Here is a 47788-nt window from a genome sequence, read left to right as displayed (position 1 = left end):
GAAGCCGACGCGGCGCGCTGGTGCAAGGAGCACATGAAGAAGCCGGTGGTCGGCTTCATCGCCGGCGTCACCGCGCCGGCGGGCAAGCGCATGGGTCACGCCGGCGCGCTGATCTCCGGCGGCGCCGACACCGCCGACGCCAAGCTGGCGATCATGGAAGAGTGCGGCTTCACCATCACGCGCAACCCCTCCGAGATGGGGCGGCTGCTGCAGAAGCTGATCTGATCTCGCGCTCGCAACAGCACCCGATCGAGTGCTGAGGCACGGTGTCGATGTCCGGCGCCGTGCTCGCCCTGGTGCTGTTCGCCGCCGCGCTGCACGCCGGCTGGAATGCGGTCGTCAAGGGCGCGCCGGACAAGCTGCTGAACTCGGTCGCCGTGGCCGCAGCGGCAGCCTTCATCGCCGTGCTGCTGCTGCCGTGGGTGGCGCGGCCTGCGCCCGCCGCCTGGCCCTATATCGCGGCGTCAGGACTTCTGCACGTCGCCTACTTCGTGCTCGTCGCACGCGCCTACGCCGCCGCCGACATGGCCTTGGCCTACCCGGTGATGCGGGGCAGCGCGCCGCTGCTCGTCGCGCTGGCCAGCGCGGCCGTGCTGCTCGAGCCGCTGGGCGCGACGGCCTGGGTCGGCGTTGCACTGCTGTGCGCCGGCATCCTGGGGTTCGCGGTCGGCGCGCGCGGCCACGGCGCCGCCGGCCTGGGCTACGCGCTGCTGAACGCGCTCGTCATCGCGGCCTACACCCTCGTCGACGGGCTCGGCGCCAGGCTTTCCGGCCAGCCGCTGGCCTACACGCTGTGCGTTCTGCTGGCCGGGGGCGTGCCGCTTGCTGCCTGGGCCCTGGCGCGGCGCGGCCCGGCGGCGCTCGTGCTGCTGCGTGCACGCTGGCGCCAGCTGCTGCTGGCGGGCGCCGGCACCGTCACGTCCTACACGCTGGTGCTGTGGGCGATGACGCAGGCGCCGGTGGCGCTCGTTGCCGCGCTGCGTGAGTGCTCGATCGTGTTCGCGATGCTGCTGTCCACGCTGGTGCTGGGCGAGCGCCTGGCTGCGCCGCGGCTGGCAGCGGCGGCCCTGGTGCTCGTCGGCGTCGTGATCCTCCGAATGGCGTGACGCAGCGGCGCTGCGTAGTTCCACGAACCGGAAGCCCCCGTCCTCTGCCTACACTCGATAGCGCGTCCTAACAAAAGACAACTCCATGGACTTCAGCTCCCCGGCCTTCTGGGCCGCTCTCGGCTCGATCATCTGGGTCAACATCCTGCTGTCCGGCGACAACGCCGTCGTCATCGCGCTGGCCGCGCGCTCGCTGCCGCCGCAGCAGCAGAAGAAAGCCATCTTCTGGGGCAGTGCCGCGGCCATCGTCATGCGCATCGGGCTGACCATCGTCGCTGCACAGATGCTGCGCTGGCCGTTCCTGAAGATCGTCGGCGGCCTGGCGCTGCTGTACATCGGCGTGGACCTGCTGCTCGACGACGACGAAGGGGGCTCCCAGGGCGCCGAAGACGGCCAGGGCGGCATGCTCGCGGCGGTGCGCACGATCCTCGTCGCCGACCTGGTGATGAGCCTGGACAACGTGCTCGCCGTGGCCGCGGCGGCCAACGGCGACGTGCCGCTGCTGGTCATCGGGCTGGCCGTCAGCATCCCGCTGATCATCTTCGGCAGCACGCTGCTGCTGCGCGTGATGGAACGCTTCCCGCTCATCGTCACCGCCGGGGCCGCGCTGCTCGGCTTCCTGGCCGGCGAGATGCTGCTCACCGACCCGGCGGTGGTGCGCGAGTTCGGCGAGCTGCCGCATGCGGTGGTCAACACCGCCGGCGCCATCGGCGCCGCGCTGGTGGTCGGCATCGGCATGGCGCTGCAGCGCCGGGCGGCCGCGAAACAACGCACGGAGTAAGTAGCCGCACGAACCTGCCGCGGCGGGTTCGGTGGTTATCATTTCGCTACCGAAGGGGAGTAGCTCCCGCCGGCACGACCAGGGGGACACGGTCGCCGCCGGACGATGGCGGGCCGTCAGTACGAAGCGAAAGCTTCCGGTCCGTCGGGCCACAACCACACAACTCCAGCCGAGCGAGACCTTCGACGCCCGGACACGCCGCATGCCGCCGCGTGTCTGTCGTCGTTCGTTCTCGCCCGGAGTCCTCATGGAGTTTCTGTCGCCCGCCTGGTTCTCGGCGCTTGCCGCCATCATCCTGATCGATCTCGTCCTCGCCGGCGACAACGCGATCGTCATCGCGCTGGCCGCGCGCCAGCTTCCCGAGCAGCTGCGCAAGCGGGCCATCATCTGGGGCACCGTCGGCGCCGTCGTGGTGCGCTCCACCATGACGCTGGCGGTGGTGTGGCTGCTCAACATCCCGGGGCTGATGCTCGTCGGTGGCCTGGGCCTGGTCTGGATCGCCTACAAGCTGCTGGCGCCGCAGGGCGAGGAAGGCGAACACGGCGTCGTCGTCACGACCTTCTGGGGCGCGATGCGCACGATCATCATCGCCGACGCGCTGATGGGCGTGGACAACGTGCTCGGTGTCGCCGGGGCGGCGCACGGCAGCTTCGACCTGGTCGTCATCGGCCTGCTGATCAGCATCCCGATCGTCGTCTGGGGCAGCTCGCTGGTGCTCAAGCTCGTCGACCGTTACCCTGTCATCACCTACGTCGGCGCCGGCGTGCTGGCCTTCACGGCGGCGAAGATGATCGTCGGCGAGCCGCTGCTCGACGAGGTGTACGACCCCAGCCTGCCCGCACGTCTGGCGACCTATACCGTGCTCGTGTGCGGCGTGCTGGGCGCCGGCTGGTGGGCGGCGCGCCGCAGCCGAGCTTCCGAGGCTGCGTGAGCGCCGCACGCGGCCCGAGTCCCGGCATTCGAGGAGAAGCCATGGAACAGATCGCTGTCTTCGTCGACGATGTCGAGCACGCGCGGCGCATCCTGGCGCCGATGCTCGCCGAGGCCGGCGCGCCGACACGCTGGATCGTCGTCGGTTGCGCGCCCAAGCTGACCCATCGCATCGGCAAGTGGGTCTCGCATCGCAGCCGGGAGAACTGGCGCGAGCAATGGGGCCGCACGCTGCGCGAACGCCTGGAGCCGGCCTTCGCGTCGGTCCCCGGCGAACGCGAGTGGATGGTCGCTCGTGCCCCGCTGCCCGAGGTCAGCGAGCGGCTGCGCCGCCGCCTGGGCGCCGACCTGCGCCTGCTCGACGCCCGGCGCCCCAAGCTCGGTGCCACGCTGGCGCCGGTCAGCGACGAGCAGCCGCCGCAGCAGGACAGCCGCTGGACCACCGGCCTGGCGGTGGCCAGCGGCATGGCCACCGTGCTCGCGCTCAGCGACTGACACACGAACGCGGGTGTCGCCGCCGGGCACCGCGGCACCGAGGCGGCCCTGCGCTGTGCTAGCGTCGTGCGCCCGCTTTTCCGCCGTGACCGTCCCGTTGCCGCCCGTGCGTCCCGAGCCCTCTGCCGCCGGCCCCGTCGTCGGCGCCTATCGCCTCTCCGGCCGGATCGGGACCGGCGAGCACGGCGACGTCTTCCTGGCCGTGCACGTCGACACCGGCGAGCCGGTCGCGGTGAAGCGCCTGCGCATGCCTGCCGGCGATGCCCAGCGGCGCGCCGACATCGCCCGCCGCTTCGTCGGCGAGGTCGAGGCAACACGGCGGCTGCAGCATCCCGACATCGTGCGCCTGCTCGACGCCGGCAGCGACGACGCCGGCCCCTGGCTGGCGATGGAGCTGCTGGCCGGCCGCAGCCTGGAGCGCTACACCCACGCCTCGCGCCTGCTGCCCGAGCCCGTGGTGCTGGGCGTCGCGGCGCGTGTCGCGCGTGCGCTGGCCTATGCGCACGAGCACGGCGTGGTGCACCGTGACCTCAAGCCGTCCAACGTCATCGTCGACTGGGCCAGCCGGCGCGTGACGCTGACCGACTTCGGCCTGGCGAGCGGCGCCGAAGCCGAGAGCACCCGCACCGGGCTCGTGCTGGGGTCCCCGGCCTACATGGCGCCCGAACAACTGGCCGGCGCCCCGGCCGCGCCGGGCGCCGACCTCTATGCACTCGGGGTCACGCTGTTCGAGCTGCTCGTCGGCCGGCGGCCGCACGAGTCGCCGTCGCTCGGTGAACTGCTGCGCCAGGTGGCCGAACAGTGCGCGCCCGATCTCCGCAGCTGCCGCGCCGACCTGCCTGCGCCGCTGGCCGAGCTGGTCGCTGCGCTGCTGGCCAAGAACCGCGCCGACCGGCCAGCCTCGGCCGCCGCGGTGGCCGAGAGCCTGGAGCGCATCATCCCGACGATTGACCCGGCACCGGCGGGATCGATGTCGCGGCCTTGACGAACCGAGCGATCCACGGCTGCATCTGCAAGGCACAATCGCAAAAAACCATGACCGTCAGCCCGAGTTACGCGCTATGCCGATGACGACCGAGTTCTGCTCGGCGCTGGACACGGGCCGAGCCCGCAGCAACAACGAGGACTCCGTCGCCATCGACGAGGGCATCTCGCTGGCCGTGCTGGCCGACGGCATGGGGGGCTACAACGCCGGCGAGGTGGCCAGCCAGATGGCCACCAGCTTCATCGTGCGCGAACTCGGCCGCTGGCTGCAGGAGGCCGGCACCCAGGCCAGCGACGCCGACGTGCGCCGGGCGATGGACATCTGCGTGGACAACGCCAACCGCGCGATCTTCAACGCCGCCAACGCCAACCCGCAGTACGCCGGCATGGGCACGACGCTGGTCGTTGCCGTGTTCCGCGAAGGGCGCGTCCTCGTCGGCCATGTCGGCGACTCGCGCGCCTACCGCATGCGTGCCGGGCGGCTGCAGCAGATCACGCGCGACCACTCGCTGCTGCAGGAGCAGATCGACGCCGGTCTCATCACGCCCGAGCAGGCGGCGTTCTCGGCCAACAAGAACCTGGTGACGCGGGCCGTGGGGGTGGAAGACACGGTGCTGCTCGAGATGCATCCGCACGACGTGATGCCCGGCGACCTGTACCTGATGTGCTCCGACGGCCTGTCCGACATGCTCGACGACGGAGCCATCGGCCGGCTGCTGGCCGCCTGCGGCGAGTCCCTCGACGAAGGGTGTCGCACCCTCATCGAGGCGGCCAATGCCGCAGGTGGAAGGGATAATATCTCGGTGATCCTGGCCCGGGTTTCGGGTGGTGCCGGGGCCGCCGTCCGGTCCTGGTGGCCCTTCCGCCGCTAGCAGCGATCCAAACCCGCCTCGCCGGTCATGTCCTGGCAGGCGACACGCACGCCGCCGCAGACGGTCGGCAATTCTGAGGTCTCGAATGGGCAAGCTGGTCGTTTCGCTCGACGGAGTGGTCATCAAGGAAGTCCAGATCACGAAGGACAAGACGACGCTGGGCCGGCGCCCCTACAACGACATCGTCATCGACAACCTCGCCGTCAGCGGCGAACACGCGGTGCTGCAGATGGTCGGAGCCGACGTCTTCATCGAGGACCTCAACAGCACCAACGGCACCTACATCAACGGCAAGGCGATCAAGAAGCAGCTGCTGGCGCACAACGACACCGTCGAGATCGGCAAGTACAAGATCAAGTACCTGACCGAGGACGGCGCCGACTACGAGAAGACGATGGTGATGCGGCCCGCCGCCTCGGTGCCGCCGCCGTTTGCCTCCGCCGGCCCGACGCGCTCGGGCCATGCGCCGATGGCCGCGTCGGTGCCGTCGGGCAGCGCGTCGATCAAGGTGCTCAACGGCGCCGCGGCGGGGCGCGAGGTGCTGCTCACCAAGGTCGTCACGACGGTCGGCAAGCCGGGCGTGCAGGTGGCCTCGATCACGCGCCGGCCCAACGGCTACGCCTTCTCGCATGTCGAAGGCGTCAGCCGGCCGAGCGTCAACGGCGTGCCGCTGGCCGGCGACTCGGTGCCGCTGCGCAACGGCGACGTTATCGAGCTCGCCGGCACGGCGATGCAGTTCATCCATCACTGAGCACGGGCATGCGGGGCCGCGCGGCCCGGCATGCCGGCCCGGCACCGGAATCGGCTTCACGCGGGGGCGGGGCAGCGGGTTCGCGTGCCGTGCCCGGCCCCGCGATGTGACCGTCTTCACGCTCGCAGCGCCTGTGGTGCTGCGCACCCCTGCCGAAGCGGGGTGAACGTCGATTACGCGGCTTGCGCAGGGCGGCGGCGGCGGTCAGCATGCGCCTTCCGCCGGCCGTCCGGCGGCCCCCCACCGCCCATGCAGATCCGCGTCCTCGGTTGTTCCGGTTCCATTGCCGCCGGCAGCCGAACCACCTCGTTCCTCGTCGACGACGACGTCCTCGTCGACGCCGGCACGGGCGTCGGCGAGCTCACGCTCGACGAACTCGCCCGCATCGACGACGTCTTCGTCAGCCACTCGCATCTCGACCACGTGCTCGCGATCGCGCTGCTGGCCGACAGCGTCAGGCGCGGCCGCGAGGCGGCCGGGCGGCCGCCGATCCGCGTGCATGCCCTGCCCGAGACGCTGGCCGCCCTGCACGCCCACGTGTTCAACGGCGTGATCTGGCCCGACTTCACGCGCCTGCCCAGCCCGCAGCGGCCGATGCTGGCGTTCGTGCCGTTCGCCGTCGGCGAGCGCCTGGACCTGGGCGCCGGGCGCCACCTGGAGGTGCTGCCGGCTGCGCACACGGTGCCGGCGGTCGGTTTCGCGCTTATCGACCCCGCCGGGCGCGCCTGGGCCTACACCGGCGACACCGGCCCGGCGCCGGCGCTGTGGCGCCGCCTGGGCGAACTGGACCTGCGCGGGCTGATCATCGAGACCGCCTTCGACGACGACGAACGTGCGCTGGCCGAGGTCAGCCGGCACCTGTGCCCCGCGCTGCTGGGCGCGGAACTGGCCCGGCTGCCGCACGCGGTGGACGTCTACATCACCCACATCAAGCCGGGCATGGTCGACCAGGTGATGTCGCAGGTGGCGGCGCTGAACGGCCCGCACCGTGTGCGCGCACTGCGCTCGGGCCAGCGCCTGGTGCTCGGCGACTGACGAAAAGCGTCGCTATGCGCCCGATGAGGCGCGGCGCACGGCCCCGGAAGTGACGTTTTTCGTCAGCGGGTGTGAACGAATCGACAGCCTGCGGCATGGCACGACCCCTGCAAATGCGGGGTGTCCTCGAATCCTCCTTTCCACCCACCCCACGGGAGTAACGTCCATGAAGCGAGTCCAACAAGGTTTCACCCTGATCGAACTGATGATCGTCGTCGCGATCATCGGCATCCTGGCGGCGGTTGCGCTGCCGGCTTACCAGGACTACACGAAGAAGGCCAAGGTGTCGGAAGTGATCCTGGCGGCGTCGACCTGCCGTACGGCCGTCACTGAAGCCGTGCAGACGGCCGGCAGCGTGCTGCCGTCCGGCGGCAACTGGGGTTGCGAGTCGACCAGCTCGACTTCCAAGTACGTCGCCTCGATCGAAACCAACGACGAAGGCGCGATCCGTGTGACGGCTCAGGAACTCGGTGATGCCAACGGCACGGTCATCCTGGTGCCGACGATCGACGCGGATAACAGCCTGGTTCGTGAATGGCAGTGCGGCCCGGGCACGATGCCCGCCAAGTTCCTGCCGGGCTCCTGCAAGACCACCGGCCTGTCGTTCTAAGGGGCTCCCGTTCCCTGACGTCGAGAAGGCAGCTTTCGGGCTGCCTTTTCTCTTTCGGAGCCACACCCGACGTGTGGTCTGATTCGGTCAAACGAAGAACACAGGATCGCGCATGGAGCAGGCACTCTCGTTCGTCAGACCGGCCACGATGGCCGATACGTCCCCGGCTCGCGATTCGCGCGCTGTTGACGACGGCCTCGAACTGACCATCCTGATGCCCTGCCTCAACGAGGCGCTCACGCTTCCGGTCTGCATCGCCAAGGCGCGGGCGTTCCTCGCGTCCGCCGGTGTGCGCGGCGAGGTCCTGATCGCCGACAACGGTTCTAACGACGGGTCGCAGCAGATCGCGCGCGACTGCGGGGCCCGCGTCGTCGACGTTCCGCGCCGCGGCTACGGTGCCGCCCTGATCGCCGGGATCGAGGCGGCGCAGGGGCGTTACATCGTGATGGGCGACTCGGACGACAGCTACGACTTCACCGCGTTGTCACCGTTCCTGCGCGAACTGCGACGCGGCGCCCAACTGGTGATGGGCAACCGTTTCGCCGGCGGCATCCGGCCGGGTGCCATGCCCGCGCTGCACCGCTATCTCGGCAACCCGGTGCTCAGTTTCATCGGCCGTCTCTTCTTTCGTACTCCGATCCGAGACTTCCACTGCGGTCTGCGCGCGTTCGAACGCGACGCCATGCGCGCCCTCGCCTTGCGCTGCGAAGGCATGGAGTTCGCCAGCGAGATGGTCGTCAAGGCCTCGCTGAACGGACTGCGCATCGTCGAGGTGCCGACCACGCTCTCGCCCGACGGGCGCGACCGGCCGCCGCATCTGCGCAGCTGGCGCGACGGCTGGCGCCATCTGCGTTTCCTGCTGCTGTTCAGTCCGCGCTGGCTGTTCCTGTATCCCGGCCTTGCCCTGCTGCTGGCCGGGTTGGTGGGACAGGCACTCCTGCTTCCCGGGCCGCTGAGCATCGGCGCGGTGCAGTTCGACGTGCACACGATGCTCTATGCCGCCGCCGCCACCATCGTCGGCCTGCAGGCGGCGATGTTCGCCGTCTTCGCCAAGGTCTACGCGGTCGAACAGGGCATCCTGCCGTCGAGCCGCGTCGTCGAGCACGTCAGGCGCTGGTTTCCGATCGAGATCGGGCTCCTGGCCGGCGTGGCGCTCATCGTGGCCGGGCTGGGCCTGTCGCTGTACAGCGTCATGGCGTGGGAAGGTGCCAGCTTCGGGCACCTGGATCCGTCGCGTGTGATGCGCATCGTCATCCCTTCGATGACGATCACGACGATCGGGGTGCAACTCGCCTTCGCGGCGATGTTCCTGGGAGTTCTGGGCCTGAAGGTCCACGCCCGAAAATGAGGGCGGTGTCCGGGGTGGGGCCTCGCCCGGTGCCCGCTTTCGCAGCAGCGCCCACGGCTCCGGCGAAGCTGGAGTTCGCACTCGTCGTTGCCAGCTGCGCTGTCCTGTGCGTCGCCTTGTCGTTCTCGATGGGGCGTGACCTCAACTGGGACTTCTTCAACTACCACGGTTACGCCGCGTTCGATGTCTTCGGCGCGCGCCTGGACCGGGACTTCTTTCCGGCGGGATACCAAGCCTACCTCTATCGGCTGGCGTTCCTGCCGTTCTCCTTGATGGATGGCGCCGGCTGGCACAGCCTGGCCATCGGCAGCGTGTTGGCGGCGCTGCATTCGCTGAACGTCGCCTTGCTGTATGCGATCGTGCGCCACTTTGTGCGCGACGTTCCCCTCCCCTGGATCGTGGCGGTGGTCGTCACCGCGTTGGGCGCAGCATCCCTGCCGTTCCTCGGGCAGGTTGGCAGCACCTTCATCGATCCGCTGGCCACCCCCTTTGTCCTGGCCGCGTTGTGGCTGCTGTTGCGCGACGGCGATCGTGCAAGCGTCATGGCCGGTGCGTGGGCCGGCTCGCTGGGCGGTTTTGCCGTCGCGCTGAAGCTCACGAATGTCCCGTTCGCGCTCGGCCTGGTCGCGGCGGCGGCCGTGCTGCCCGGCGCACGCTTCGCATGGCGGCGCGGGGTCGCGGCGGCTGCCGGCGCGGCACTGGGTTTTGCCCTGCCGTACGCACCTTGGGGCTGGAAGCTCTGGACCTTGCACGGCAGCCCGGTCTTCCCCCTGTTCAACAACCTGTTCCGATCACCCGACTTCGCGCCCTACCCGATCGAGCTCCATCGTTTCGTGCCGCAATCGCTGGAGCAGTTGCTGACCCTGCCGTTCGCCATGCTGCAGCACAGCTCCTACGTCTACGTGGAGCAGGTGGCGCCTGACCTGCGTCCCGCGCTGCTCGTCGTGCTCGGCGGCGCGCTGCTCGCAGGGCGCGCATGGCGGACCGCACGGCCGCTGCCGGACACCCGGGCGTTTGCCGGCCGTGTTCCCTTGGCTCCCGTCGTGGTGTTCTTCGTGGTTTCGACGGCGGCTTGGGTGGCGACGTCGACCAACGGCCGCTACGCCGTGCCGCTGCTGCTGCTCAGCGGGCCACTGCTCTACACGCTCGCGGCTCGACTGATGGGCGAGCGACGTGCCGCGATGATGTGTCTGGTGCTGCTGGTGCTGCAGGCGGTCCAGATCACCGATACCGGCAACCCCCGTTGGGCACCGCGGGACTGGGCGCCGCGCTGGCTGTCGGTCGAGGTTCCGCCAGCCTTGACGCGGCAGCCGCGCCTGTACGTCTCGGTCTCCAGCTCTTCCGAGGCCTATCTGGCGGCGCACGTCCACCCCGACTCCGTTTTCGTGAACCCGGTGGGCCTGCTGTCCATCTCCAACGACGGCCCCGGCTGGGGCAGGTTCGTACAGTTGCGCGAGCAGTTCGATGCGCGTACCACGGTCGTCTTTCCCCTGCCTGCCGATATGCCGCCGGTGAAACGCGAGCAACGCCTGTTGCGTCTGGTCCACGCGGTCGATCGCCTAGGGCTTGGTTTCGAGCCCTCGCGCTGCGAAGCGCTGCAGGTCGGCCAGGCAGCCGCAGTGATCCCTTACCTCTGGCGTGGTCCGGCGGGCAAGCCGGGAGCCCAGCAGGGCCGTGTCTTGTACGCCTGCGATGCTTGGCGCCTGGCAGCACCGTCGCCGGCGCAGGCCGCGGCACGCGCACATGCGACGCGGCTGATGGACGCCGTGGAGCGCAAGTGTCCTGAGATCTTCTCGCCGAACGGCGTGCAGGTCGAAGGGGCCGACGATGCCTGGACGCGTCTCTACGGAAAGTACGACCTGTATGTCAGCGTCAACCTGAAGCGCGGCGACATGGTCTACGTCCAAGAGCGCCAAAGTACCGACGTCGTCATCGGCCGCCTGGCCACCTGGGAGGCTGACCTCGAACGGTTCCGCTGCCGCCTGCCTCACGACGGCGCACGCGATCTCTCGACGCTGGACGGCGACCGATGAAGCCAATCGAAGCCGTGCTCGTGGTGTTCGTCGTGCTGCTCGCCTCGGTCGGGCAGGTCCTGATGCGCGCCGCGTCGATTGCGGCCGCGTCCAGTGGCGCCGCCGGCCTGCGGGCGTGGATGTCCTTCACCTCGGTGCTGGCGGTCGTCGTCTATTGCAGCGCGATGGCCTTGTGGCTTTGGGTGCTGTCGCGTGTTCCCATCACCCAGGCATTCGCCTTCTTCGGTTTGTCGTTCGTCTTCGTGCCGCTGCTCGCCAGCCGCTTCCTGGGCGATCCGATGTCGACCCAGACCTGGATTGGGGCTGCCATCATCGTGCTGGGCATCGTCGTCACGAACTGGCGCACCGGCTGATTGCCTCGCCGCCGCCGCGTTAGCATGCGCGGCCGTCTGCCGCCGCCTGCCGTGCCTCTCCGACTTGCGCCGTTCCTGCTCAGCGTCGCGCTGGCCACCCTCGCCGCCTGCGCCCCGTCGCTGCTGGCCTACAACGTCTCGCCGTCGCCGACCTTCCTGAACCAGGCGCTGGCGGTCGCGCTGTGGGGCCTCTTCGTCGCCGCCGGCGCGCCCCGCGCGGGCTCGGACTGGCGGGGCGCCGGGCCGCTGCAGGCGGCGCTGCTGGTGGTGCTGGCCGGGGTCTGCTGGTCCTGGTCGCGTGCGCTGCCGTCGAGCATCGCGCTGTCGGCCATCGCGGTGCTGATGGCGGCCCTGCTCATGGTCTCCGGCGGCGCCGCGGCGCAGGCACGTGCCGAGCCGCGGTCGGTGTTCGCCGCGTTCTGCATCGGCTGGGCGCTGGCCGGGATCTTCAACCTCGCCATCGCGCTGGTGCAGGTCTTCGCGCCCGACTGGACCGACGGCCAGTGGCTGGCGCGCTCGGGCATCCCCGGGCGCGCTGTCGGCAACCTGCGCCAGCCCAACCACCTCAGCAGCCTGCTGCTGTGGTCGGCCATCGCCGTCGTCGCGCTCGTCGAGCTGTACCGCGACGCGCGTTTCGGCCGCGTGCTGCGCATCGCCGGCGCCGCGCTGTTCGCGGCGCTGGTCTTCGCCGTCGTGCTGACGGCTTCGCGCACCGGCTTCGTCGGCGTGCTGCTGCTGGCGCTGTGGGGGCTTGTCGACCGTCGCCTGGCGCGCAGCACGCGCGCCCTGCTGCTGGCCGCGCCGGTGGTCTACGTCGCCGGCTGGCTGGCGATGGCCGAGTGGGCGCGGCTGTCGCAGCACGTCTTCGGCGGCGAGGCCCGGCTGGCCGAGAACGACCTGTCGAGCTCGCGCGTGCGCATCTGGCTCAACACGCTGGAGCTGATCCGTCGCCAGCCCTGGGCCGGCGTCGGCTTCGGCGAGTTCAACTTCGCCTGGTCGCTGACGCCGTTCCCGGACCGTCCGGTCGCCTTCTTCGACCACACCCACAACCTCGTGCTGCAACTGGCGGTGGAACTGGGCGTGCCGGCGGCCGCCCTGGTGATGGTCCTGCTGCTGTGGGCGCTGGTGGCGGCCGCGTGGTGCGCTTTCCGGCCCGACGCCGAAGGGGGCGGCATCGAGCGCCGGGCCGCCTGGTTCATGGTGCTGATGATCGGGCTGCACAGCCTGCTCGAGTACCCGCTCTGGTACACCTACTTCCTGCTGCCGGCGGCCTGGGCCTGGGGCTTCGCGATCGGCCGCCGTCGAGGCCCGGTGATGCCTTCGGGCTGGCCCCAGCCCGCCCAGCTGGCCGCCGGCCTGGCGCTTGTCGCCGGCGCGGCGCTGGCGGTGGCCGACTACTGGCCGGTGACACGCATCTTCACCAGCGCGCCGGGCTCGCCGCCGCTGATCGAGCGCATCGAACGCGGCCAGCGCAGCCTGCTCTTCGCCTATCACGCCGACTACGCCGCGGCGACGACCGGCCTGGTGCCGGGCGCCGATGCGATGCAGCCCTTCGAGAGCGCCCCCCACCACCTGCTGGACACGCGGCTGATGACGGCCTGGGCCAGCGCGCTCGCGGCCCGCGGCGAGATGGACGCGGCACGCCATCTGGCCGAACGCCTGCGCGAGTTCCGCAACCCAGCCAGCCGCGAGTTCTTCGCCCCCTGCGACGCCGCGGCGGCGGGCGCCGCCAGTGAGCCCTTCCAGTGCCAGGCGCCGCAGCGTGTGCCCGACTGGCGCGAGTTCTTCCGTCCCTGAGGCCGGGTGGCGACCTCACGCGGGCCGGCCGGGCGCGACCCAGTCGCCGCTCTTGCCGCCGCGCTTTTCCAGCACGCGCACGCCGTCGATGACCATGCCGCGGTCGGCGGCCTTGAGCATGTCGTAGACCGTCAGCAGGCCGATCTGCACCGCGGTCAGCGCTTCCATCTCGACGCCGGTACGCCCGCGCGTCTCGACCTGGGCTTCGCAGCGCACGCTGGAGCCCGCGGCATCGAGCTCGAACTCGACGTTGACGCGCGTGATCGGCAGCGGGTGGCACAGCGGGATCAGCTCGGCGGTGCGCTTGGCGCCCTGGATCGCGGCGATGCGCGCCACGCCGAGCACGTCGCCCTTGGCGGCGCGCCCCTGCGCGACGAGCTCGAAGGTGGCCGGCAGCATGCGGATCGTGCCGGCGGCGCGTGCGACGCGCAGCGTCTCGTCCTTGGCGCCGACGTCGACCATCTGCGCCCGGCCCTGCGCGTCGAAGTGGGTGAGCGGAGAGTTCATCGGTGGAAACAAGGGGGCAACGCGACGGTGTCATCATAGGCCGCTGCATGCACGCGCGCCGGCCGCGTCCGGCGCCCCCGACGGACACCCCGCCTTGACGCCTTCCCACACCCCGCGTTTCCCGCGTCGTCCCCGTTCCCTCGTGCTCGCGCTCGCGCTGGCCTGCGCGGTGCAGGCCGTGCCCGCGCAGGTGCGCCTGCCCTCGCTGGGCGAGTCGGCCGTCGAGGACATCACCCTGGGCGCCGAACGCCGCCTGGGCGACCAGGTCATGCGCTATATCCGCGCCGACCCGGCCTACCTGGACGACCCGGTGCTGCTCGAGTACGTCGACTCGATCTTCCTGCCGCTGGTGGCCGCGTCGCGCCAGCGCGGCGACATCGAGCCCGAGCTCGACCGCCAGTTCGCCTGGGAGGCTTTCCTCGTGCGCGAGCGCAGCGTCAACGCCTTCGCGCTGCCGGGCGGTTTCGTCGGCGTGCACCTGGGCCTGATCGCGCTGACCACCAGCACCGACCAGCTGGCGTCGGTCGTGGCGCACGAACTGGCCCACGTGACGCAGCGCCACATCGCGCGCGGCAGCATCGCGGCGCAGCGCAACTCGATGGTCAGCATGGCCGCGCTGCTGCTGGGCATCGTCGCGGCCGCGCGCACCAACAACGCCGACCTCGCCAACGCCGCGATCGTCGGCAGCCAGGCCGCGTCGATCCAGGGCCAGCTGAACTTCTCGCGCGACATGGAGCGCGAGGCCGACCGCATGGGCTACGGCACGCTCACCGCCGCCGGCTTCGCGCCCCAGGGCATGGCGCAGATGTTCGAGAGGCTCGACTCGGCGACGCGGATCAACGACAGCGGCGGCTTCCCCTACCTGCGCAGCCACCCGCTGACGACCGAACGCATCAGCGAGGCGCGCTCGCGGGCGATGTTCGCCGGCTCGGGCCCGGACTCGACGCCGCTGCGCCATGCGCTGATGCAGCAGCGCGCGCGCGTGCTGATGGACGCCGACCCGCAGACGCTGCACCGCCTCGTCGACCAGCAGGGCGGCGCCGCCGACGCCCCGCTGCGCGAGCGCCTGGCCACGGCCTATGCCGCGGCCCTGTCGGCCTCGCTGCTGCGGGAACACGCCGTCGCCGAGCGCCTGGCCTCGCAGGCGCTCGCGCTGGCCTCCGCTGCCGAGCCGCGCGAGCCGCAGGCCGAGCGCGACCTGCAGCTGCTGCTGGCCCAGGTGCGCCTGGCCGCCGGCCAGCCGGCAGCGGCGATGCAGGTGCTGGACTCGATCAGCGCCGACGCCCGCGGCCGGGCGCCGCTGCTGATGCGCGCCCAGGCCGCGCTGGACCTGCAGCGCGGCGCCCGGCCCGCGCCCGCGGCGCTGCGCGCGGCCACCGAGGCGCTGCAGACCTGGGTTGCCGAACACCCGCGCGACGCCGGCGCCTGGACGCAGCTCGCGGCCACCGCCGACGCCGCCGGCTTCAAGCTGCGTGCGGTGCGCGCCGAGGCCGAGGCGCGTTACGCGTCGGGCGACGTCAACGGTGCGATCGACCGGCTGCGCGCCGGGCAGGCGGCCGCGCGCGGCGCCGCCGGCCAGGACTTCATCGAGGCCTCCGTCATCGACGCCCGCCTGCGCGAGCTGCGCGCGCAGCAGCGCCGCGTCTTCTGCGAGGCGCGTGCCGACGGCGGCAACCCGGTGCCGCTGGAGGGGGTGGAGGTGCGCGACTGCCCGCGCTGATCAGGGCGCCGTGCGGCCGAACATCTGCTCGACGGCGGCGTCGATGACCATGCCGCACAGGCTGTAGATCACCGAGCCGATCAGCGCCGCGCCGAAACCCGCGACGCGAAAGCCGTCGAGCACGCTGGCCGCGGCCCAGAACATCAGCGCGTTGATGACGAAGAGGAACAGCCCGAGCGTCAGCAGCGTAACGGGCAGCGTGAGCAGCACCAGCAGCGGCCGCACCAGCGTGTTCAGCAGACCCAGGACCAGGGCCGCGATCAGCGCGGTGCCGAAACTCTGCACGGTGACGCCGGGATAGAGGTTGGCCACCAGCAGCAGGGCCGCCGCCAGCAGGAACCATCGCGCGAGGATCTTCATGGGGCGCAGCATAGCGTGGCGAGAATGCCTTCCACCTATGAAAACCGCTTCTCAGCGGCCCTCGTGAGGCGGTACCATCCCGCGTGCACGGCGCTCCCTGCCAGACGAGGCTCCCATGAGGCTTCGCGCAGCGCCGGCGCCGAGCCACATCTGACGGAGAACATCCCAATGGCAACTGCGAAGAAGACCGCCGCGAAGAAGACCGCGGCCACGAAGGCACCGGCGACGAAGGCGGCTCCGGCCAAGAAGGCCGCCGCTCCCGCGAAGAAGGCCGTCGCCGCCCCGGCGAAGAAGGCTGCTGCCCCCAAGAAGGTCGCTGCGCCGGCCAAGAAGGCGGCCGCCAAGAAGGCCCCCGCGAAGAAGCGCACCCCCAGCGCCGCCTTCATGAAGCCCCTGACCCCGAGCGCGGCCCTGGCCGCCGTCATCGGCGACAAGGCGCTGCCCCGTACCGAGATCACCAAGAAGGTCTGGGAGTACATCAAGAAGAACGGCCTGCAGGACAAGGCCAAGAAGACGATGATCAACGCCGACGCCAAGCTGAAGGCCATCTTCGACAAGGCGCAGGTCTCGATGTTCGAGATGACCAAGCTGATCAGCAGCCACCTGAAGTGAACACGCGGGCGCCGCGGCGCCCGTCGTTGTGCAAGAGGCCGGCGTCAGCCGGCCTTTTTCATTGCGGCGTCGCGGCCAGCGTCTTCTCGCAGAAGGCTCGCATGTCGGCGTCCTGCACCTCGGCCAGCAGCACCAGCATCGCCGCGCGGTGCTGCGCCAGCGCTTGCCGGTCGGCGGCCGCCCGCGCCGCGTGCACGGCGCATTCATGGGCGAAGAAACGCTCCGAGGCCTCGGCGGCGTTGCGCTCGCAGCTCGCGATGCAGGCGGCGGCGTAGGCCTGGGCCTGCGCGCCGTGGCCGAGCGCCGCGTGGCACATCGCCAGGTGGTAGTCGGCGCGTTCGACGTGCATCCAGGTGCCGGCGTGCAGCCAGGCGCGGCGTTCGAGCTCGGCCATCTCGATCATCAGCAGGTCCAGCGCCGGCTCGCGCGGGCCCATGCGCAGCGCATGCGTCACGTTGTGCGCGGTCGCGGCGTAGGCACGGCGTGCGGCCGGGTCGGGGTGCTGGGTGGCGCGTGTCTCCAGCGGCAGCACGCGCTTGCGTGGCGAGTCTCCGCGCCCGAGGCGCAGTTCGGCCTGCACCACGTCGCCGAGCAGCGCCCAGGCCACCGCGTCGGGCAGCGGCTCGACCGGCCGGTTCTCGATCTGCGCCAGCGCCCATTCGCCGCGAGCCTTCATCGCGTCGAGCCGGGTGCCCGCGGGCAACGCGGCATGGAAGGCATGCAGCAGCGCCGGCCGGCCCAGATGGCCGAGCATCGTGTGGCGCGCCAGATGCGCGGCGTCCGCGCCCTGGTCGTCGTCGGGCAGTGCCGGCGCCAGCGCCAGAAGCTCGGCTGCCAGGGCTTCGGCAGCGTCGTCGTGGCGGTCCCAGGCTTGTTCCAGCCAGTCGTGCAAGTCCTTCATCGATCTCCCTGCGGCAACGCGGCGCTGCCATGCTCGCCGGCGTGCGGCCGCCGCGCCATCCCGAATCGCACGGACGCCGCCGGTCTCAGGCCGGCGTGTGCCAGCGCCGCGCGGTCTCCAGCAGCGGCGCCAGGAAGCGCCCGGTGTGGCTGCCCGCATGCGCGGCGATGTCCTCGGGCGTGCCGGCCACCAGCACGCGCCCGCCGCCAGAGCCGCCTTCGGGGCCCATGTCGATGAGCCAGTCGGCGGTCTTGATGACGTCCAGGTTGTGCTCGATGACGACGATGGTGTTGCCGGCGTCGCGCAGCTGGTGCAGCACCTTCAGCAGCAGGCCGATGTCGTGGAAGTGCAGGCCGGTGGTCGGCTCGTCCAGGATGTAGAGCGTGCGCCCGGTGTCGCGTTTGGACAGCTCCAGCGCCAGCTTGACACGCTGCGCCTCGCCGCCGGACAGCGTCGTCGCCGCCTGGCCCAGGCGGATGTAGCCCAGGCCGACGTCGAGCAGCGTCTGCAGCTTGCGCGCGATCGCCGGCACGGCCGAGAAGAAGCCGTGCGCCTCCTCGACCGTCATCTCCAGCACCTGGGTGATGTTGCGGCCCTTGTAGAGCACCTCCAGCGTCTCGCGGTTGTAGCGCGCGCCGTGGCAGGCGTCGCAGGGCACGTAGACGTCGGGCAGGAAGTGCATCTCGACCTTGATGACGCCGTCGCCTTCGCAGGCCTCGCAGCGCCCGCCGGCGACGTTGAAGCTGAAGCGCCCGGCGCCGTAGCCGCGTTCGCGCGCCATCGGCACCTCGGCGAAGAGCTCGCGGATCGGCGTGAACAGGCCCGTGTAGGTCGCCGGGTTGGAGCGCGGCGTGCGCCCGATCGGGCTCTGGTCGACGTTGATGACCTTGTCGAAGGCCTCCAGGCCGTCGATGCGCTCGTGTTCGGCCGGCTCGGCGTGGCTCTGGTAGAGCTTCTTGGCGACCGCGGTGTACAGCGTGTCGTTGACCAGCGTGCTCTTGCCCGAGCCGCTGACGCCGGTGACGCAGGTCAGCAGCCCGACCGGGATCTCGACGTCCACGCCCTTCAGGTTGTGGCCGCTGGCGCCGACGATGCGCAGCACGCCGCGTTCGGCGTCGGCGGCCACACGCTGCCGCGGCACCTCGATGCGCAGCGTGTGCGCCAGGTAGCGCCCGGTCAGCGACTCGGGGTCGGCCGCGACCTCGTCGGGCGTGCCCTGGGCGATGACGCGCCCGCCGTGCACGCCGGCGCCCGGCCCCATGTCGACGACGTGGTCGGCGGCGCGGATCATGTCCTCGTCGTGTTCGACGACGAGCACCGAGTTGCCGAGGTCGCGCAGGTGCTGCAGCGTGCCGATCAGGCGCTCGTTGTCGCGCTGGTGCAGGCCGATGCTGGGTTCGTCGAGCACGTACATCACGCCCGACAGGCCGCTGCCGATCTGGCTGGCCAGGCGGATGCGCTGGGCCTCGCCGCCGGACAGCGTGTCGGCGCCGCGGTCCAGGCTCAGGTAGGTCAGGCCGACGTCGTTCAGGAAACGCAGCCGCGAGCGGATCTCGCGAACGATCTTGTCGGCGATCTCGGCCTTGGCGCCCTCGAGCTTGAGGCTCTCGAAGTAACTCAGGCACTCGGCCAGCGTCGCGTGCTCGACGGCGTAGATCGGCAGGCCCCGGCGTGCGGCCTCGTCGCCGTCCGCCGCGTGGCGCAGGAAGACGTGGCGCGCCTCGCGCCGCAGCCGCGTGCCCTCGCACTGCGGGCAGGACCGGGCGGCCTGGTAGCGCACCAGGTCCTCGCGCACCGCGGCCGAGTCGGTCTCGCGAAAGCGGCGCTCGAAGTTCGGGATGATCCCTTCGAAGGGATGGCGGCGCTTGACGCTGCGTTGGCGGCCCTTGGTGCCCTCGGCGGTGTAGGAGAACTCGATCTCCTCGTCGCCCGAGCCGTAGAGCAGCACCTGGCGCGCCTGGGGCGACAGGTCCTCGAACGCGGTGTCGATGTCGAAGCCGTAGTGCGCGGCCACGCTCTCCAGCAGCGAGAAGGTGTAGGCGTTGCGCCGGTCCCAGCCCTTCACGGCGCCGGCGGCCAGGCTCAGCGACGGGAAGGCGACGACCCGCTCGGGGTCGAACACCGTCACCTGGCCCAGGCCGTCGCAGGCCGGGCAGGCGCCCACCGGCGAGTTGAACGAGAACAGCCGCGGCTCCAGCTCGGGCAGCGAGTAGCTGCACACCGGGCAGCCGAACTTGCTGCTGAACAGGTGCTCGCGGCCGCTGTCCATCTCCAGCGCGATGGCGCGCCCGTCGGCGATGCGCAGCGCGGCCTCGAAGCTCTCGGCCAGGCGCTGCTTCATGTCGGGGCGCGTCTTCAAGCGGTCGACGACGACGTCGATGTCGTGTTTCTCGGTCTTCTTCAGCGCCGGCAGCGCGTCGGCCTCGACGACGGCGCCCGGGTGGCCGTCACCGCCGACACGGAACCGCACGTAGCCGCGCGCCTGCATGTCGGCGAAGAGCTCGACGAACTCGCCCTTGCGGTCTCGCACCACCGGCGCCAGCACCATCAGCCGGGTGTCCGGCGGCAGCGCGAGCGCGGCGTCGACCATCTGGCTGACGCTCTGCGCCTGCAGCGGCAGGCCGTGTTCGGGGCAGTACGGCGTGCCGGCGCGTGCGTACAGCAGGCGCAGGTAGTCGTGGATCTCGGTGATCGTGCCGACCGTCGAGCGCGGGTTGTGGCTGGTGGCCTTCTGCTCGATGGAGATCGCCGGCGACAGCCCTTCGATGACGTCGACGTCGGGCTTGTCCATCAGCTGCAGGAACTGGCGCGCGTAGGCCGACAGGCTCTCCACGTAGCGCCGCTGGCCCTCGGCGTACAGCGTGTCGAAGGCCAGGCTGGACTTGCCCGAACCCGACAGCCCCGTGATCACGACCAGCGCGTGTTTCGGGATGTCGAGGTCGACGTTCTTCAGGTTGTGGGTGCGGGCGCCGCGCACGCGCAGCGCCGGGGCTTCGGTGGCGGGTGCGGGGCGGGGGCGGTGTTCGGGCATCGGCGGGGCGTGCGGCGGGCAACCGGCCATCATAGCGAGCGTCGTCGCCGCGGCGCCAGCGCCCGCCCCGCGCCGGGTGCGCCTGGCGCGTCAGGCGCGAAGGACCGGATTGCCGTGCAGCGGCACCTCGTCGAGCGCGACGGTGAACGCGGTGCGAACCCCGGCGACGCTCTCGACCTCGATGCACCCGCCCATCGCCTCGACGACACGCTTGCTGAAGTACAGCCCCATGCCCGAGCCCGGGATGCCCGAGCATTCGGCGCCGGCGCGGCTGAAGGGCTGGAACAGCTCGGCGAGCTGCTGCTCCGACAGGCCGCGGCCGGTGTCGGCGACGGTCAGCTCGACGCGGCCGGCGAAGTGCCGCGCCGACACCGTGATGCAGCCGCCGGTGCGGTTGTACTTGGCGGCGTTGGACAGCAGGTTCAGCAGCACTTCCTTGGTGCGCAGCGGGTCGGCCAGCACCAGCAGCGGCGGGCTGTCGCTGCAGCGGTCGTCCATCGTCAGCTGCATCGCCGAGGCCTGCGCGGCGATCATCTGCAGGCAGTCGCGGACCAGCGGCCGCAGGTCCAGCGCGACACGCTTGAGCGCCAGCTGGCCGCTCTCGATGCCCGAGACGTTGAGCAGCTCGTTGACGAGTTCCAGCAGGTGGCGCGCGGCGTCCTCGACCATCGCCACGCGGTAGGGCTTGACCACCAGATCGCCGGCCTCGGCCTCCAGCCGCATCAGCTGCGAGAAGCCGAGGATCGCGTTCAGCGGCGTGCGCAGCTCGTGGCTGACGCGCGAGAGGAACACCGTCTTGGCGCGGTTGGCCGACTCGGCGGCCTGCTTGGCCGCCAGCAGGCGGGCCTGTTCGTGTTCGCCGCTCGTGTCCCAGGCGCAGCCGACCAGGCGCACGGTGCGCGGCGCCGGGCCGCCCTCGACGTGCGCGCGGCCGGCCAGGTGCAGCCAGCGTTCGCCGTCCGGCGCCGGCGCCAGGCGCAGCTCGATGCCGAACGCGGTACAGGCCTCGACGGCGTGCTGCACCGCCTCGACGAAGGCCGAAGCGTCGTCAGGATGCAGGTACGGCGACAGCGCGGCACACAGATCCGACGGCGGCGCGCCGTCGCCGAAGGCGGTCAGCTCGCGCATGCGGCCGTCGAGGAAGAGTTCGCCGTGCTGCAGGTCCCAGTCCCAGACGCCGATGCCGCCGGCGTCGTTGGCCACGCTCAGGCGCTCGGTCAGCTCGCCGATGCGGCGCCGCGCCTGTGCCTGGACGGTGACGTCCTGGAAGATGCCGATGACCAGCGGGCCGTCGTCGCCGAGTTCGGCGTGGCCGACGACGCGCACCCGCAGCGTGCGGCCGTGGGCGTCGTGCATGTCGAGCTCGAAGTCGAACGGCGCCTGGCCGGGCTTGGCGGCATGCAGCGCGCCCGACAGCGCGGCGTGGCCGTCGGGCGTGCACAGCTGCAGCGTGCGCTCCAGCGTCGCCGGCTCGTCGTCGGCGAGTTCGAACACGCGGCGCAGGTGCGAGGACCAGCGCATCGTGCCGCACTCGATGTCGTACTCCCAGCCGCCGATGCGCGCCAGGCGCGCCGAGTCGGCGAGGAAGGCCTCGCGCACGCGCAGCGCCTCGGTCGTCTCGCGCAGCGCGCGCACGTCCTCGATGTGCTCGGTGCGGTCGATGACGGCCATCGCGAACTGCGGCGTGTCGTCGTTCTCGCCGGGCAGCGTCGACAGATGCATCTCGCCGATGAAGCGGCGCCCGTCCTCGGCGACGAAGCCGACCTCGTCGAGCGTGATCGAGCCCAGCGCACGCGCCTGGTGGAAGGCCGGGCGCACACGCTGCTGGTACTGCTGCGAGTCGACCATGCGGAACAGCAGCCGCGCGCTCATCGTCTGGCGCTGCATCGCGAACAGCCGTTCGGCCTGGCCGTTCTGCTCGATCACCTCGCCGTTGAAGCTGACCAGCATCGTCGCCACCGGCATGGCCAGGAACAGCGTCGTGAAGCGCGACAGCGCCTGCTCGGTGCGTTCGCGGCTTTGCTGCAGCTCGTCGGCCTGGGCGTGCAGCTCGGCCTGGTAGATGCGCAGCTCCTCGGCGAGCGTGCGCACCTTGGTGTCGTTGCGCTGCAGGGCCGACTCGGCGGCGGCCAGGTCGCCGCGCTTCATCGCGTCCAGCAGGTCGCTGCGCAGGTCCGCGCCGTTGCTGGCCACCTGCGCGACCAGCCGGTCGCGCTGGCGCACGCGTTGCCGCAGTTGCATCTCGCTCATGAGTCCGCCTTGCCGCCGTCGGGAAGCGAGCCGCCGCTCAGGCGGACCCACTCGCTGATGTCAACGTGGCTGACCACGGCGCCGCCCGCGGGATGCCCGATCGGTGCGGCGTACATGAGGAACCAGCGCTGCCGGTCCGGGGCGTGACAGGGATAGTGCATCTGGAACATGGGCAGGCGGCCGTCCAGGACCGCTCTCAGACCTTCGTGCGCCCGCCGGGCGTCGGCCTCGGTCAGCGCCGACTCGGCGCAGGTGCGCAGGTAGTTGGCGCCCGGGCCGGTGCTGCGTTCGGCCGGGTCGCCGTTCTCGGCGGCGAAACGGCGCCAGGCGTCGTTGACCAGCGTGATCGCGCCCTGCGTGTCGACGACGGCGACGTGCTGGGGCAGCGAGTCGATGACGGCCTGCAGGCGCTGCGAGTCCTTCACCGAGTCGATGTTCACGAAGGTCATCACCGCGCGGCTGGCGCCGGGCGAGCGGCCCGGGTACGGCTGGATGCGCGCCAGCCACCACTGGCCGTTGCGGCTGCGCACCTCGCGTTCGGTGACGCTGCCGCGCTCCAGCGTCAGGCGCAGGTCGGCGAACAGCGACGGGTAGTCCAGCCGGTGGGCGAAGTCCTCGATCGAGCGGCCCTCGTCGCCCTGGCGCAGGTGGAACAGCGGCGTCGCCTCGGGCGTGAAGCGCGTCAGGCGCAGCTGCTCGTCGACGAAGATGGTCGGGATCGCCGCTGCCTTGGAGACGTTCTCCAGGTCGGCGTTGACCGAGTTCAGGACGTCGACCTTCTCCTGGTACTCGGAGTTGACGGTGTAGAGCTCCTCGTTGACGGACTGCAGCTCCTCGTTGGTGCTCTGCAGCTCCTCGTTGGAGGCCATCAGCTCTTCGTTGGTCGCCTGCAGCTCCTCGTTGGAGGTCTCGAGCTCCTCGATCGTCGCCTGCAGGTTGTCGTGCATGACCGCGAGGTCGCGCTCGAGCTCCTCGATGCGGCGCAGGTAGCGGTCGTCGGCCGGTTCGGTGGCCGACGCGCCCGCGCCGGGCGCGGCCGCGACGCCTTCGTGGTCGGCAACGGTCTCCAGCGACAGCATCGCGAAGCCGCCGTCTTCGCTGCCGTCGAGCTGCCGGGCGACGAGCTGCACGCGGCGCCAGCCGTCGCCGTCGGGCAGGCGGATCGGGGCCGAGCGCTGCGGCGCGCTGTCGCTGCCGAGCGCCTGCAGCAGCATGCTGGCCACCGGCACCAGGTCGCGTGGCAGCAGCTTCATCAGGTCCAGCGTCGCCTGGCCCTCGGTGAACTGCAGCAGATGGCGCGTGTCGCCGTAGACGCGCATCAGCTGGCGCGCCTCGCTGACGACGACCGACGGCGGCGCGTAGTGCTGCATCAGCAGCGCCAGCGCGCCGTCGTTGCCGGGGCGCGGCATCATCGGCGGCAGCGCGCCGCCGCGCCGCACCGACTCGCCCAGGCGGGTCTGGTGCAGGCCGCGCATGTCGATCGTCGCCGCCGAGCGGTCGCGGCGCAGCAGGCGGTAGACCTTGCACCGCGACTTCAGCGCCTGGAAATCGCGGTGCAGGTCACCGAGCGATTCGCTGGGACCGAGCATCAGGTGCGCGCCCGGCGCCATCGCGTACTGCAGCCGGCGCAGCGCGCTCTCCTGGGCCGGCGGCTCCATGTAGATCAGCGCGTTGCGGCAGCTGACCAGGTTCATGCGCGTGAACGGCGGGTCGGCGATGACGTTGTGGCGCGCGAAGATGATCATCTGGCGCAGCTCGGGCTGCACCTGATAGCGGCCCTGGCGCTCGATGAAGAACTGCGCCAGGCGCTCGGGCGAGATCTCGGCGGCGATCGTCTCCGGGTACAGCCCGGCGGCGGCGTGGTCCAGGTACTGCTGCTCGACGTCGGTGGCGAAGATCTTCACCGGCCGCGTGCGCCCGGCCTTGCGGAAGGCCTCGGCGAACAGGATCGCGATCGAGTACGCCTCCTCGCCGGTGGCGCAGCACGAGACCCAGGCGCGGATGCCCTCGTGGCCGGCGCGCGTGACGAGGTCCGGGATCACCTGCTCGGCCAGCAGGTCGTAGACCTCGGCGTCGCGGAAGAAGCGTGTCACCGGGATCAGCAGCTCGCGGCGCAGCAGCACCTGCTCGTCGGGCGAGCCGGCCAGGCGCTCGCGGTACTCGACGAGCGACGGGCAGTGCAGCACCTGCATGCGGCGCTCGATGCGGCGCAGCACCGTCGTCGGCTTGTACTGGCGGAAGTCGATGCCGCTGGAGTGCAGCAGGATCTCGTGGATCGTGTCCAGCGGCTGCGCGACCGCCGGCGCGTGCGGCGACAGGTGGCGCGTGCCCTCGGCGCGCGGGGTCACGAGCTGCGTCGTCAGCTGCGCGGCCAGCGCCTCGGCGCTGCCCATGAAGTCGTACTGCGCGGCGTGGCTGGCCGACAGCGGCATGCCGTCGAACTTGGCGGTGGCCGGGTCCTGCACGTAGAAGACGCCGCCGGCGGCGTTGATCTCCTGCACGCCGCGTGATCCGTCCGAGCCGGTGCCCGACAGCACCACCGCGATCGCCCGGTCGGTGAACTGCTCGGCCAGGCTGCTGAAGAAGGTGTCGATGGGCAGCGTCAGCCCGTGTTCGGGCTTGGGCGCGAGCTGCAGCCGGTCGCCGGCCACGCGCATCATCTTGCCCGGCGGGATCAGGTGCACGCGGTTGGCCGCCAGCGCCATGTCGTGCTCGGCCACGCACACCGGCATCTCGGTGTAACGGCCCAGCAGGTCCGCCATCATGCTCTTGTGGTCCGGCGACAGGTGCTGGATCACGACGAAGGCCGCGCCGGTGTCCGGCGGCAGGGCCTTGAAGACGCGGGCCAGCGCGTCCAGCCCGCCGGCGGAAGCGCCGATGGCGACGACACGTCCGGCGAAGAACCGGTCGGGCGCGGGCATGAACGGCCCGGCGCCTTGTTCCTCGGCTTGCGCCGGCGCGTGCTCTTGGCTGTTGTCCGCCACCTTCCCCCCGCTCCCTCCGGGCCTCCCCGATTGCCGGGAGGCCGGTCGCGCTGGTCCCCCTAATGTCACAAGTATCCCGGGGGATGACCCGCCTGGATAGACGCAGATCAAGCGTCCTGCCGCAGCACGCGCAGGATTTCCTCGCCGTACGCTTCGAGCTTCTTGGTGCCGACGCCGCTGATGGCCGCCAGCTCGTCCAGAGAGGCCGGGCGCTCGCGCGCCATCTCCGCCAGCGTGGCGTCGTGGAAGACGACGTAGGCCGGCACGTTGTGCTCGCGCGCCACCTCGCCGCGCCAGGCCTTCAGCGCCGTGAAGCGCAGGGTGGCCGCGTCGTCCAGCGGCAGCGGCGGCGGCTTGTCGGCGGCGCTGCGCGTGCGCGCCGTGCGCCCGCGCCGCGGTGTCTCGGCCGGCACGCGCAGCAGCAGCTGCACCTCGCCGCGCAGCACCTCGCGGGCGCTGGCGGTCAGCTCCAGCGTGTTGAACTCGCCTTCGGTGCGCAGATGGCCCAGCGCGATCAGCTGGCGCAGCACGCCGCGCCACTGCGCCTCGGCGACGTCGGCACCGATGCCGAAGGTCGACAGCGTCTGGTGGCCGTACTGCGCGACCTTGTCGGTCTGCTTGCCGCGCAGCACGTCGATCAGGTGGCCGGCGCCGAAACGCTGGCCGCCCTGCTGGCGGAAGCGGTAGACGCAGGACAGCGCCTTGCGCGCGGCTTCGGTGGCGTCCCAGGTGGCCGGTGGCGCCAGGCAGTTGTCGCAGTTGCCGCAGCGCAGCCTGGGCACGGCGCCGGCGTCGTGCTCGCCGTCGCCTTCACCGCCATACCGCTCGCCGAAGTAGCCCAGCAGCCGCACGCGGCGGCAGTCGTGGGCCTCGGCCAGCGCCAGCAGCGCGTCGAGCTTGCCGCGCTGCAGGTGCTTGAACTCCTCGTCGGCCTCGCCCTCGTCGATCATGCGGCGCTGGTTGACGACGTCGGCCAGGCCGTAGCTCATCCAGGCATCGGCGGGCAGGCCGTCGCGGCCGCCGCGGCCGGTCTCCTGGTAATACGCCTCGATGTTCTTGGGCAGGTCCAGGTGGGCGACGAAACGCACGTCGGGCTTGTCGATGCCCATGCCGAAGGCGATCGTCGCGACCATCACCAGCGCGTCCTCGCGCAGGAAGCGGTCCTGGTGGCGGCGGCGCGTCTCGGCGTCCAGGCCGGCGTGGTAGGGCAGCGCCGGGATGCCTTCGTCGCTCAGCCAGGCGGCGGTGTCCTCGACCTTCTTGCGGCTCTGGCAGTAGACGATGCCGGCGTCGCCCTCGTGCTCGTCGCGCAGGAAACGCAGCAGCTGGCGCTTGGGCTCGTCCTTCTCGACGATCGTGTAGCGGATGTTCGGCCGGTCGAAGCTGGAGACGAAGCGGCGCGCGTCCTCGAGCTTCAGCCGCGCGACGATGTCCTCGCGCGTGTGGGCGTCGGCGGTCGCCGTCAGCGCCATGCGCGGCACCTGCGGGAAACGCTCGTGCAGCGCCGACAGGCCCAGGTACTCCTCGCGGAAGTCGTGGCCCCACTGGCTGACGCAGTGCGCCTCGTCGATCGCGAACAGCGCCAGCCGGTCGCGTTCGGCCAGCGACTCCAGCATCGCCAGGAAACGTGGCGTCAGGATGCGTTCGGGCGCGGCGTACAGCAGCACCAGGCGGCCGGCGAGCAGGTCGCGCTCGATGCGCCGCGCCTCGTCGCCGTCGAGCGTGCTGTTCAGGAAGGCCGCGGGCACGCCGACCTCGTCGAGCGCGCCGACCTGGTCGTGCATCAGCGCGATCAGCGGCGAGACGACGACGGTGACACCCTGGCCGGCACGGTGGCGCAGGATCGCCGGCACCTGGTAACACAGGCTCTTGCCGCCGCCGGTGGGCATCAGCACCAGGGCGTCGCCGCCGGCGGCCACGTGCTCGACGATCTCGCGCTGGCGGCCGCGGAAGGCGGGGTAGCCGAAGACCTCGTTCAGCACCAGCTGCGCGGGATCGGCCTCGACGGGGGCGGGACTCATGGAGGGGCCGGATGGTACGCGAGGCCGCCGGCGGGCCGCCGTCGCCCTCCTGCGGGTGACCCGCCCACCGCTGCGGGGGACTGTGCCGCCCGGCAGGCCCGGCCGGTATCATCGGCGCCCAGTGCCGGCCTTCGCGCCGGCGTCCGTCCTTCCCTCTCGTCTTCGCCCACCCCAGGAGGGCATCCCCCATGGCCTCGGTCAACAAAGTCATCCTCGTCGGCAACCTCGGCCGCGACCCCGAAGTGCGCTACGCCCCCAGCGGCTCGGCGATCTGCAACGTCACCATCGCCACCAGCCGCCAGTGGAAGGACAAGACCAGCGGCGAGCGCCAGGAAGAGACCGAATGGCACCGCGTGGTCTTCTACGACCGCCTGGCCGAGATCGCCGGCGAGTACCTGAAGAAGGGCCGCCCGGTCTACGTCGAAGGCCGCCTGAAGACCCGCAAGTGGACCGACAAGGACGGCGTCGAGAAGTACACCACCGAGATCATCGCCATGGAAATGCAGCTGCTCGGCGGCCGTGAAGGCGGCGGCGGTGGCGGCGGCGACTACGGCGGTGGCGACGACATGGGCGCCGCGCCGGCCCGCCGCGCCCCGGCCCCGCGCCCGCAGGCCCCCGCGCCGCGCGCCCCGGCGCCGCAGAAGTCGAGCACCGGCTTCGACGACATGGACGACGACATCCCGTTCTGAGCCTGCCGGCCGCTGGCCGCTACGGCCCGCCGCCTTCGGGTGTGCGGGCCGTTTCTTTTGCCGAGCCTTCTGCCATGGATGAACTGCCGCTGGCCGCCGTGCTGGCCGAGATCGTGCGCACGCGTGCTGCGCGTCCCGACCTGGACTGGGCGGCCTTCGACCGCTGCGCGCCGGTCACCGCCGCCCACGGCCGGCGTTCGACCTTTCCCTGGCACCTGACGGCCAGCGTCTTCGTCGCCGACACCGCGGGCCGGCATGCGCTGCTCGTCGAGCACCCGACCCTGGGCCGGCTGCTGCAGCCCGGCGGCCACCTCGAAGCCGGCGAGACGCTGCGCCAGGCCGCCGCACGCGAGCTGCGCGAGGAGTGTGGCGACGCCGTCGCCGATGCCGCGGTGCTCGGCGACCTCGCCTTCGACGTCGACCTGCACGCCATCCCGCCGAACCCGCGCCGCGGCGAGCCCGGCCATCTGCACCTGGACTTCTGCTTTCTCGCGCGCCTGCCGGCCGAGGTGCCGGCCGGCGGCGAGCTGCCGACACGCTGGGTGGCGCTGGACGCCGGGCCGGTGCGGGAGCAAGCGCGGCTGGCGCGCGTGGCCTCGCGGCTGTCCCTGGATCAATGCCCCAGATACCGCGGGGGGTAGATTGGGGCTCTCGCTCCAGGAGACGACGATGTCGACGATCCGCCATGCCCTCGTGTTCGCCGCTGCGGCCCTTGCCGCCACGGTCGCATTTGCCCAGACGCCGGCGCCTGCCGGTGCCGCGAGCGCGCCGGTCCAGGGGGCCGGCCCCGGCATGGGGGGCGGCATGGGCGGTGGCATGGGCCCGGGCGGCGGCCGCGGTGCCGCGCGCTGGGGCCAGGGCGTCACGCCCGGCTGGGCGCTGATGACGGCCGAGGAGCGCACGGCGCACCAGGCGAAGATGCGTTCGATGAGCACGCACGGCGAGTGCCGCGCCTACGTCGATCAGCACCACGCCGACATGGCCGCGCGTGCCAAGGAGCGCGGCGTCGCGGTGCCGGCCGTGCCGCGACGCGACCCCTGCGCCGGCCTGCCTGGCTGACGGCCTCGTTTCGCGCGACTTCCTGCGCGTTGCCGCAGGGTTCCGTGGGCACTGAATTGATACCCAGTGGGGTATGAATTATGATGCGGCCATGAACCCCGCCGCTCACGCCCGCGCCTTCGTCCGCAGTTCGTTGCTGCCGGCCCTGCTCGCCGGCCTGGCCGCCGCCTCGGTGTCCGCCGCGCCGCCTGCGGTGCCTGTGGTCGTCGTCGGCCAGGCCGCGGCGGCGGGCGGTTTCGAGATCGACGCCAGCCTGCAGGCGCTGCGCCAGAGCACGCTCGGGGCCCAGGTGTCGGGCAACGTGCTGCAGCTCGCGGTGAAGGCCGGCGATCGCGTCAGGGCCGGCCAGCTGATCGCGCGCATCGACGAACGTGACGCCCAGGCCGGGCTGCTGCGCAGCGAAGCCGGCGTCGCCCAGGCCGACGCCGAGTGGCGCAACGCGTCGATGCAGCTGCAGCGCACGCACGAGCTGCGCGGCCAGGGTTTCGTCAGCCAGGCGGCGCTGGACACCGCCGAGACCCAGGCCCGCGCCGCCCAGGCCGGCCTGGAGCAGGCACTGGCCGCGCGCACCCAGGCGGCGCTGGCGCGCGGTTTCACCGCCGTCGTCGCACCGTTCGACGCCGTCGTCCAGGCCACCCACGTCGAGGCCGGTGACCTGGCCAGCGCCGGCCGCGCCATCGCCACCGTCTATGCGCCGGGCGCGCTGCGCGCTGTGGTGCAGCTGCCGGCCTCGCGTTCGGCGGCCGCGCGTGCGGCGGCCGGCATCGAGGTCGTGCTGCCCGACGGCCGGCGGGTCGCGCCGGTCGCCAAGACCGAGCTGCCGGCCACCGACGCCGTCTCGCAGACCGTCGAGTGGCGGCTGGACCTGCCGCCGGCGGCGACTGCCGGCCTGGCGCCGGGCCAGAGCGTGCGCGTGCGTTTCGCCGGCGTGCCCGGTGCCGCCGCGCCCGCGGGACGGCTCTCGGTGCCGGCGGCAGCCTTGCTGCGCCGCGGCGAGCTGAGCGCGGTCTACGTGCAGCGCGGCGAAGGCTTCGTGCTGCAGGCCGTGCGCGCCGGTGCGACGGCCGGCGACACGGTCGAGATCCTCGCCGGCCTGAAGGGCGGTGAACGTGTCGCCGCCGACGCCGTGCGCGCCGGCCTGGCCGGCGCGCTGGCCGCCAAGTGACGGATCGCGACGTGAGCGACACGCCGCTGGGCATCGCCGGCCGTCTGGCGCGCGCCTTCCAGGCCAACGCGCTCACGCCGCTGCTGGCGCTGGTGGCGCTGCTGCTGGGCCTGTTCGCGGTGCTCGTCACGCCGCGCGAGGAGGAGCCGCAGATCAACGTCACGATGGCCAACGTGCTGATCCCGTTCCCGGGCGCCTCGTCGGCCGACGTGCAGAACATGGTCGCGCGCCCGGCCGAGCAGGTGCTGGGCCAGATCGCCGGCATCGAGCACACGTTCTCGGTCTCTCGCCCGGGCCTGGCGGTGCTGACGGTGCAGTTCGAGGTCGGCGTGCCCCGCACCGAGGCCCTGGTGCGCCTGTACGACGTGCTCGACGCCAACCAGGACTGGCTGCCCTCGGGCCTGGGCACGCTCACGCCCATCGTCAAGCCCAAGGGCATCGACGACGTGCCGGTGCTGGCGCTGACGCTGTGGAGCCGCGACGACCGCGCCGCCGCCGACCTGGAGCGTGTCGCGCACGCGCTCGAAGCCGAGTTGAAGCGTGTGCCCGGTGCGCGCGAGGTGCAGACGATCGGCGGCCCCGGCCGCGTGGTCCAGGTGACGCTGCAGCCGGCGCGGCTGCGCGAACGCGGCGTCGACATCCTGCGCCTGAAGCAGACGCTGGCCGCGGCCAACCAGGGCATGCCGGCCGGCAGCGTGATCGACGAACGCGGCGGCGCGCTGACGGTCGAGACCGGCGAGTTCCTGCGTTCGGCGGCCGAGGTCGGCGAACTCGTCGTCGGCACGAACGGCGGGCGCCCGGTCTATCTGCGCGAGGTGGCCGAGGTCGTGGACGGCGCGGCCCAGCCCTCGCGCTACGTCTGGTTCACGCCCGGCGGCACCGGTTCCGCCGGCGGCCACCCGGCGGTGACGCTGACGCTGACCAAGAAACCCGGCACCAACGCCGTCGACGTCGCGCGCGCCGCGCGCGAACGCGTCGACGCCTTGCGCAACGGCCTGCTGCCCGAGGGCGTCGAGGCCACGGTGACGCGCGACTACGGCGCCACCGCCGCCGAGAAGGCGAACAAGCTGATCAGCAAGCTCGTCTTCGCCACCGGCTCGGTGATCCTGCTCGTCGGCCTGGCGCTGGGCCGGCGCGAGGCGGTGATCGTCGGCGCCGCCGTCGTGCTGACGCTGGCGGCGACGCTGTTCGCCAGCTGGGCCTGGGGCTTCACGCTGAACCGCGTGTCGCTGTTCGCGCTGATCTTCTCGATCGGCATCCTCGTCGACGACGCCATCGTGGTGGTCGAGAACATCCACCGCCACCAGCGCCTGGAGCCCGGCCGGCCGCTGCGCGACATCATCCCCGCCGCGGTCGACGAGGTCGGCGGGCCGACGATCCTGGCGACGATGACCGTCATCGCGGCGCTGCTGCCGATGGCTTTCGTCAGCGGGCTGATGGGCCCGTACATGAGCCCGATCCCGATCAACTCCAGCCTGGGCATGGCGATCTCGCTGGCGATCGCCTTCACGGTGACGCCCTGGCTGGCGCTCAAGCTGATGAAGCCGCACGGCGCGGCGGCGCACGGCGGCCGCGCCGAGGCGCTGGCCGGGCGGCTGCAGGGCTTCTTCGCGCGGCTGCTGCAGCCGCTGCTGGACAGCGCGCGCAAGCGCTGGCTGCTGCTGGCGGGCATCGTCGCGGCGCTCGTGCTGTCGGTCGGCCTGGCCGCGGTGCAGTGGGTGGTGCTGAAGATGCTGCCCTTCGACAACAAGAGCGAGTTCGCGCTCGTCGTCGACATGCCGGCCGGCACGCCGTTGGAAGACACCGCGGCGACGCTGCACGAGCTCGGCGCCTACCTTGCCGCCCAGCCCGAGGTGCGTGACCTGCAGGGTTACGCCGGCACCGCCAGCCCGATCACCTTCAACGGCCTGGTGCGCCAGTACTACCTGCGCGCCGACGCCGAGCAGGGCGAGCTGCAGGTCAACCTGGTCGACAAGTCCGAGCGCCACGAGCAGAGCCACGCGATCGCGCAGCGCCTGCGCCCGGAGCTGCAGAAGATCGCCGCGCGCCGCGGGGCCAAGCTGAAGCTCGTCGAGGTGCCGCCCGGCCCGCCGGTGATGAGCCCGATCGTCGCCGAGGTCTACGGCCCCGACGAAACCGGCCGCCAGCAGCTCGCCGCGCGGCTGGAGCAGGCTTTCCACGCGACGCCCGATGTGACTTCGGTCGACAGTTCGCTGCACGCCGACGCGCCGCGTGCCTTCCTGCGCGTGAACCGCCAGCGTGCCGACACGCTGGGCATCGCCGCGGACGACATCGCGGCCACGGTGCAGGGTGCGCTGTCGGGCGCCGACGCCGCCTGGTTGCACGACGGCCAGTCCAAGTACCCGGTGCCGGTGCGGCTGCAACTGCCGCGCGAGGCCCAGGTCGGGCTGGAGGCGCTGCTGGCGCTGCCGCTGCGCAGCGCCTCGGGCGCGCTGGTGCCGCTGTCGGAGCTGGTGCGCATCGAACGCGGCGTCGTCGACAAGCCGCTCTACACCAAGGACCTGCAGGGCGTGAGCTACGTCTACGGCGACGTCGGCGCCGGCGGCACGACGCCCGACTCGCCGCTGTACGGCCTGTTCGGCATCCGCTCGCGCCTGGCCGAGGCCGCGCTGCCGAACGCCGGCGCGCTGGGCGAGTACTGGATCCGCCAGCCGGCCAACCCCTACGCCGAGTACGCGCTGAAGTGGGACGGCGAGTGGCAGATCACCTACGAGACCTTCCGCGACATGGGCGCGGCCTACGGCGTCGGGCTGATCCTGATCTACCTGCTGGTCGTCGCCCAGTTCCGCAGCTACCTCGCGCCGCTGGTCATCATGGCGCCGATCCCGCTGACCATCATCGGCGTGATGCCCGGCCACGCGCTGCTGGGCATGCAGTACACCGCCACCTCGATGATCGGGATGATCGCGCTGGCCGGGATCATCGTGCGCAACTCGATCCTGCTCGTCGACTTCATCGAGCTGCAGGCCGCACGTGGCGTGCCGTTCAAGCAGGCGGTCATCGACGCCGCCGCGGTGCGCGCCCAGCCGATCGTGCTGACCGGCCTGGCGGCGATGACCGGCGCGCTCTTCATCCTCGACGACCCGATCTTCAACGGCCTCGCGATCTCGCTGCTGTTCGGCATCGCCGTGGCCACGCTGCTGACGCTGGTCGTGATCCCGGTCCTGTACTACGCGCTGTTCCGCCGGCGCCACGAGAGTCCCACCGCAACCGAAGGAGCGACACGATGACCGTCGACCGCCTGATCCGCGTCTTCGCGGGCAGCTTCATCCTGATCTCGCTGGCGCTGGGCGCGCCGGCCAGCCCGCTGTTCGTCAGCGAGTGGTGGCTGGCCTTCACCGCCTTCGTCGGCCTGAACCTGTTCCAGTTCGGCTTCACTGACGTCTGCCCGCTGGGCATCGTGCTGAAGAAGCTGGGCGTCCCCGTCACCAAGGGTGCTTGAGGTAGGACAATGGGGGCACAAGACCCATCCGCCCCGTCCCCGGAGCCCTGTCCCATGAGCTCGCTCGTCGACACCACCAGCCGCACCGACATCCTGAACCGCCTGAAGCGGGCGGAGGGGCAGTTGCGGGGCATCCAGCGCATGATCGAGGAAGGCGAACCCTGCCTCGAGATCGCCGGCCAGATGTCGGCCGTGCGCAAGGCGCTGGACAGCACCTACGTGCGCATGACGGTGTGCTTCATGCAGCAGGAACTCCAGCAGCGCCTGTCGCTGGCCGAGTCGCGCGAGGACGAGCTCGCTGCGGTGCTGGCCGACGTGCAGAACCTGCTGTCCAAGGTGCGCTGAGCCCTCCGGGGCCCGGCGACGCGCGCGCCCGGCGGCGCGCCTGGATCGATGATCAACCGCCCTGCTCCGGCAGGGCCGGCCGGCGTCGCGCCGCCCTGCTGCGCGTGTCGGCACGCTACCGGGCATCACCATGTCTCGTTCCGACCCGCTGAAGTTCCTCCACCCCGGCTGGTTCACCACCGTGATGGGCCTGTGCGGCCTGTCGCTCGCCTGGTACCGCGCGGTGCCGCTGATGGGCGAGATGGCTGGCGCGATCGCGCTGGCCGTCGGCGCGCTGGCCGGGCTCGTCTTCCTGGCGCTGGCCGTGGCCTTCGTGCTGCGCCTGTCGCGCCACCCGGACGCCTGGCGCGAGGACCGGCGCCACCCGGTGCGTTACCCCTTCGTCGCCGCGATGCCGGTGGCGGTGATCCTGCTGGCGACGGTGGCCACCGCGCTGCTCGGCCCGGCGCGCTGGATCGCCGCCGTCTGGTGGGCCGGCTGCGTGGGGCAGCTCGTCGTCACCGCCTGGGTGCTGCAGCACTGGTGGCACGACGCGCAGTCCGGCGGTCTGCAATGGCCCGGCGTCACGCCGGCGATGCTGATCCCGGTGGTCGGCAACGTGCTCGCGCCGCTGGCCGGCGTGCCGCTGGGGCAGGTCGAATGGTCGGCGGCGCAGTTCGGCGTCGGCCTGGTGTTCTGGCCGGTGGTCATCGGCCTGCTGGCCACGCGCGTGGCGCTGCGCGGGCCCTGGCCCGAGCGGCTGCGGCCGACGGCCTTCATCCTCGTGGCACCGCCGGCGGTGGTGGGGCTGTCGGCGCTGCAGTTCGGCGCCTCGGCGCTGCTGGGCTGGATGTGCTGGGGCGCGGCCGCGTTTGCCGTCGTCTGGGCCGGCACGCAGGCGCGGCGCATCGCGGCGCTGCCGTTCGCGCTGCCGCACTGGGGGCTGTCGTTCCCGCTGGCGGCGTTCGCGGCACTGACGCTGCGCCTGGCCGAGCCGGGCAGCACGCTGGCCGCGTTCGCGCCGGTGGCGCTGGCGCTGGCCACGCTGGTCATCACCTGGCTGTCGCTGGCGACGCTGCGCGGCCTGCGCGACGGCTCGCTGCTGGCGCCCGAGCCGGTGGCGACGATCCAGCCGGCGTCGGCCTGAACCGCCGCCGGCCGGTCGGCCTCAGTTGACGTTCACCGCGCTCCAGGCGGTGGCGACCGCGTTCACTTCCGCCGAGCCGGCGCCGTAGAGGTCGGCGGCGGCCGACAGCGTGGCGCTGCGCGCGCCGGCGTAGTTGGTGCTGGAGGTCATGTAGACCGTCAGCGCGCGGTACCAGATCTTCTCGGCCTTGCCGTGGCCGATGCCCGCGAGCGTGCCGGTGCCGTTGGCCACGCGCGTGTTCGACGCGGTGCAGGTGCGGCTGGGCTGGCCGGCGGTCGTGCCTTCGGCGAGCAGGAAGAAGAAGTGGTTGGCCGGGCCCGAGCTGTAGTGCACGTCCAGGTTGGCGAGACCCGAGTACCAGCAGTCGGCCGACGCGCCGTCGACGCTGGGCTGGATCATCGAGCGGATGACGCCGGTGCCGTTCTTGAACAGCTTCTCGCCGACCAGGTAGTCCGGCGTGTCCTGGGTGTTGGCGGCGTAGAACTCGACCATCGTGCCGAAGATGTCGCTGGTGGCCTCGTTCAGGCCGCCGGACTCGCCCGAGTACACCAGGCCCGCGGTGCGCGAGGTCACGCCGTGCGTCATCTCGTGGCCCGCGACGTCCAGCGACACGAGCGGGTAGATGCTCGAGTTGCCGTCGCCGAAGGTCATGCAGAAGCAGCTGTCGCTCCAGAACGCATTGGCGTAGTTGCGCTTGTAGTGCACGCGGCTCTGCGCGCCGACACCGTTGTCGGCGATGCCGTTGCGGCCGTGCACGTTCTTGAAGTAGTCCCAGGTCATCGCGATGCCGTACTGGGCGTCGACGGCCACCGTGGCGCGGTCGCTGGTCGTGCCGTTGCCCCAGACGTTGTCGGCGTCGTTGAAGGCGGTGCCCTTGCCGACACCGCGGTTCTTCATGTCCACCGTGCTCTGGCCGCCGCGCGTCGTGTCCTTGAGCACGTAGCCGCTGCCCGAGGTCTCGGTGGTCAGCGGCACGGCGCCGAGGAACAGCGCCTGGCCGGTGCCGGCCGCAGGCGCGGTCTGGATGTCGTTCCAGCTCTCGATGACCTGCGCGCTGGCGGCGTCGACGATGACGTGCAGTTCGCTGGGCGTGCCGTCCTCGTCCTCGCCGTCGAGCGTGACGTCCCAGGCGAGCACCGGGCGGTCGCCGCGGGCATGCACGACGAGTTCGGGCGCCTGGCGCAGTGCACCGCTGTGCGTCGCCAGCGCCGCGCGCAGCGCCTCGGAGGCACCGCGGCCGGGCTTGGTGCCCAGGCTCAGGGCGCGGCGCAGCGTCAGCGAGGCGTCCAGGAAGCTGCCGCTGCGGCTGCCGTGCACGACGACGTCGCCGCCGATGACACGCAGGCCGCGGTAGCGGCGGTCCAGGCGCACGTGTTCGCGGCCGTCGGCGTCGATGACCATGTTGCGCACGGCCCAGGTCTGGCCGGCACCGTGCAGCGTGCGGCCGGCGAAGGCCTTCACGTGGGCCAGCGCACGCGCGCCGGCGGCGTCGGCCTGGGCGGTGGTGGCGGCGCCGGCGGTGGTGGCGGCCAGCAGGGCGGCGGCGGCCGCGATCGTCGAGAGGGTGACGCGGACGCGTCGTGCGGAGTTCTGGGTCACGGGAAGTTCGCTCCTGGATCGGTGTTGTGTTTCGTCACGCCACGCAAGGCGCGAGCCATCCTAGGAGCCATTTCCCGCCCGGCGGGCCGCGCATTCGCGGGGGTTGGGGGGCGTGGTTCCCCGATTGCCATCGGGCCGACATGAACACCCCCACTCCCCCCGATTCGCGCGCGCCCGGGCGCTGAACTCAGCGCGCCAGCGGCGTCACCGGCGCCGTGCCCGGCAGGTCGGCGAGGTGGGCGTCGTCGCCCCAGGCGTCGATCTGCAGCCGGCCGTCGAGCCAGCGCAGGCGGTTCAGGCCGGTGTTCGGGATCAGGCAGGCACGCGCGCCGTCCAGCGGCTCGGCGCGCGCGTGGCGCCACAGCATGTCGAGCACGCCGCCGTGCGTGACCACGGCCACACGTTCACCGGCGTGCAGCGCCGCCAGGCGGGCGACGGCATCGAGCACGCGGGCGCTGAAGTCGCGCACGCTCTCGCCGCCGGGCAGCACGAAGTCCGAGCGGCGCTCGATCCAGCGTGCCCAGAGCTCCGGGTGCTGCCCGCGGATCGTCGGCACGTCCAGGCCTTCGAGGATGCCGAAGCCCTGTTCGCGCAGCCCGGGCTCGGGGCGCGTGGCCAGCGCCCAGGTGCGCGCCAGCGGCTCGGCGGTCTGCAGCGCACGCACCAGGTCGCTGGCGTAGAGCGCGGCCACCGGCTCCGGCGCCAGCCGCGCGGCCAGGCGTTCGGCCTGCAGGCGGCCGGTGGTGTTCAGCGGCACGTCGATGCGGCCCTGGAAACGCTGCTGGCGGTTCCAGTCGGTCTCGCCGTGGCGGATGAAGAGGAATTCGGTCATCTGCGGCGAGTATGCCGCCGGCTCAAAGCAGCGCGATCAGGCGCTCTGCGGCGCGTTCGGGGCTTTGTTCGTGCAGCAGGTGGCCGCCGGGCCAGGTCTGCACCTCGGCCTGCGGCAGGTGGCGCTGCAGCACGCGGCGCAGCGGCCGCTCGCGGATCCAGCCGTCCTCGCGGCCCAGCACGAAGGCCGCCGGGCAGGGCAGCGCGGCGCAGCCCGGCAGCAGCGACGGCAGGTCGGCGGCGGCCATGAAGCTCATCGCGCCGCGCACGTGCGTCGGCTGCGCGAACAGCGTGCGGTACAGGCGGCGCTCGGCCTCGGGCAGCTTGCTGCCGGTGGAGTCGAGCAGCCAGTCGAGCATGCCGGTCGGACCGACGGCCCAGGCCAGCATCGAGGTCACCGGCGCCGAGGTGGCGAAGGGGTGCACCAGCGGCGCCATCCACTGCATGTAGTAGGCCGGCGGGGCGACCAGCGACGGCGCGAAGCCGAGCACCGCCTTGGGCGGGCGCGGCGCGTCCAGCGCCCAGCGCAGCGCCAGCGCGGCGCCGGCCGAGTGTCCGGCCACCAGCGCCGGGCGCGGCAGCTCCAGCGTCAGCAGCAGCGAGGCCAGCGCCTCGCGCAGCCGCGGCAGGGTCAGCTCGTCGAAACGTGCGCCGGTCGTGAACCCGTGGCCCGGCAGGTCGGGCGCCACGACCGTGCCGTGCGCTGCCAGCCGCGGCAGCATGCCGGCGAACGAATGCGAGGAGCCGCCCGATCCATGCAGCAGCAGGATCACCGGGCCACGGCCGGCGACCTGCACGTGCCAGTCGACCTCGCCGGTGCGTACCGAGCGGCTGAACTCGCGCAGCGGCCAGTCGGCGGGGGGCAGGCTCATCGTGGGCCGGAGTGAGGGCGGGGCATGGCGGCCGAGCATAGCCGCCCGCCGCCCGGCCTCGCTTCACGCGGCGCAAGCGATGTGCCGGCGGGCCATGGGCGCAAAGCGAATAAGGATCGGCGATTTCATTCGTTCTTCGCTCGCTTCCTCGTTCCTAGCATGCATCGCATCCCCGACCGAACTGATCCCGCATGAACACCACCCGCTTCTCCTGGCGCGCCACGCTGGCTGCCGCCACGCTCGCCGTCGCTTCCGCCGGCGCCTGGGCCAAGGACGTGACGCTGCTGAACGTCTCCTACGACCCGACGCGCGAGCTCTACCAGGACTACAACAAGGCGTTCGCGACCTACTGGAAGGGCAAGACCGGCGACAACGTGACGATCAAGCAGTCGCACGGCGGTTCGGGCAAGCAGGCGCGTTCGGTCATCGACGGGCTGGAAGCCGACGTCGTCACGCTGGCGCTGGCCTACGACATCGACGAGATCGGCGCGCGCGCCAGGCTGCTGCCGCCGGACTGGCAGAAGCGCCTGAAGCACAACAGCTCGCCCTACACCTCGACCATCGTGTTCCTGGTGCGCAAGGGCAACCCGAAGGGCATCAAGGACTGGGACGACCTGATCAAACCCGGCATCGCGGTGATCACGCCCAACCCCAAGACCTCCGGCGGCGCACGCTGGAACTACCTCGCCGCCTGGGGCTACGCGCAGAAGAAGTACGGCTCCGAGGCCAAGGCCAAGGAGTTCGTCGGCAAGATCCTCGCGAACGTGCCGGTGCTCGACAGCGGCGCACGCGGCTCGACCACGACCTTCGTCGAACGCGGCGTCGGCGACGTGCTGCTGGCCTGGGAGAACGAGGCGCTGCTGGCGCTCAAGGAACTCGGTCCGGACAAGTTCGACATCGTCGCGCCCTCGCTGTCCATCCTGGCCGAGCCGCCGGTGGCGGTGGTCGACAAGGTCGTCGACAAGAAGGGCACGCGTGCCGTCGCCCAGGCCTACCTCGAGTACCTGTACTCGCCCGAAGGCCAGGACATCGCCGGCCAGAACTACTACCGCCCGACCGACCCGAAGGCCGCGGCCAAGTACGCGAGCCAGTTCCCCAAGGTCAACCTGTTCACGATCGACCAGGTGTTCGGCGGCTGGGCCAAGGCGCAGCAGATCCACTTCGCCGACGGCGGCACCTTCGACCAGGTCTACGCCCGCAAGTGAGCCCCGCGGGCCGGCGCCCTCATCCGCGGGGACAGACGCCGGCCGCATAACGATCCTCGAAACGCTTCGTAGGCGGCCCGCAGGTGCTGCCTACGATGCGTTCAGCTTCGTTAACCGCCCTTTCCCATGAGCAAACCGATGAAGCGCGTGCACACGGCACGGCGCGTGGAGGCCTGATGCCGTTTTCCCGCGCGCTGCTGCGCCGCCACACCGTCCTGCCGGGTTTCGATCTCGCGTTCGGGTTCGTCGTGCTCTACGTCTGCCTGATCGTGCTCGTGCCGCTGTCGGCCGCGTTCCTGAAGACGGCGACGCTGACCTGGGAGGGGTTTGTCGCCGCGACGATGTCCCCGCGCGTCGTCGCCTCCTACCGGCTGACCTTTGGCGCCTCGTTCGCCGCGGCGCTGCTGAACGCCGTCTTCGGCCTGCTTGTCGCCTGGGTGCTGGTGCGCTACCGCTTCCCGGGCCGGCGTTTCGTCGATGCGCTCGTGGACCTGCCGTTCGCGCTGCCCACGGCGGTGGCCGGCATCGCGCTGACGGCGATCTACGCCCAGAACGGCGCCATCGGCCAGTGGCTGCCGTTCAAGGTGGCGTTCACGCCGGTCGGGGTCTTCGTCGCGCTGGTCTTCATCGGCCTGCCCTTCGTCGTGCGCACGGTGCAGCCGGTGCTGGAGGACGTGAACCGCGAGTTCGAGGAAGCCGCCGCGACGCTGGGCGCGACGCGGCTGCAGACGGTGACGAAGGTGGTGCTGCCGATCGTGATGCCGGCGCTGCTGACCGGCTTCGCGCTCGCCTTCGCGCGGGCGCTGGGCGAATACGGCTCGGTGATCTTCATCGCCGGCAACATGCCGATGGTCAGCGAGATCACGCCGCTGATCATCATCACCAAGCTCGAGCAGTACGACTACGCCGGCGCGACCGCGGTCGCCGTCGTCATGCTGGTGACCTCGTTCGCGCTGCTGCTGGTGATCAACGCGCTGCAGGCCTGGGCGCGCAAGCGCCAGGGGGGCGTATGAGCCCACAGGACTTGTCCGGGGCTCATTCCCGCCTGGCGGGACCGGCCGCAGGCCGAAGGGTGCCCACAGTGAACACGACGACGGCGACCCGGCTGCGTGGCGGCTGGCGCGCAGCCGTGCGCCGCAAGACCGAGCCCTGGCCCAAAGCCGTGGCGCTGCCGCGCCGGCTCGGCGCCACCGAGGAGCCGGCCTGGGTGCGGCGGCTGCTGATCGGCGTCGCGCTTGCCTTCCTGACGCTGTTCCTGTTCGTGCCGCTGGCCACCGTCTTCCACGAGGGCCTGAAGCGCGGCTGGGCGGTCTACCTCGCGGCCATCGTCGAGCCCGACGCGCTGTCGGCGATCCAGCTGACGCTGGTGGCGGCGCTGATCAGCGTGCCGCTGAACCTGGTCTTCGGCGTCGCCGCGGCCTGGTGCATCGCCAAGTTCGACTTCCGCGGCAAGAGCGTGCTGCTGACCTTGATCGATCTGCCGTTCTCGGTCAGTCCGGTGATCGCCGGCCTCGTCTTCGTGCTCGTCTTCGGCATGCAGGGCTGGTTCGGCGAGTGGCTGCGCGACCATGACCTGAAGGTCGTGTTCGCGGTACCGGGCATCGTGCTGGCGACGATCTTCGTCACCTTCCCGTTCATCGCACGCGAGCTGATCCCGCTGATGCAGGCCCAGGGCGTCGAGCAGGAGGAAGCGGCGCGGGTGCTGGGTGCCGGCGGCTGGCAGATCTTCCGCCGCGTGACGCTGCCCAACGTGAAGTGGGCGCTGCTGTACGGCGTGATCCTCTGCAACGCACGCGCGATGGGCGAGTTCGGCGCGGTCAGCGTCGTCAGCGGCCACATCCGCGGCGAGACGAACACGATGCCGCTGCACATCGAGATCCTCTACAACGAGTACCAGTTCGCCGCGGCCTTCGCGGTGGCGTCGCTGCTGGCGGCGCTGGCGCTCGTCACCCTGGTGTTGAAGTACGTCGTCGAGCAGCGCGTGAAGGCGACGTTGAAGGGAGCTGCCGGTGAGCATTGAAGTCCGCAACCTCAGGAAACGTTTCGGCAGCACCGTCGTCTGCGACGACCTGAACCTGGACATCCCGTCGGGCGAGCTGGTGGCGCTGCTCGGGCCCTCGGGCTCGGGCAAGACGACGCTGCTGCGCATCATCGCCGGGCTGGAAGTGCCCGATTCGGGCCGTGTGCACTTCCATGGCGAGGACGCGACCCACACCGACGTGCGCGAGCGCAACGTCGGCTTCGTGTTCCAGCACTACGCGCTGTTCGGCCACATGACGATCTTCGAGAACGTCGCCTTCGGCCTGCGTGTGCGGCCCAAGAACCGGCGCCCGGACGACGCGACGATCCGGCGCAAGGTGACCGAGCTGCTGGAGCTGGTGCAGCTGGGCCCGCTGCTGGACCGCTACCCGCACCAGCTCTCGGGCGGCCAGCGCCAGCGGGTCGCGCTGGCGCGTGCGCTCGCGGTCGAGCCCAAGGTGCTGCTGCTCGACGAGCCCTTCGGCGCGCTCGACGCCAAGGTGCGCAAGGAGCTGCGGCGCTGGCTGCGCCGGCTGCACGACGAGGTGCACGTGACCAGCGTCTTCGTCACCCACGACCAGGAGGAGGCGATGGAAGTCGCCGACCGCGTGGTCGTGATGAACGCCGGCCGCATCGAGCAGGAAGGCGCCCCGGACCAGGTCTACGACCACCCGGCGACACCCTTCGTGCTGCAGTTCCTGGGCGACGTGAACCTGTTCCGCGGCCGTTTCGGCGTGCCCGACGGCGAGACCGGCTACGTGCGCCCGCACGAGCTGGACATCCTGGGCGACGCCACGCCCGACGCGCTGCCGGCGACGCTGGCGCACACGCTGACGGTGGGCGCGCACACGCGGCTGGAGTTCCGCCGCAGCGACGAAGCCGGCTTCGTCGATGTCGAGATGCTGCGCGCCGACTACGTCGCGCTGCGCGACCGGCTGGGGCTCACCGTCGGCGGCCACTACCACCTGCGGCCGCGGCGCGTGACACGCTTCGTGGCGGGGAGCGTGTAGGCCGGCGGCGTTCAACCGCGGCGCCGACGAGCGCCGCTCCGAGCGGGGATCCGAGCACCAGCACAGCCGCGACGTTCAGCGCCACCGTCGCCCAGAACACCGAGAGGCCCAGGTGGAGCAGCAGGAAGGTGGGACCACGAACAGCGTGGCCCTGCCCCACGAAGCGGGGCCCGGTCGGCGCACACGCGCCGGTTCCCGGCGCGGCACGATGGGCTGGACCCTGCGCGCCCGCTTGCCCTCGAAGTGCATGCCCGCGTGCCCCAGCGGATGTCCCGGACCGGGACCTCGTTATCGCAGCGCGATCGAGATCGACCGGGCCTGCTTCCCGTAGACCTGGGCCGAGGCGAACGCCGGGTCGGTCAGACCCTGCCGCAGCACGACCACCTGGAGGTCGACGTCGCAGCGTGCCACCGCGCCCCGGGGATGGACGGTGGAGTAGCTGAGTCCGTCGATCGCTGCGCCCAGATCCAGCGAGTAGGACACGCCGGACGAGTCGCGGGTGAAGCTGCCCGCCACCACGTCCAACCCTGGAGTGCCGCTGCCCTTGTTGCCGTTGACGTCGGTGCAGTCGATGCTGGTGTAGTGCGACCAGCCCACCTCCGTGGCGCTCAAGCGGATGGGCAGCGTGCGCTGCGCCAGGGGCAGCGTCGAGCGCGACGCGGGGCTCAGGATCTTGAAGGGCGCCGGGAGCTCCACCGAGGAGACCAACGTCGTCGTGCCGCGGACGAACTCGAAGCGCAACGGCGTCGCGGCCGACGGCGGATCGATCTTGGACACATAGGGCTTGGCCCCGGTGATGAGCGTGAGCAGCGCGTCCCCAATGACGGTCGCGACGTTTCCGGCCGGGATGTGGAAGTCCTGCGTTCCCTTGGGCGTGACCAGTTGCAGGCGGTCGTTGCCGTCGATCTCGACGTTGAAACGCGGGTCGCTGCCGGCGCTGAAACCGGCCTGCGCCTGAACGCTGGAGCCATCGTCGAGGACCGCGAAGTACGCCCGGATTTCGTTCGAGGCGAGCGAACTGGACGGTTTGCAGCCCGTCGCACAAACGAGGTGATCCGCCTCGCCGTCGTTGTCGTCCACGACCCCGCCGCCGCAAGCCGCGAGCACACCGACGAACGCTGCGCCGGCCAATGCGCGCAGCGGCCGTTCGGCCTTCGAGCGGGGTGTTTGGCCAATTCTCATCTCGTTCTCCCTGAGTCCTGTTATCAAAGCCATTCGATCGTAGCGCTCTCATCCTGCGTGGCCGCACACAGGTGCGTGTTCGGCCCCGGGAATCGGGGCCGATGGTTCTCCAGGTGGCGCGACTTGCACAGACCGTTAGCGAAGTTCATCCTCAATGCGACCTAATTCGGCTGAACGGAATTCGTTGCGCGGATCACGAACGAGATGTCGGCGACTGCGCCGTCGCCGACTGTTGCGGCGACGGGTCGTGCGCCGGAACGGCCGGCGTCGAGCGTTCGGTCGAGGCGCCGCGGCCGATCAGGGCTCGACCACCGCCCCCGCAGGAGCCGCCAAGGCCCGGTCCACCAGCGCCCGGTCCAGCGGCGCCGCGAAGGTGCGGATGAAGTCGTAGACGTAGTCGCGCAGGTAGGCGCCGCGGCGCAGGCCGACGTGCGTCATGTTGGTGGCGAAGAGGTGGCGCGCGTCGATCGCGCGCAGGCCGGGGTCGCGCTCTTCGTCCCAGGCCATCGCGGCGATGATGCCCACGCCCATGCCCAGCTCGGCGTAGGTCTTGATGACGTCGGCGTCCATCGCCGACAGCACCAGGTCCAGCACCAGCCCGCGCTGCGTGAAGGCCTCGTCGATCTGGCTGCGGCCCGTGTAGCCGGGTTCGTAGGTGATCAGCGGGAACTCGGCCAGCCGCTCCAGCGTCAGCGGCACGCCGCGTTCGGCGTCCTGCGCCAGCTCGTGGCCCGCCGGCACGATCACCGAGTGCGTCCAGCGGTAGCAGGGCAGCGCGACCAGCTCGGGGTAGTGGGCGATCAGCGCGGTGGCCACGCCCAGGTCCGCTTCGCCTTCCAGCAGCAGCTCGGCCACCTGCTTGGGCGAGCCCTGGTGCAGGCGCAGCTGCACGTTGGGGTGCGCGGCGCGGAAGTCGCGCACCGCGGTGGGCAGCGCGTAGCGGGCCTGCGAGTGCGTCGCGGCGATGACCAGCGTGCCCTTGCCCTGCGCGGCGTAGTCGTCGCCGGCACGCTTGAGGTTGTCCGCCTCCTGCAGCAGGCGTTCGACGATCGGCAGGATGGTCGCGCCCGGGGCCGTCAATCCGGTCAGGCGCTTGCCGGCGCGCACGAAGATCTCGACGCCGAGTTCACTCTCCAGCTCGCGGATCTGGCGGCTCACGCCGGGCTGCGAGGTGTGCAGCACCTGCGCCACCTCGGTGAGGTTGAAGCCCCGGCGCACCGTCTCGCGCACCGATCGCAGCTGCTGGAAGTTCACGCCCGCCTCCTCGATAGGACGCGGCCATTATTCGCGCCGCCGGCGCGGCGCGCGCCCCTCAGCCGCGGGCCGCCGAGCCTTGGTCGAACACCGCCACCGCCTCCGACAGCGCCACCGCCTGCTGGCGCAGGCTGGCGGCGGCGGCGGCCGTCTCCTCGACGAGCGCGGCGTTCTGCTGCGTCGAGCGGTCGAGTTCGTTGACGGCCTCGTTGACCTGGCCGATGCCTTCGCTCTGCTCGCGTGCCGCGGCGCTGATCTCGGCCAGCAGGTCGCCGACGCGGTGCACCTGCTGCACCAGGCGCTCCATCGCGGCGCCGGTGTCGCCGGCCTGGCGGTTGCCGGCCTCGACACGCTCCTGCGACTCGGTGATCAGGCGTTTGATCTCGCGCGCGGCTTCGGCCGAACGTTTGGCCAGCGCACGCACCTCGGCCGCGACGACCGCGAAGCCGCGGCCCTGCTCGCCGGCGCGCGCCGCCTCCACCGCGGCGTTCAGCGCCAGCAGGTTGGTCTGGAAGGCGATGCCGTCGATGACGCCGACGATCTCGCCGATGCGCGCCGAGCTGCCGCTGATCTCGGTCATCGTCGCCACCATCTGGCCGACGGCCTGGCCGCCGTGCGCCGCGGCGGCGGTGGCTTCTGCGGCCAGGTCGTGCGCGGCGGCGGCGCTGTCGGCGGTCTGGCGCACGTTGCCGGTCATCTGGTGCATCGACGCGGCGGCCTGCTGCAGGCTGGCGGCGGTCTGCTCGGTGCGCTGCGACAGGTCCAGGTTGCCGGCGGCGATCTCGCGGCTGGCGTTGCCCAGGCCGTCGACCTGGTTGGCGACGTCGTCGATCAGCGAACGCAGGTTCAGCCCCGACTGGTTCACCGAGCGCAGCAGCATGCCGACGTCGTCGGCGCGATCCAGCAGCTGCGTGCTGCCCGGCTGGCCGGTGGCCACCTTCAGCGACTGCTCGGCCGCCACGCGGATCGGCTGCGTGACCTGCTGGCGCAGCCACAGCCCGCCGGCCAGCGCACCGGCCGCGGCGGCCGCGGCCACCGCGCCGACCACCGGAGCCGAGGCACCGGCCGCCGCTGCGGCCGCGACCGCCGGCAGCGAGGCCACCAGCACGCCCAGGCGCACGCGCCAGGCCAGCGACATGCGCTGTCGGACCGACAGCAGCGTGCCGACGCCGGTGCGCACCAGCAGCCCGCATTCGATCGCGAGGTGCTTGGCGCGTCCTTCGCGGATCTCCTTGTACAGCGCCTCGGCGCCCTGGATCTCCTCGGCCGTCGGCCGCGTGCGCACCGACAGGTGGCCGACGATGCGGCCCTCGCGAACGATGGGCGCGACATTGGCGCGCACCCAGTAGTGGTCACCGTTCTTGCGGCGGTTCTTGACGATGCCGGTCCAGGCCTGGCCGGAGTTCAGCGTCTTCCACATGTCGGCGAAGGCCGCCGGCGGCACGTCCGGGTGGCGCACGATGTTGTGCGCCTTGCCGACGAGCTCCTCGCGGCTGAAGCCGGAGATCGCCACGAAGGCCGCGTTGGCATAGGTGATCTTGCCGCGCGGGTCGGTCATCGACATCAGCGTCGTTCCTTCGGGGAACGGGTGTTCACGCTGCGTCACAGGCAGGTTCTGGCGCATGTTGGCTTTTTGTTGTCGAGGCGTTGACGGGATGCCTTGTGTCCGCCTGCGTCGGGCCAACACTGTCCCGGTGCTATCGACGCCGAACCTTGCCAGCTTGAGCTTGTGTTTTTGTGGATTTGTTCTAGCGCAAATTCATACCGTTCTCATTCCACAGGCTGGGATGGATGTAAACCGATTCCAACGGCAGCCGGCGACCCGCCAGATGGTCTTCGACGCACTGCAGCGCCAGCGGGCTGCGAAGCCGCGTGGCCTGGGCGCGGATCTCCTCGGCCGTCAGCCACAGCGTGCGCACGATGCCTGTGTCCAGCGTCCGGCCCGGCAGCGGCTCGCCGACGCGGCCGGCGTAGGCGATGCGCAGATAGGTGCGGTCGTCGCCCGGGCGCACGAAACGCGACAGGTACAGCCCCAGCAGCGCCTCGGGCGTGAAGGCGCGCGTGGTCTCTTCCAGCGTCTCGCGCACCACGGCTTCCAGCGGCGACTCCCCGCACTCCAGGTGTCCGGCCGGGTTGTTCAGGCGCAGCCCGTCGGGGGTCTGCTCCTCGACGAGCAGGTAGCGGCCCTCGTGCTCGACGACGGCGGCGACGGTGACGAAGGGGGTCCAGCGGGTGCTCGGCATCGCCGGATCGTAGCGACGACTTGTGGTAGCTTCCGACGCCCCCGGGCGCCGGCACCAGGCGCGCGTGGCGGCCCATTCACCAACGTAGGTTAGGAGATCCCCATGCTGATCGGGGTGCCGCTGGAGACGGCGCAGGGCGAGACGCGTGTCGCCGTCACGCCAGAGACGGCGAAGAAACTGAAGGCGCAGGGCCACACCGTCAGGGTGCAGAGCGGCGCGGGCGTGGCGGCGAGTGCGCCGGACGA

General features: G+C 71.5%; 41 protein-coding genes and 2 pseudogenes. 29 read left to right on the top strand and 14 right to left on the bottom strand.

Annotated features, from left to right (window positions below):
• The 14 genes and pseudogenes from EV684_RS22635 to EV684_RS22570 form a co-directional block, all read left to right on the top strand.
• A pseudogene (locus EV684_RS22635) lies at nt 1-225 on the top strand (succinate--CoA ligase subunit alpha); the annotation flags it as partial.
• Nucleotides 226-272: 47 nt separating this feature from the next.
• On the top strand, nt 273-1106 hold the full coding sequence (locus EV684_RS22630) for an EamA family transporter (RefSeq protein ID WP_132649614.1): 834 nt from the start codon (nt 273-275) through the stop codon (nt 1104-1106).
• 85 nt (nt 1107-1191) lie between these two features.
• Entirely contained in the window at nt 1192-1887 is a 696-nt protein-coding gene (locus EV684_RS22625; protein WP_132649608.1) for a TerC family protein, read from the top strand.
• Between the two features lie 247 nt (nt 1888-2134).
• Nucleotides 2135-2818 carry a TerC family protein gene (locus EV684_RS22620; protein WP_132649607.1) on the top strand — a complete coding sequence of 228 codons (684 nt, stop codon included), beginning with the start codon at nt 2135-2137 and terminating at the stop codon, nt 2816-2818.
• A gap of 41 nt (nt 2819-2859) precedes the next feature.
• Complete coding sequence (locus EV684_RS22615; RefSeq protein ID WP_132649606.1) at nt 2860-3312, top strand: hypothetical protein; 453 nt, start codon at nt 2860-2862, stop codon at nt 3310-3312.
• Nucleotides 3313-3397: 85 nt separating this feature from the next.
• Nucleotides 3398-4297 (top strand): serine/threonine-protein kinase, encoded by a 900-nt coding sequence (locus EV684_RS22610; RefSeq protein ID WP_243651278.1) that lies wholly within the window; start codon nt 3398-3400, stop codon nt 4295-4297.
• An 82-nt stretch (nt 4298-4379) separates the two neighbouring features.
• Nucleotides 4380-5168, top strand: a complete 789-nt coding sequence (locus EV684_RS22605; RefSeq protein WP_132649612.1) for a Stp1/IreP family PP2C-type Ser/Thr phosphatase — start codon at nt 4380-4382, stop codon at nt 5166-5168.
• A gap of 85 nt (nt 5169-5253) precedes the next feature.
• Nucleotides 5254-5919 carry an FHA domain-containing protein gene (locus tag EV684_RS22600; RefSeq protein WP_132649605.1) on the top strand — a complete coding sequence of 222 codons (666 nt, stop codon included), beginning with the start codon at nt 5254-5256 and terminating at the stop codon, nt 5917-5919.
• Nucleotides 5920-6168: 249 nt separating this feature from the next.
• The gene (locus EV684_RS22595) at nt 6169-6954 is read left to right on the top strand and encodes an MBL fold metallo-hydrolase (protein ID WP_132649604.1); all 786 of its coding nucleotides are present in this window, start codon (nt 6169-6171) and stop codon (nt 6952-6954) included.
• A 166-nt stretch (nt 6955-7120) separates the two neighbouring features.
• Nucleotides 7121-7564, top strand: coding sequence for a pilin (locus EV684_RS22590; protein ID WP_132649603.1), 444 nt, complete (start codon nt 7121-7123; stop codon nt 7562-7564).
• 112 nt (nt 7565-7676) lie between these two features.
• Entirely contained in the window at nt 7677-8912 is a 1236-nt protein-coding gene (locus EV684_RS22585; RefSeq protein ID WP_242478728.1) for a glycosyltransferase family 2 protein, read from the top strand.
• Nucleotides 8913-9028: 116 nt separating this feature from the next.
• The gene (locus tag EV684_RS22580) at nt 9029-10945 is read left to right on the top strand and encodes a glycosyltransferase 87 family protein (RefSeq protein WP_132649602.1); all 1917 of its coding nucleotides are present in this window, start codon (nt 9029-9031) and stop codon (nt 10943-10945) included.
• Entirely contained in the window at nt 10942-11298 is a 357-nt protein-coding gene (locus EV684_RS22575) for an EamA family transporter (RefSeq protein ID WP_132649601.1), read from the top strand. Before EV684_RS22580 ends, EV684_RS22575 begins: the two co-directional genes overlap by 4 nt.
• 51 nt (nt 11299-11349) lie before the next feature.
• Nucleotides 11350-13095 (top strand): PglL family O-oligosaccharyltransferase, encoded by a 1746-nt coding sequence (locus EV684_RS22570; RefSeq protein WP_243651277.1) that lies wholly within the window; start codon nt 11350-11352, stop codon nt 13093-13095.
• A gap of 15 nt (nt 13096-13110) precedes the next feature.
• Here EV684_RS22570 and moaC read toward each other — a convergent pair whose 3' ends face one another.
• Entirely contained in the window at nt 13111-13602 is a 492-nt protein-coding gene (gene moaC, locus EV684_RS22565; protein ID WP_132649599.1) for a cyclic pyranopterin monophosphate synthase MoaC, read from the bottom strand.
• 94 nt (nt 13603-13696) lie between these two features.
• Between moaC and EV684_RS22560 the strand changes: the two genes are divergently transcribed.
• Nucleotides 13697-15322: a M48 family metalloprotease gene (locus EV684_RS22560; protein ID WP_165908570.1), complete on the top strand. Its 1626-nt coding sequence runs from the start codon at nt 13697-13699 to the stop codon at nt 15320-15322.
• Here EV684_RS22560 and EV684_RS22555 read toward each other — a convergent pair whose 3' ends face one another.
• A complete protein-coding gene (locus tag EV684_RS22555) occupies nt 15323-15682 on the bottom strand; it encodes a phage holin family protein (protein ID WP_132649598.1) in 360 nt (119 codons plus the stop codon). It lies immediately after the preceding gene.
• Nucleotides 15683-15850: 168 nt separating this feature from the next.
• Here EV684_RS22555 and EV684_RS22550 point away from each other — a divergent pair, with 168 nt between their 5' ends.
• Nucleotides 15851-16294, top strand: coding sequence for an SWIB/MDM2 domain-containing protein (locus tag EV684_RS22550; RefSeq protein ID WP_132649597.1), 444 nt, complete (start codon nt 15851-15853; stop codon nt 16292-16294).
• A 58-nt stretch (nt 16295-16352) separates the two neighbouring features.
• Here the strand turns inward: EV684_RS22550 and EV684_RS22545 are convergent, their stop codons facing one another.
• The 5 genes from EV684_RS22545 to recQ form a co-directional block, all read right to left on the bottom strand.
• Nucleotides 16353-17195, bottom strand: a complete 843-nt coding sequence (locus tag EV684_RS22545) for a hypothetical protein (RefSeq protein ID WP_132649596.1) — start codon at nt 17193-17195, stop codon at nt 16353-16355.
• Between the two features lie 85 nt (nt 17196-17280).
• A complete protein-coding gene (uvrA, locus tag EV684_RS22540; protein ID WP_132649595.1) occupies nt 17281-20226 on the bottom strand; it encodes an excinuclease ABC subunit UvrA in 2946 nt (981 codons plus the stop codon).
• A 90-nt stretch (nt 20227-20316) separates the two neighbouring features.
• Nucleotides 20317-22476: a sensor histidine kinase gene (locus tag EV684_RS22535; protein WP_132649594.1), complete on the bottom strand. Its 2160-nt coding sequence runs from the start codon at nt 22474-22476 to the stop codon at nt 20317-20319.
• Nucleotides 22473-25397 carry a chemotaxis protein CheB gene (locus tag EV684_RS22530; protein WP_132649593.1) on the bottom strand — a complete coding sequence of 975 codons (2925 nt, stop codon included), beginning with the start codon at nt 25395-25397 and terminating at the stop codon, nt 22473-22475. Before EV684_RS22530 ends, EV684_RS22535 begins: the two co-directional genes overlap by 4 nt.
• A 170-nt stretch (nt 25398-25567) precedes the next feature.
• Nucleotides 25568-27481, bottom strand: a complete 1914-nt coding sequence (gene recQ / locus EV684_RS22525) for a DNA helicase RecQ (RefSeq protein WP_132649592.1) — start codon at nt 27479-27481, stop codon at nt 25568-25570.
• Between the two features lie 188 nt (nt 27482-27669).
• Between recQ and ssb the strand changes: the two genes are divergently transcribed.
• The 8 genes from ssb (at nt 27670) to EV684_RS22485 (ending at nt 35328) form a co-directional block, all read left to right on the top strand.
• The gene (ssb, locus tag EV684_RS22520) at nt 27670-28170 is read left to right on the top strand and encodes a single-stranded DNA-binding protein (protein ID WP_132649591.1); all 501 of its coding nucleotides are present in this window, start codon (nt 27670-27672) and stop codon (nt 28168-28170) included.
• Between the two features lie 74 nt (nt 28171-28244).
• Nucleotides 28245-28811 carry an NUDIX hydrolase gene (locus EV684_RS22515; protein WP_132649590.1) on the top strand — a complete coding sequence of 189 codons (567 nt, stop codon included), beginning with the start codon at nt 28245-28247 and terminating at the stop codon, nt 28809-28811.
• 28 nt (nt 28812-28839) lie between these two features.
• Nucleotides 28840-29229, top strand: a complete 390-nt coding sequence (locus EV684_RS22510; RefSeq protein ID WP_207184650.1) for a hypothetical protein — start codon at nt 28840-28842, stop codon at nt 29227-29229.
• A gap of 91 nt (nt 29230-29320) precedes the next feature.
• Complete coding sequence (locus EV684_RS22505; protein ID WP_132649589.1) at nt 29321-30394, top strand: efflux RND transporter periplasmic adaptor subunit; 1074 nt, start codon at nt 29321-29323, stop codon at nt 30392-30394.
• Nucleotides 30395-30405: 11 nt separating this feature from the next.
• Nucleotides 30406-33645 (top strand): efflux RND transporter permease subunit, encoded by a 3240-nt coding sequence (locus EV684_RS22500; protein ID WP_243651275.1) that lies wholly within the window; start codon nt 30406-30408, stop codon nt 33643-33645.
• Nucleotides 33642-33857, top strand: a complete 216-nt coding sequence (locus tag EV684_RS22495) for a YgaP family membrane protein (protein WP_132649587.1) — start codon at nt 33642-33644, stop codon at nt 33855-33857. The genes EV684_RS22500 and EV684_RS22495 overlap by 4 nt, the downstream gene beginning before the upstream one ends.
• 54 nt (nt 33858-33911) lie before the next feature.
• Nucleotides 33912-34202 carry a metal-sensing transcriptional repressor gene (locus tag EV684_RS22490; protein WP_132649586.1) on the top strand — a complete coding sequence of 97 codons (291 nt, stop codon included), beginning with the start codon at nt 33912-33914 and terminating at the stop codon, nt 34200-34202.
• 130 nt (nt 34203-34332) lie between these two features.
• Nucleotides 34333-35328, top strand: a complete 996-nt coding sequence (locus EV684_RS22485) for an SLAC1 anion channel family protein (RefSeq protein ID WP_132649585.1) — start codon at nt 34333-34335, stop codon at nt 35326-35328.
• A 21-nt stretch (nt 35329-35349) separates the two neighbouring features.
• On the opposite strand, the gene EV684_RS22480 is transcribed toward EV684_RS22485, so the two are convergent.
• From EV684_RS22480 to bchO, 3 genes are all read right to left on the bottom strand, one after another.
• Complete coding sequence (locus EV684_RS22480; protein WP_132649584.1) at nt 35350-36927, bottom strand: M4 family metallopeptidase; 1578 nt, start codon at nt 36925-36927, stop codon at nt 35350-35352.
• A 187-nt stretch (nt 36928-37114) separates the two neighbouring features.
• Nucleotides 37115-37759, bottom strand: a complete 645-nt coding sequence (locus EV684_RS22475) for a histidine phosphatase family protein (RefSeq protein ID WP_132649583.1) — start codon at nt 37757-37759, stop codon at nt 37115-37117.
• A 22-nt stretch (nt 37760-37781) separates the two neighbouring features.
• Nucleotides 37782-38630 (bottom strand): alpha/beta fold hydrolase BchO, encoded by an 849-nt coding sequence (bchO, locus tag EV684_RS22470; RefSeq protein ID WP_132649582.1) that lies wholly within the window; start codon nt 38628-38630, stop codon nt 37782-37784.
• Between the two features lie 191 nt (nt 38631-38821).
• Here bchO and EV684_RS22465 point away from each other — a divergent pair, with 191 nt between their 5' ends.
• From EV684_RS22465 to EV684_RS22450, 4 genes are all read left to right on the top strand, one after another.
• Nucleotides 38822-39835 carry a sulfate ABC transporter substrate-binding protein gene (locus EV684_RS22465; RefSeq protein WP_132649581.1) on the top strand — a complete coding sequence of 338 codons (1014 nt, stop codon included), beginning with the start codon at nt 38822-38824 and terminating at the stop codon, nt 39833-39835.
• Nucleotides 39836-40011: 176 nt separating this feature from the next.
• Nucleotides 40012-40848, top strand: coding sequence for a sulfate ABC transporter permease subunit CysT (gene cysT / locus EV684_RS22460; protein WP_132649580.1), 837 nt, complete (start codon nt 40012-40014; stop codon nt 40846-40848).
• A gap of 68 nt (nt 40849-40916) precedes the next feature.
• On the top strand, nt 40917-41855 hold the full coding sequence (gene cysW / locus EV684_RS22455; RefSeq protein WP_132649579.1) for a sulfate ABC transporter permease subunit CysW: 939 nt from the start codon (nt 40917-40919) through the stop codon (nt 41853-41855).
• Nucleotides 41845-42864, top strand: a complete 1020-nt coding sequence (locus EV684_RS22450) for a sulfate/molybdate ABC transporter ATP-binding protein (protein ID WP_132649578.1) — start codon at nt 41845-41847, stop codon at nt 42862-42864. Before cysW ends, EV684_RS22450 begins: the two co-directional genes overlap by 11 nt.
• A gap of 288 nt (nt 42865-43152) precedes the next feature.
• Here the strand turns inward: EV684_RS22450 and EV684_RS22440 are convergent, their stop codons facing one another.
• From EV684_RS22440 to EV684_RS22425, 4 genes are all read right to left on the bottom strand, one after another.
• A complete protein-coding gene (locus EV684_RS22440) occupies nt 43153-44046 on the bottom strand; it encodes a hypothetical protein (RefSeq protein WP_132649577.1) in 894 nt (297 codons plus the stop codon).
• A gap of 297 nt (nt 44047-44343) precedes the next feature.
• The gene (locus tag EV684_RS22435) at nt 44344-45300 is read right to left on the bottom strand and encodes a CysB family HTH-type transcriptional regulator (RefSeq protein WP_132649576.1); all 957 of its coding nucleotides are present in this window, start codon (nt 45298-45300) and stop codon (nt 44344-44346) included.
• 58 nt (nt 45301-45358) lie between these two features.
• Nucleotides 45359-46924, bottom strand: coding sequence for a methyl-accepting chemotaxis protein (locus tag EV684_RS22430; protein WP_132649575.1), 1566 nt, complete (start codon nt 46922-46924; stop codon nt 45359-45361).
• Nucleotides 46925-47048: 124 nt separating this feature from the next.
• Nucleotides 47049-47543 (bottom strand): NUDIX hydrolase, encoded by a 495-nt coding sequence (locus tag EV684_RS22425; RefSeq protein ID WP_132649574.1) that lies wholly within the window; start codon nt 47541-47543, stop codon nt 47049-47051.
• Nucleotides 47544-47645: 102 nt separating this feature from the next.
• Between EV684_RS22425 and EV684_RS22420 the strand changes: the two are divergent.
• A pseudogene (locus tag EV684_RS22420) lies at nt 47646-47788 on the top strand (NAD(P)(+) transhydrogenase (Re/Si-specific) subunit alpha); the annotation flags it as partial.

Source organism: Rubrivivax gelatinosus (genome assembly GCF_004340905.1).
In the GTDB taxonomy this organism is placed as follows: domain Bacteria; phylum Pseudomonadota; class Gammaproteobacteria; order Burkholderiales; family Burkholderiaceae_C; genus Rubrivivax; species Rubrivivax gelatinosus.
The sequence above is the reverse complement of the archived record's forward strand: the minus strand, read 5'-3'. Positions and strand labels throughout refer to the sequence as shown.

Coding starts and splice junctions, on each gene's coding strand:
- EV684_RS22590 (WP_132649603.1), top strand. CDS start 7,121: ATGAAGCGAGTCCAACAAGGTTTCACCCTGATCGAACTGATGATCGTC.
- uvrA (WP_132649595.1), bottom strand. CDS start 20,226: ATGCCCGAACACCGCCCCCGCCCCGCACCCGCCACCGAAGCCCCGGCG.
- EV684_RS22625 (WP_132649608.1), top strand. CDS start 1,192: ATGGACTTCAGCTCCCCGGCCTTCTGGGCCGCTCTCGGCTCGATCATC.
- EV684_RS22510 (WP_207184650.1), top strand. CDS start 28,840: ATGTCGACGATCCGCCATGCCCTCGTGTTCGCCGCTGCGGCCCTTGCC.
- EV684_RS22585 (WP_242478728.1), top strand. CDS start 7,677: ATGGAGCAGGCACTCTCGTTCGTCAGACCGGCCACGATGGCCGATACG.
- EV684_RS22425 (WP_132649574.1), bottom strand. CDS start 47,543: ATGCCGAGCACCCGCTGGACCCCCTTCGTCACCGTCGCCGCCGTCGTC.
- EV684_RS22615 (WP_132649606.1), top strand. CDS start 2,860: ATGGAACAGATCGCTGTCTTCGTCGACGATGTCGAGCACGCGCGGCGC.
- EV684_RS22485 (WP_132649585.1), top strand. CDS start 34,333: ATGTCTCGTTCCGACCCGCTGAAGTTCCTCCACCCCGGCTGGTTCACC.
- EV684_RS22595 (WP_132649604.1), top strand. CDS start 6,169: ATGCAGATCCGCGTCCTCGGTTGTTCCGGTTCCATTGCCGCCGGCAGC.
- EV684_RS22600 (WP_132649605.1), top strand. CDS start 5,254: ATGGGCAAGCTGGTCGTTTCGCTCGACGGAGTGGTCATCAAGGAAGTC.
- recQ (WP_132649592.1), bottom strand. CDS start 27,481: ATGAGTCCCGCCCCCGTCGAGGCCGATCCCGCGCAGCTGGTGCTGAAC.
- EV684_RS22530 (WP_132649593.1), bottom strand. CDS start 25,397: ATGCCCGCGCCCGACCGGTTCTTCGCCGGACGTGTCGTCGCCATCGGC.
- EV684_RS22495 (WP_132649587.1), top strand. CDS start 33,642: ATGACCGTCGACCGCCTGATCCGCGTCTTCGCGGGCAGCTTCATCCTG.
- moaC (WP_132649599.1), bottom strand. CDS start 13,602: ATGAACTCTCCGCTCACCCACTTCGACGCGCAGGGCCGGGCGCAGATG.
- EV684_RS22605 (WP_132649612.1), top strand. CDS start 4,380: ATGACGACCGAGTTCTGCTCGGCGCTGGACACGGGCCGAGCCCGCAGC.
- EV684_RS22475 (WP_132649583.1), bottom strand. CDS start 37,759: ATGACCGAATTCCTCTTCATCCGCCACGGCGAGACCGACTGGAACCGC.
- cysT (WP_132649580.1), top strand. CDS start 40,012: ATGCCGTTTTCCCGCGCGCTGCTGCGCCGCCACACCGTCCTGCCGGGT.
- EV684_RS22535 (WP_132649594.1), bottom strand. CDS start 22,476: ATGAGCGAGATGCAACTGCGGCAACGCGTGCGCCAGCGCGACCGGCTG.
- ssb (WP_132649591.1), top strand. CDS start 27,670: ATGGCCTCGGTCAACAAAGTCATCCTCGTCGGCAACCTCGGCCGCGAC.
- EV684_RS22465 (WP_132649581.1), top strand. CDS start 38,822: ATGAACACCACCCGCTTCTCCTGGCGCGCCACGCTGGCTGCCGCCACG.
- bchO (WP_132649582.1), bottom strand. CDS start 38,630: ATGAGCCTGCCCCCCGCCGACTGGCCGCTGCGCGAGTTCAGCCGCTCG.
- EV684_RS22505 (WP_132649589.1), top strand. CDS start 29,321: ATGAACCCCGCCGCTCACGCCCGCGCCTTCGTCCGCAGTTCGTTGCTG.
- EV684_RS22440 (WP_132649577.1), bottom strand. CDS start 44,046: ATGAGAATTGGCCAAACACCCCGCTCGAAGGCCGAACGGCCGCTGCGC.
- EV684_RS22575 (WP_132649601.1), top strand. CDS start 10,942: ATGAAGCCAATCGAAGCCGTGCTCGTGGTGTTCGTCGTGCTGCTCGCC.
- EV684_RS22550 (WP_132649597.1), top strand. CDS start 15,851: ATGGCAACTGCGAAGAAGACCGCCGCGAAGAAGACCGCGGCCACGAAG.
- EV684_RS22630 (WP_132649614.1), top strand. CDS start 273: ATGTCCGGCGCCGTGCTCGCCCTGGTGCTGTTCGCCGCCGCGCTGCAC.
- EV684_RS22430 (WP_132649575.1), bottom strand. CDS start 46,924: ATGCGCCAGAACCTGCCTGTGACGCAGCGTGAACACCCGTTCCCCGAA.
- EV684_RS22620 (WP_132649607.1), top strand. CDS start 2,135: ATGGAGTTTCTGTCGCCCGCCTGGTTCTCGGCGCTTGCCGCCATCATC.
- EV684_RS22515 (WP_132649590.1), top strand. CDS start 28,245: ATGGATGAACTGCCGCTGGCCGCCGTGCTGGCCGAGATCGTGCGCACG.
- EV684_RS22555 (WP_132649598.1), bottom strand. CDS start 15,682: ATGAAGATCCTCGCGCGATGGTTCCTGCTGGCGGCGGCCCTGCTGCTG.
- EV684_RS22545 (WP_132649596.1), bottom strand. CDS start 17,195: ATGAAGGACTTGCACGACTGGCTGGAACAAGCCTGGGACCGCCACGAC.
- EV684_RS22490 (WP_132649586.1), top strand. CDS start 33,912: ATGAGCTCGCTCGTCGACACCACCAGCCGCACCGACATCCTGAACCGC.